General features: G+C 57.7%; 58 protein-coding genes and 1 tRNA gene (1 of these 59 only partly in view). 26 read left to right on the top strand and 33 right to left on the bottom strand.

The genetic code is table 11. The annotated features are described in order from the left end of the window. On the top strand, window positions 1-280 hold the 3' portion of the coding sequence (locus APR53_10635) for a 30S ribosomal protein S6 (protein ID KQC04492.1). Its footprint begins 116 nt before the window's first position; 280 of the gene's 396 nt are visible here — the last part of the coding sequence; its start codon lies beyond the left edge, outside the window; the stop codon is at window positions 278-280. 10 nt (window positions 281-290) lie between these two features. Here the strand turns inward: APR53_10635 and APR53_10630 are convergent, their stop codons facing one another. After that, a complete protein-coding gene (locus tag APR53_10630; protein ID KQC04491.1) occupies window positions 291-755 on the bottom strand; it encodes a hypothetical protein in 465 nt (154 codons plus the stop codon). Continuing rightward, window positions 752-1,174 (bottom strand): hypothetical protein, encoded by a 423-nt coding sequence (locus APR53_10625; GenBank protein KQC04498.1) that lies wholly within the window; start codon window positions 1,172-1,174, stop codon window positions 752-754. Before APR53_10625 ends, APR53_10630 begins: the two co-directional genes overlap by 4 nt. A gap of 132 nt (window positions 1,175-1,306) precedes the next feature. Here APR53_10625 and APR53_10620 point away from each other — a divergent pair, with 132 nt between their 5' ends. Continuing rightward, the gene (locus tag APR53_10620) at window positions 1,307-1,600 is read left to right on the top strand and encodes a hypothetical protein (protein ID KQC04490.1); all 294 of its coding nucleotides are present in this window, start codon (window positions 1,307-1,309) and stop codon (window positions 1,598-1,600) included. A 141-nt stretch (window positions 1,601-1,741) separates the two neighbouring features. Here the strand turns inward: APR53_10620 and APR53_10615 are convergent, their stop codons facing one another. Continuing rightward, entirely contained in the window at window positions 1,742-2,119 is a 378-nt protein-coding gene (locus tag APR53_10615; GenBank protein ID KQC04489.1) for a 30S ribosomal protein S8e, read from the bottom strand. A 137-nt stretch (window positions 2,120-2,256) separates the two neighbouring features. After that, a complete protein-coding gene (locus APR53_10610; protein ID KQC04488.1) occupies window positions 2,257-2,904 on the bottom strand; it encodes a hydrogenase nickel incorporation protein HypB in 648 nt (215 codons plus the stop codon). A 55-nt stretch (window positions 2,905-2,959) separates the two neighbouring features. Here APR53_10610 and APR53_10605 point away from each other — a divergent pair, with 55 nt between their 5' ends. The 6 genes from APR53_10605 to APR53_10580 all read left to right on the top strand — a co-directional run bounded on the left by APR53_10605 (window position 2,960) and on the right by APR53_10580 (window position 6,783). Beyond that, a complete protein-coding gene (locus tag APR53_10605) occupies window positions 2,960-3,232 on the top strand; it encodes a signal recognition particle (protein KQC04487.1) in 273 nt (90 codons plus the stop codon). A 5-nt stretch (window positions 3,233-3,237) separates the two neighbouring features. After that, window positions 3,238-3,882: a hypothetical protein gene (locus APR53_10600; protein ID KQC04486.1), complete on the top strand. Its 645-nt coding sequence runs from the start codon at window positions 3,238-3,240 to the stop codon at window positions 3,880-3,882. A 103-nt stretch (window positions 3,883-3,985) separates the two neighbouring features. Beyond that, window positions 3,986-4,210, top strand: coding sequence for an RNA-binding protein (locus tag APR53_10595; GenBank protein ID KQC04485.1), 225 nt, complete (start codon window positions 3,986-3,988; stop codon window positions 4,208-4,210). Window positions 4,211-4,225: 15 nt separating this feature from the next. Then, window positions 4,226-5,233, top strand: a complete 1,008-nt coding sequence (tfb, locus tag APR53_10590; protein ID KQC04484.1) for a transcription initiation factor IIB — start codon at window positions 4,226-4,228, stop codon at window positions 5,231-5,233. 39 nt (window positions 5,234-5,272) lie between these two features. After that, window positions 5,273-5,344 (top strand) — tRNA-Ala (locus APR53_10585). A gap of 131 nt (window positions 5,345-5,475) precedes the next feature. Further along, window positions 5,476-6,783: a hypothetical protein gene (locus APR53_10580; protein ID KQC04483.1), complete on the top strand. Its 1,308-nt coding sequence runs from the start codon at window positions 5,476-5,478 to the stop codon at window positions 6,781-6,783. A gap of 3 nt (window positions 6,784-6,786) precedes the next feature. On the opposite strand, the gene APR53_10575 is transcribed toward APR53_10580, so the two are convergent. Genes APR53_10575 through APR53_10560 form a run of 4 tightly spaced genes read right to left on the bottom strand, consistent with a single transcriptional unit; the run spans window position 6,787 to window position 11,676 of the window. Next, window positions 6,787-7,953, bottom strand: a complete 1,167-nt coding sequence (locus APR53_10575) for a hypothetical protein (GenBank protein KQC04482.1) — start codon at window positions 7,951-7,953, stop codon at window positions 6,787-6,789. A 60-nt stretch (window positions 7,954-8,013) separates the two neighbouring features. Further along, on the bottom strand, window positions 8,014-8,874 hold the full coding sequence (locus APR53_10570) for a thiamine-monophosphate kinase (protein ID KQC04481.1): 861 nt from the start codon (window positions 8,872-8,874) through the stop codon (window positions 8,014-8,016). Beyond that, window positions 8,867-10,822, bottom strand: coding sequence for a hypothetical protein (locus APR53_10565; protein ID KQC04480.1), 1,956 nt, complete (start codon window positions 10,820-10,822; stop codon window positions 8,867-8,869). The genes APR53_10570 and APR53_10565 overlap by 8 nt, the downstream gene beginning before the upstream one ends. Then, complete coding sequence (locus tag APR53_10560; GenBank protein ID KQC04479.1) at window positions 10,819-11,676, bottom strand: serine/threonine protein phosphatase; 858 nt, start codon at window positions 11,674-11,676, stop codon at window positions 10,819-10,821. The genes APR53_10565 and APR53_10560 overlap by 4 nt, the downstream gene beginning before the upstream one ends. Window positions 11,677-11,727: 51 nt before the next feature. On the opposite strand from APR53_10560, the gene APR53_10555 reads away from it, so the two are divergent. Both APR53_10555 and APR53_10550 read left to right on the top strand, forming a co-directional pair. Beyond that, window positions 11,728-12,624 (top strand): tRNA(Ile)-lysidine synthase, encoded by an 897-nt coding sequence (locus tag APR53_10555; protein ID KQC04478.1) that lies wholly within the window; start codon window positions 11,728-11,730, stop codon window positions 12,622-12,624. Continuing rightward, window positions 12,614-14,317: a hypothetical protein gene (locus APR53_10550; GenBank protein ID KQC04477.1), complete on the top strand. Its 1,704-nt coding sequence runs from the start codon at window positions 12,614-12,616 to the stop codon at window positions 14,315-14,317. The genes APR53_10555 and APR53_10550 overlap by 11 nt, the downstream gene beginning before the upstream one ends. Window positions 14,318-14,349: 32 nt before the next feature. Here APR53_10550 and APR53_10545 read toward each other — a convergent pair whose 3' ends face one another. Together APR53_10545 and APR53_10540 are read right to left on the bottom strand one after the other, a co-directional pair. Further along, on the bottom strand, window positions 14,350-15,045 hold the full coding sequence (locus tag APR53_10545; protein ID KQC04476.1) for a glucose-6-phosphate isomerase: 696 nt from the start codon (window positions 15,043-15,045) through the stop codon (window positions 14,350-14,352). Further along, a complete protein-coding gene (locus APR53_10540; GenBank protein ID KQC04475.1) occupies window positions 15,045-16,331 on the bottom strand; it encodes an S-layer protein in 1,287 nt (428 codons plus the stop codon). The genes APR53_10545 and APR53_10540 overlap by 1 nt, the downstream gene beginning before the upstream one ends. A gap of 64 nt (window positions 16,332-16,395) precedes the next feature. Here APR53_10540 and APR53_10535 point away from each other — a divergent pair, with 64 nt between their 5' ends. Beyond that, on the top strand, window positions 16,396-17,175 hold the full coding sequence (locus tag APR53_10535; GenBank protein ID KQC04474.1) for a hypothetical protein: 780 nt from the start codon (window positions 16,396-16,398) through the stop codon (window positions 17,173-17,175). Here APR53_10535 and APR53_10530 read toward each other — a convergent pair. Next, entirely contained in the window at window positions 17,169-17,915 is a 747-nt protein-coding gene (locus tag APR53_10530) for a hypothetical protein (protein ID KQC04473.1), read from the bottom strand. The genes APR53_10535 and APR53_10530 overlap by 7 nt on opposite strands. Before the next feature lie 62 nt (window positions 17,916-17,977). On the opposite strand from APR53_10530, the gene APR53_10525 reads away from it, so the two are divergent. From APR53_10525 to APR53_10510, 4 genes are all read left to right on the top strand, one after another. Beyond that, the gene (locus APR53_10525) at window positions 17,978-18,910 is read left to right on the top strand and encodes a hypothetical protein (protein ID KQC04472.1); all 933 of its coding nucleotides are present in this window, start codon (window positions 17,978-17,980) and stop codon (window positions 18,908-18,910) included. A 9-nt stretch (window positions 18,911-18,919) separates the two neighbouring features. Further along, window positions 18,920-20,251 carry a hypothetical protein gene (locus APR53_10520; GenBank protein KQC04471.1) on the top strand — a complete coding sequence of 444 codons (1,332 nt, stop codon included), beginning with the start codon at window positions 18,920-18,922 and terminating at the stop codon, window positions 20,249-20,251. A gap of 80 nt (window positions 20,252-20,331) precedes the next feature. Continuing rightward, entirely contained in the window at window positions 20,332-21,531 is a 1,200-nt protein-coding gene (locus tag APR53_10515; protein KQC04470.1) for a multidrug ABC transporter substrate-binding protein, read from the top strand. Then, the gene (locus APR53_10510; protein ID KQC04469.1) at window positions 21,524-22,765 is read left to right on the top strand and encodes a multidrug ABC transporter substrate-binding protein; all 1,242 of its coding nucleotides are present in this window, start codon (window positions 21,524-21,526) and stop codon (window positions 22,763-22,765) included. The genes APR53_10515 and APR53_10510 overlap by 8 nt, the downstream gene beginning before the upstream one ends. A gap of 16 nt (window positions 22,766-22,781) precedes the next feature. Here the strand turns inward: APR53_10510 and APR53_10505 are convergent, their stop codons facing one another. Both APR53_10505 and APR53_10500 read right to left on the bottom strand, forming a co-directional pair. Next, entirely contained in the window at window positions 22,782-23,894 is a 1,113-nt protein-coding gene (locus APR53_10505) for a hypothetical protein (protein KQC04468.1), read from the bottom strand. After that, window positions 23,855-24,259 carry a pyridoxamine 5-phosphate oxidase gene (locus APR53_10500; GenBank protein KQC04467.1) on the bottom strand — a complete coding sequence of 135 codons (405 nt, stop codon included), beginning with the start codon at window positions 24,257-24,259 and terminating at the stop codon, window positions 23,855-23,857. Before APR53_10500 ends, APR53_10505 begins: the two co-directional genes overlap by 40 nt. A gap of 246 nt (window positions 24,260-24,505) precedes the next feature. Here APR53_10500 and APR53_10495 point away from each other — a divergent pair, with 246 nt between their 5' ends. After that, window positions 24,506-26,818: a hypothetical protein gene (locus APR53_10495; GenBank protein ID KQC04466.1), complete on the top strand. Its 2,313-nt coding sequence runs from the start codon at window positions 24,506-24,508 to the stop codon at window positions 26,816-26,818. Between the two features lie 67 nt (window positions 26,819-26,885). Here the strand turns inward: APR53_10495 and APR53_10490 are convergent, their stop codons facing one another. After that, window positions 26,886-27,149, bottom strand: coding sequence for a hypothetical protein (locus APR53_10490; protein KQC04465.1), 264 nt, complete (start codon window positions 27,147-27,149; stop codon window positions 26,886-26,888). A gap of 132 nt (window positions 27,150-27,281) precedes the next feature. Further along, complete coding sequence (locus APR53_10485) at window positions 27,282-27,665, bottom strand: rubredoxin (GenBank protein KQC04464.1); 384 nt, start codon at window positions 27,663-27,665, stop codon at window positions 27,282-27,284. Window positions 27,666-27,849: 184 nt separating this feature from the next. Between APR53_10485 and APR53_10480 the strand changes: the two genes are divergently transcribed. Continuing rightward, window positions 27,850-31,065, top strand: coding sequence for a hypothetical protein (locus APR53_10480; GenBank protein ID KQC04463.1), 3,216 nt, complete (start codon window positions 27,850-27,852; stop codon window positions 31,063-31,065). 204 nt (window positions 31,066-31,269) lie between these two features. Here APR53_10480 and APR53_10475 read toward each other — a convergent pair whose 3' ends face one another. The 3 genes from APR53_10475 to APR53_10465 all read right to left on the bottom strand — a co-directional run bounded on the left by APR53_10475 (window position 31,270) and on the right by APR53_10465 (window position 33,296). After that, window positions 31,270-31,458, bottom strand: a complete 189-nt coding sequence (locus APR53_10475) for a hypothetical protein (GenBank protein KQC04462.1) — start codon at window positions 31,456-31,458, stop codon at window positions 31,270-31,272. Between the two features lie 119 nt (window positions 31,459-31,577). Beyond that, window positions 31,578-32,792 carry a phosphoglycerate kinase gene (locus APR53_10470; GenBank protein ID KQC04461.1) on the bottom strand — a complete coding sequence of 405 codons (1,215 nt, stop codon included), beginning with the start codon at window positions 32,790-32,792 and terminating at the stop codon, window positions 31,578-31,580. Window positions 32,793-32,945: 153 nt separating this feature from the next. Next, a complete protein-coding gene (locus APR53_10465) occupies window positions 32,946-33,296 on the bottom strand; it encodes a hypothetical protein (GenBank protein KQC04460.1) in 351 nt (116 codons plus the stop codon). Between the two features lie 48 nt (window positions 33,297-33,344). Here APR53_10465 and APR53_10460 point away from each other — a divergent pair, with 48 nt between their 5' ends. Continuing rightward, window positions 33,345-34,196 (top strand): hypothetical protein, encoded by an 852-nt coding sequence (locus APR53_10460; protein KQC04459.1) that lies wholly within the window; start codon window positions 33,345-33,347, stop codon window positions 34,194-34,196. Between the two features lie 93 nt (window positions 34,197-34,289). Further along, window positions 34,290-35,066 (top strand): hypothetical protein, encoded by a 777-nt coding sequence (locus APR53_10455; GenBank protein ID KQC04458.1) that lies wholly within the window; start codon window positions 34,290-34,292, stop codon window positions 35,064-35,066. A gap of 151 nt (window positions 35,067-35,217) precedes the next feature. Here the strand turns inward: APR53_10455 and APR53_10450 are convergent, their stop codons facing one another. The 14 genes from APR53_10450 to APR53_10385 form a co-directional block, all read right to left on the bottom strand. Then, window positions 35,218-35,850 carry an ATP synthase subunit D gene (locus APR53_10450; GenBank protein KQC04457.1) on the bottom strand — a complete coding sequence of 211 codons (633 nt, stop codon included), beginning with the start codon at window positions 35,848-35,850 and terminating at the stop codon, window positions 35,218-35,220. Window positions 35,851-35,857: 7 nt separating this feature from the next. Continuing rightward, complete coding sequence (locus APR53_10445; protein KQC04456.1) at window positions 35,858-37,249, bottom strand: ATP synthase subunit B; 1,392 nt, start codon at window positions 37,247-37,249, stop codon at window positions 35,858-35,860. A 3-nt stretch (window positions 37,250-37,252) separates the two neighbouring features. Further along, window positions 37,253-39,001 carry an ATP synthase subunit A gene (locus APR53_10440; protein KQC04455.1) on the bottom strand — a complete coding sequence of 583 codons (1,749 nt, stop codon included), beginning with the start codon at window positions 38,999-39,001 and terminating at the stop codon, window positions 37,253-37,255. After that, on the bottom strand, window positions 38,992-39,294 hold the full coding sequence (locus APR53_10435) for an ATP synthase subunit F (protein ID KQC04454.1): 303 nt from the start codon (window positions 39,292-39,294) through the stop codon (window positions 38,992-38,994). The genes APR53_10440 and APR53_10435 overlap by 10 nt, the downstream gene beginning before the upstream one ends. A gap of 2 nt (window positions 39,295-39,296) precedes the next feature. Beyond that, the gene (locus APR53_10430) at window positions 39,297-40,352 is read right to left on the bottom strand and encodes an ATP synthase subunit C (protein KQC04453.1); all 1,056 of its coding nucleotides are present in this window, start codon (window positions 40,350-40,352) and stop codon (window positions 39,297-39,299) included. Window positions 40,353-40,364: 12 nt separating this feature from the next. Further along, window positions 40,365-40,943, bottom strand: a complete 579-nt coding sequence (locus APR53_10425) for an ATP synthase subunit E (protein KQC04452.1) — start codon at window positions 40,941-40,943, stop codon at window positions 40,365-40,367. A gap of 11 nt (window positions 40,944-40,954) precedes the next feature. Further along, window positions 40,955-41,203 carry an ATPase gene (locus APR53_10420; protein ID KQC04451.1) on the bottom strand — a complete coding sequence of 83 codons (249 nt, stop codon included), beginning with the start codon at window positions 41,201-41,203 and terminating at the stop codon, window positions 40,955-40,957. Then, the gene (locus APR53_10415; protein KQC04450.1) at window positions 41,203-43,176 is read right to left on the bottom strand and encodes an ATP synthase subunit I; all 1,974 of its coding nucleotides are present in this window, start codon (window positions 43,174-43,176) and stop codon (window positions 41,203-41,205) included. The genes APR53_10420 and APR53_10415 overlap by 1 nt, the downstream gene beginning before the upstream one ends. Beyond that, window positions 43,169-43,492 carry an ATPase gene (locus APR53_10410; protein ID KQC04449.1) on the bottom strand — a complete coding sequence of 108 codons (324 nt, stop codon included), beginning with the start codon at window positions 43,490-43,492 and terminating at the stop codon, window positions 43,169-43,171. Before APR53_10410 ends, APR53_10415 begins: the two co-directional genes overlap by 8 nt. Window positions 43,493-43,566: 74 nt before the next feature. Further along, a complete protein-coding gene (locus tag APR53_10405; protein KQC04448.1) occupies window positions 43,567-44,022 on the bottom strand; it encodes a hypothetical protein in 456 nt (151 codons plus the stop codon). 302 nt (window positions 44,023-44,324) lie between these two features. Beyond that, a complete protein-coding gene (locus tag APR53_10400) occupies window positions 44,325-44,579 on the bottom strand; it encodes a hypothetical protein (GenBank protein KQC04447.1) in 255 nt (84 codons plus the stop codon). A 1-nt stretch (window position 44,580) separates the two neighbouring features. Beyond that, window positions 44,581-45,855: a peptidase U62 gene (locus APR53_10395; GenBank protein ID KQC04497.1), complete on the bottom strand. Its 1,275-nt coding sequence runs from the start codon at window positions 45,853-45,855 to the stop codon at window positions 44,581-44,583. Between the two features lie 19 nt (window positions 45,856-45,874). Beyond that, window positions 45,875-47,203, bottom strand: coding sequence for a peptidase U62 (locus APR53_10390; protein ID KQC04446.1), 1,329 nt, complete (start codon window positions 47,201-47,203; stop codon window positions 45,875-45,877). Window positions 47,204-47,206: 3 nt separating this feature from the next. Further along, window positions 47,207-49,153 (bottom strand): ATP-dependent protease Lon, encoded by a 1,947-nt coding sequence (locus APR53_10385; GenBank protein ID KQC04445.1) that lies wholly within the window; start codon window positions 49,151-49,153, stop codon window positions 47,207-47,209. 83 nt (window positions 49,154-49,236) lie between these two features. Between APR53_10385 and APR53_10380 the strand changes: the two genes are divergently transcribed. Genes APR53_10380 through APR53_10365 form a run of 4 tightly spaced genes read left to right on the top strand, consistent with a single transcriptional unit; the run spans window position 49,237 to window position 52,150 of the window. Further along, window positions 49,237-50,085 (top strand): ribose-phosphate pyrophosphokinase, encoded by an 849-nt coding sequence (locus APR53_10380; GenBank protein KQC04444.1) that lies wholly within the window; start codon window positions 49,237-49,239, stop codon window positions 50,083-50,085. Continuing rightward, window positions 50,082-51,059 carry a hypothetical protein gene (locus APR53_10375; GenBank protein ID KQC04443.1) on the top strand — a complete coding sequence of 326 codons (978 nt, stop codon included), beginning with the start codon at window positions 50,082-50,084 and terminating at the stop codon, window positions 51,057-51,059. The genes APR53_10380 and APR53_10375 overlap by 4 nt, the downstream gene beginning before the upstream one ends. Continuing rightward, window positions 51,056-51,511 carry a nucleotide-binding protein gene (locus APR53_10370; protein ID KQC04442.1) on the top strand — a complete coding sequence of 152 codons (456 nt, stop codon included), beginning with the start codon at window positions 51,056-51,058 and terminating at the stop codon, window positions 51,509-51,511. Before APR53_10375 ends, APR53_10370 begins: the two co-directional genes overlap by 4 nt. 21 nt (window positions 51,512-51,532) lie before the next feature. Beyond that, the gene (locus APR53_10365) at window positions 51,533-52,150 is read left to right on the top strand and encodes a PyrE (protein KQC04496.1); all 618 of its coding nucleotides are present in this window, start codon (window positions 51,533-51,535) and stop codon (window positions 52,148-52,150) included. Here the strand turns inward: APR53_10365 and APR53_10360 are convergent. Beyond that, entirely contained in the window at window positions 52,128-54,413 is a 2,286-nt protein-coding gene (locus tag APR53_10360; protein KQC04441.1) for a hypothetical protein, read from the bottom strand. The genes APR53_10365 and APR53_10360 overlap by 23 nt on opposite strands. Before the next feature lie 182 nt (window positions 54,414-54,595). Between APR53_10360 and APR53_10355 the strand changes: the two genes are divergently transcribed. The 3 genes from APR53_10355 to APR53_10345 form a co-directional block, all read left to right on the top strand. Then, the gene (locus APR53_10355) at window positions 54,596-56,182 is read left to right on the top strand and encodes a thermosome subunit (protein ID KQC04440.1); all 1,587 of its coding nucleotides are present in this window, start codon (window positions 54,596-54,598) and stop codon (window positions 56,180-56,182) included. Then, window positions 56,179-56,700: a hypothetical protein gene (locus tag APR53_10350; GenBank protein ID KQC04439.1), complete on the top strand. Its 522-nt coding sequence runs from the start codon at window positions 56,179-56,181 to the stop codon at window positions 56,698-56,700. Before APR53_10355 ends, APR53_10350 begins: the two co-directional genes overlap by 4 nt. Before the next feature lie 241 nt (window positions 56,701-56,941). Beyond that, the coding region (locus tag APR53_10345; protein KQC04438.1) for a hypothetical protein at window positions 56,942-57,186 on the top strand (245 nt) is incomplete at its 3' end.

The following is a 57,186-nucleotide window of genomic DNA, read 5'->3' as shown; positions in this document are numbered from 1 at the left end:
CGCCGGGGTAATCGGCCTGAACGGATACAGCATAGCGATTACCGGAGGCAGCGACCGGACAGGAATCCCGGCACGGCGTGACCTTCCCGGCCTGAGCAGGAGACGCCTGCTTCTCGCGAAGGGCGCAGGATTCGCACCCACCTATGACGGTGAACGGCGGAGAAAATCCGTCCGCGGCAATGAGATCACCGCTGATTTCGTCCAGATCAATGCCAAGGTTGTAAAATACGGCGATAAGGAACTCCGAAGCTTCTTTGAAAGTGAAGAAGCAGCGGAATAATTCCATACATCTATTTTTCCTGCACGAGGCGTGCCTTCAGATCATCGAGGAGATCGTCAAACGGCACACCGTAACGCCGTGCGAGAATGACTGCAGCCGCTTCGGCCCTGAGCAGCCCGTCAAAATTTTTTTGAACCATTTCGTTCAGCTCCGCGACGATTGCTGCTTTTTCGGAGCTGCGTGCCCGTGCAATCCTCCCGACCAGATCTCCGAATACGTCGGGGACGGCAAGCAGCTCGGGAGAGGGCTTGAACCCCAGCGGTATCGTCACCTCGTCGACGGGGAATGCCGGGGTGATCACCCCCCCCTCGAAGCGGAGAAGCCCTTCTTCTCCGGCCCGAGCAAGAAGCCGGTTTGCCTCCTCCTTACTCATCCATCGCCTGTCAATCGCCACGAAAAAGATAAACTCGCTCTTCTGAAGCTTATCCTTCCGCATATACCGGAACGGAGCGGCAACGGTGATTTTCAGACTCACTCGCAGGCACCTTTCAGGAGTTCCCGAAGGTCCATCGCATCCATCTGTCCCTGCCGGCCTTCCTTGACGGCAAAGCAGTCGCACCGCTGTCCCGCATCATTTACCCTGACGAGGAACATGTTTTCCGATACCGGGATACTCTTCTCCGGTGTGAGCATGGTCTCATGGAGGGTGATCCGGAAATCGCATGCCTCCGTCACGGTTTCGGCAATATCAGAGACGTAGTCCACAGGTACGAACTGGGTCTTTTTATCGGCAACATCAACGAGAAAGGTCAGTTTAACAAGATCGGCTCCCTTCCGGTTCGTTATATGACTGTGATGCAGCTTCTGGATGCATCGTACCAAATCGGAAAAGCTGCGGTCGATATCGAAATTAAGGTCGCAACTCGGGGGAAAGCGGTGGTAAATTCTACGCATCAGTACAATATGATGAACGAGGTGCAAAAAAAGGTATGCTCTCCCATGACAGGATCCTGTGCCCAAACCCGCATGACGATTCGCCGGGGGGCATCCCAATGGTTATATCCGCGGAGACAAAACCAGAAGAATATGACCGCGCGTACTGCGTATGAAGAGAAAATTCAGGCCCAGTTTGAAGAATTTACCGCAGAAATCGAAAAACTGAAGGATAAAGCCCGCACGGCGAAGGAGCAGGCGCAGGTAGACTACGCCGATCAGATCCGTGACCTCGAAGCACTCCGCGACGACCTGGAAAAACAGTTTGAGACATTCCGGGCATCCGGGGATGAAGCATGGGACGAAGTTCGGCAAGGGCTTGACAAAGCGGCAGGGGAGCTCGGGCGGGCGCTTGACCGTGCGCTTGTAAAGTTAAAGGGCCTCTGATCCCCACTCATCGGCTGCCGCCACCGCATACTCTCCCGGCGGGTCCGGGTCTCTGAGAACCAGCCGCTCACGGGGCCATGGAATGCCCCGCCATCATAGTAAGAGATCCGCTTCAGGATCCCGCTAAAAAAAATATTGGGTTTACTCGACGAGAACGGCACATATGATGCCGTCCTGTCCGGGACGGCTAACGATCCGTGCACGTCCGATTTCGGTTTTGATAATTGCGCCCTTCGTGAGAAGGTTCCGGCGCACGTAGTTCGGGTTGGCGGTGTTCGCTTCGACCGTCTCCATCCGGACCCTCTTCGTCTCACCGGTCTTCGGGTCGGCCACGTTCGCGAACTCGGCGCGGAGCGCACGAACCTTGTGGTTTCCTCCCCGCGTCCGGATAATCCTGTTCCGGTCCTCACCGATATGGGTGTCGGCGGGTGCCCTGCCAATCTCAACGCGTCTCTTTCCCCGTGCCAGCCTGATGCGGCCTCCGGTTGCCTTTCTTACGGATCTGCCTTGCCACTGCATACGATCACCACTTTGGTAAAAACTATTTTTTCATCAGGGATGGCGCCGGAAGGAGGTGTCCTGAACGGATACGACTTCGGGCCTGTTCCCTTTGAAGTGCTATATATATTCCCATCAGACGTATTTAACTCCACTGATCAGCCGAGTATGGCGTCGACGACCGCTCCGACGCCGTCACCGGTCTTCAGATTCGTCCTGAAAACCATAATTTCCGGATTATAACGGCGCATATCTGCCTCCATCCGGTCGAGATCCGCACCCACGAGGGGTGCGATGTCGATCTTGTTGATGATCCCGATCGTGCTCCCCCGAAACATCATCGGATGCTTGTTGACCACATCGTCACCTTCGGTCGAACTGACCACGACGATGCGCTTCTCCGCCCCAAGGAGAAAATCCGTAGGGCAGACCATGTTGCCGACGTTTTCGATTAAGAGGATATCAATCTCGGCAAGCGGCAGATGCTCGAGCGCATGTTCCACAAGATGGGCATCGAGGTGGCACTCCTTTCCGGTATTTGCATTCACAGCGGGAATACCCGTCTTCACAATGCGCCGGAAATCGTCATCGCCGTACACGTCGCCCGCGATGGCACCCCCCCGCAGGCCTCTGCGTTCAAGTTCAGGCACCATCTTTTCGATCAGCGCCGTCTTTCCCGACCCGATCGCCCCGAGAAGATCGAACGCCCGCACGCCGTTTTCTTTCAGCAGGCGGGCATTATCGTACGCAATCCGGTTATTTGCGGCATAGACATCCTTCTCAATGCTGACGTCGATATGATGCATACCATCAATCTACGATCATGAACAGTTTATAGGTTCACTTCGTAATACATGATCAATGGAGACCGAACGGATACTGTATCCCTGCTATTTCAATGCCGCTCTCAGGCGGAGGGAGGGACGAAGGGTGCCCGCGAACCTCGCAGTGGAGAAGCCCGATATCGCCGCACTCAAGGCCGCACTCTCCCGCCTCGGGCTCTCCTTCCGGACAGAGGAGGCGCACCACCCCTCCCGCTGGATGCTTCGCGAGGGCCGGGTCCTCGTTTCATGGGACGGCAGGAAAGAAGAGCTCATACGTACAGTTGCCCGGGCGATGGGCGGCCGGGTGTGACCTCCATGTACGACCTGCACACGCACTCCCTGCTCTCGGACGGCGAACTCCTTCCCCTTGAACTGGTACGCCGCGCTGCCGTACTGGGATACCGGGTCATCGGCATCACCGATCACGTCGATCCCACCAATATCTCGCCCGTGATCCGGGCGCTGGGCGAGGTCCGGGACGCTGCACGCGAATTCGGCGTTGAAGTGCTCGCGGGAGTCGAACTGACCCATATCCCTCCGGCCCTCATCGACACGCTTGCCCGGCGTGCAAAGGCGGAAGGTGCCGATCTTGTGGTCGTCCACGGGGAGTCGGTTGTCGAACCCGTTGCCCCGGGCACGAACCATGCCGCATGTACCAGCGAGGCCGTGGACATTCTTGCCCATCCCGGCCTTATCACCGCGGAAGATGCTGCTATTGCGGCAAAAAACCATGTCGCAATCGAGATCACCGCCCGCGGAGGTCACAACAGGACCAACGGGCATGTATTTGCCACCGCACGTAGTTCAGGATGCCGTTTTGTCATCGATTCGGACGCGCATGGACCGGGCGACCTGATGACGAAGGACGCTCGGTGGACGGTTGCACGCGGCGCGGGCATGTCGCCCGGTGAAGCAGAGCGGGCACTCTCCAGTGACATCCTCGAATGGCTGCGACAGTGAATGAACTATATATAGTTTATCAAAAATTTTAAATAGTGCAACGCCCTATATATATAAATTACGAAATCTCGCAGGTAACAGCTGTTTGCCAGGATGATCCATTGTGAAGTATGTCGGGCGTGTAGTTAGTATTTACGGTCGGAGAATGCTCATTTTGCAGTGCGACCCCGCTCAACTTCCCCGGCTGAATACACATGTTGTGGACCGCCGCCTCAAACCGGTTGGAAAACTCATCGATATCTTTGGAAATATCCAGGCGCCTCTTGCAGCCGTGCTATGCACAGATGAATGCACCACACCAAATGACGAAAAACTCTATTCAAAATAACAGGGTGAAGAACAAATGCAGGAGATAGAGAAGCTCAAACAGTTACAGAGCCAGAGAGAAGTCCTTAAAAAACGATCGGCGGAACAGGTTCAGGAGAAGAAAAAACACGAGGAGTCGACCACGTCCGTCTGTCCCGAATGCGGCAGCCGGCAGCTCGTGCATGATTATGAACGCGCCGAGCTCGTCTGCCAGAATTGCGGGCTGGTTCTGGACGAGGAATTTATCGACCGCGGTCCGGAATGGCGTGCGTTCGACCACGATCAGCGGATGAAACGCTCCCGTGTCGGGGCTCCGATGACCTTTACCATTCACGACAAAGGTCTTTCCACCATGATTGACTGGAGAAACCGTGATTCGTATGGCCGTGCCATCTCCAGTAAGAACCGGGCACAGCTCTACCGCCTCCGGAAGTGGCAGCGCCGTATCCGCGTCTCGAACGCGACCGAGCGGAACCTTGCCTTCGCTCTCTCTGAACTGGACCGGATGGCCTCCGCACTGGGTCTTCCGCGAAATGTGCGTGAAACTGCTGCGGTCGTATACCGCGATGCGGTGGACAAGAACCTGATCCGCGGCAGGAGCATCGAAGGCGTGGCTGCGGCGGCACTCTATGCCGCATGCCGGCAGTGCAGTGTTCCGCGGACCCTCGACGAGATTGCCGAGGTGTCGCGTGTCTCCCGGAAGGAGATCGGGCGCACCTACCGGTTCATCTCCCGTGAACTGGGCTTAAAACTCCTGCCCACCTCTCCCATCGACTATGTTCCGCGCTTCTGCTCCGGCCTGAACCTGAAGGGCGAAGTCCAGAGCAGGGCCGTCGAGATTCTCAGGCAGGCAGGAGAGCGCGAATTAACAAGCGGCCGGGGGCCAACCGGAGTCGCTGCAGCCGCAATTTATATCTCCTCAATCCTCGGCGGGGAACGCCGGACACAGCGTGAGGTGGCCGAAGTGGCGGGCGTCACGGAGGTCACGATAAGGAACAGATATAAGGAACTGGCGGAAAAACTGGATATAGAGATTATTCTCTAATCCGAAAAAAAACGCCTGCCATTTTCAGCCGAACGGTCCGGGCTCGTAGATCAGGGGTAGATCGTTACGTTCGCAACGTAAAGGCCGCGGGTTCAAATCCCGCCGAGTCCATTTCTGTTTACGACACTCTTTTTTCCGGCCTTCTTGTGCCGTTTCTCCCGGCTTCTGGCACGCACTCCCGCGCGGCAGACACATCCCTTCACCGGTGCGTCCGCACACACAGGCATCAATCCTTTTTTAATATGCTGCATGTATACTGGAGAGAAGGGATGATGCGGATGAAGCGGAACACGGAAAAACATGGAAACGGTGTCCCGGGGTCGGGTATATGCAGGCGATTGGCAGTCCTTCTGATGGTCGCACTGATGGCTTCATGGATGGCACTGCCTTCCTGTGCAGCCGCTGAGAACGGGCTGCAATGGAAGTATATCGTCGGACAGCAGGTTCAGAGCGTGGCGATAAACGACAATGCCGCAGTCGTGGCGGCAGGCTCGGCTGACAACCGCCTCTACCTCTTCGACGGGCAGGGAACCCTCCTCTGGTCATACCAGACAGATTTCAACGTCCGCTGCACGGCGGTTTCAGGCGATGGCATGTATGTTGCCGCCGGGACGAACGGAAACAAATTATACTACTTCGACTACCTGGGCAACCTCTTCTGGACATACACGGCTCCCCAGCCGGTCAGCAGTGTAGCGGTCTCGCGGGACGGATCCTATGTCGCGGCAGGCTCCGAGGCAAACAAGGTATACCTCTTCAACCGGCAGGGTGCGCTCCTCTGGTCGCACAGCACCGCTCTTGATGTCCGCGGCGTCGCCATATCCCGGGACGGGAGCCGTATCGCAGCAGGAACCGGAGACAACAGGATATACTGCTTTTCAAACGGCGGTGACCTCCTCTGGACCTACAACACGGAGCAGTCCCCGACCTCGGTAGGAATCTCCGGCGACGGCAGCCTCGTTGCGGGCGCAACCGGGGGAAATAAAATCCTGTACCTCGACGGAAACGGCAATCTTCTTCTGACCTACACAACAGCACTCCCCCCCTGCAGCATTGACGTTTCAGACGATGGAAATGTTGTTGTTGCCGGAACGGAGGACAATAAGGCACTCATCCTGAATCGCGAGGGTACGCTGCTCGGCTCATATACGGTTGCCCTGGCCGTGTGCGGCGTGGGGGTTTCGGGGGACGGGAGCTCTATCACCGTGGGATCGAATGACAACACCGTCTACTTCTTTGCGACCGGCACCATTGTCCCCGCTCCTCCCGAAACCGCCCCCCCGACGACATCGCCGACAGCATCTCCGGACGTGACAGAGTCCCCCGCCGCGACGGCAACGGAGGAGGGGTTCGTCTCCATTGACATCGGCACGCCGACCGCAACAGCCGTCCCGGAACCGGCAGAGGAATCGATGCTTCCCGTCTATGCAGGCCTGTTTGTGCTGCTGGTCCTCGGTGCGGCGGCAGCGGTGCTGTATATGCGGCGGCGGAAAAAAGAGAACGGATATGATGCCCTTGCCGGGGAAGAACGCCCCCGGTGGAAACGCTGAGCGTCACCGGTACAGGCGGCGCGCTGCTGCGAGCAGGAGCGGGGCTGCCACGGCAGGCCACGCCCCGGAAGGCACCTCGGCAGGAGACGGTGCGGGCATCGATGCCGTTTCCACCTGGATGTTCCTCACCGGCGTCACCGCGGTCGTGAAGAGGTATACGTCACTCCCGGCCGCTGCCGCGAGCACCCTGCCGTCCTGTGACAACGCAAGCGAAGTGGCGGTGCTGTCTGCAGCGAATGTCCACACCTCCGCTCCGGTCCGATCGTAGAGGCGAATGCCGGTGCCGGTATCAGCTGCGGCGGCAAGCGATCCGTCTCCCGCAATCGCGAGCGCCCGTATCTCGCCGTTGGTCGTCGCCGACCAGCGTTCCCGTTCGCCCACCTCGTAATAGCGCACCGTACCGCCGCGGTTCGCAATCACCACGTCATCGCCGCTCCGTGAGAGTGCTACTGACATAACCGGGGCACCGGTCACCTTCAGCCACCGGATCGAGCCCTTCCGGGTCATGATATAGAGGTTGTCATCCGCCCTTCCGGCAGCGATGATCGATGCATCATCGGCCGTCGACACCGAGCGCACCGTTCCGTGCGTGAACTCGCTCCAGAGCACATTCCCCCTTCTCCCGAAGAAATTGATATCCCCGTTCTCGCTTCCCGTGACGATATATTCCCCGTCCTCCGAGATCGCCACCGACAGCACACGGTCGCCGGCTCTCGCATCAAAGATACGGTCACCCAGAGCTGAGAAGAGAACAAGACGATCCCCTCCCACGGCACACTCGCTGCCGTACCCGGAGACCGCGAGGGAACTCACCGGAGAGCCGGTGGCCTTCTCCCAGCGGATGCCGCCGTCCCGCTTAAAGAAAGAGACATTTCCGTCGGCGTACCCGGCGGCAAAGGCACTTCCCAGCCCCGCGGCCGAGACCGCGGTGACGGGGGACGATGCCGCATGGGACCACAGCACGGTTCCTTCCGCATTATAACAGAACACTTTTCCCGTATCGCTCCCGCACACGATCCGGGAACCGTCGTTCGTGATTGCAACAGAACTGATCTGTCCGCCGGGCGATCGCGTCCGGTATCCTTCTCCATCCAGGCCCGTCGCCGCGGGGATCATGCAGAGTGCTATGATCAGGACGGCCGCATATACCCTCTTCCGGTGCACTGCCATATCACCACTCCGATACGGGGGAGAGTACTCCGCCGGCCCTAAAAAACCTTGCCGCGCCCGTCACCAGGTATGGCAGTAGCCGCGATGAGACGCCGGCTGGCCGTCTATCGTGACCCTCTTTTCCACAGTCACCCGCCCGATCACCCGGGCATCCACTCCCTTCACGGGAAACCGTTCCGGGGGACAGGTAAAGAGGAGCCCGAAGTCACCCCCGCCCGAGAGTGCCATCTCCCGCCCGAGTTCCGGTTCCACGCCTTCGGGCAGCGGAATGGTGTCGGAGACCACGGAAAAACCGCACCCGCACGCCTCGCACAGATCATGGAGAGAGAGGAGGAGGCCGTCCGAAACATCCATCATCGCCGATACTCCCGCACGGCCGAGTGCCAGTCCCTCCCTGACAAGCGGCAGGGGCTCGATGAGGGCCGTGCGATGACCGGGATACCCGAGCAGCCCCGCCTGTGCCCGTCCGGGCGTGCCGACAAGGCAGACAAGGTCGCCGGGACGTGCCCCCGACCGGCGCACAAGATGCGCGGGAGAGACACGGCCAATCCCGGTTGTGACAATCGTCAGCTCCGTGTGGGCATCGGTGTCACCGCCGACGATACCGCACCCGTGTGCGTCCGCGCAGGCGCGTGCGCCCCTGAGGATGCCTTCGAGGCGCTGCCAGCGGTCAAGTCCCGCCGCAATAAGAACCGCTTCGGGAGCCGCACCCATCGCGGCGATATCGGAGAGCGTGACGGCAACCGCCATCCATCCGATCTGGCTGTCGGTCATGCCGGATGGAAAATCGGTGGTTTCGTGGAGCATGTCCGTACTGACGACCAGCAGATCGGCGCCGCAGGCAAGCACCGCACAGTCATCCGCCACCGCGCTGGGACCAAGGACGGCCGTCACCGTGGCGAGCAGCTCCCGGTCATCCATGGCGGCGTACCTCCCGCTCCCGCTCGCTCCGGTATTCCCTGAATATTGATTCGAGCATTTCCGTCTTTTTTTCCCGGCGGTACGCCTCGAAATCGCTCTCCCATCGGAGAAGGGCCTCTTCGAGCCTCACCCGCGGCACGGTGCCGGTCCGTCCCCGGATCCTGAGATCGAGACCGGCTGCCGGGATACAGGGAAGTTCCAGTTCACTGCATGCCAGGAGAAGCTGTCCGTCATGCACCTGTTTTTCCCCGGTGCCGGTGATGATCACACGGATTTTAGCAGAATGAAGGAATTCCAGCACGCTCCGGCCCCACCCGTCGGTCTTTGCCGCTGCAATGATGTCCCCCTCGTTGATCCCGAGATCCTCATCCAGCGACCGCACGGCATCGCGTGTCAGAGAATCCAGCACCTTGACGGGGATATGGTCCCCGTTCATCTGCAGATCTGCAAACCTCTTCAGCCTGCTTACCTGCCGGTGGAGCTTTTTTGACCGTTTCTCCGCCTTCCGGAGCATGTTTTTCTGGCTCCTGATGATTGCGTCCCGCCGTACGACTTCCACATCCCTCCGCATCCGCCCCTCGTCCTCCGACTTCAGGCGGGTGCAGAGGCGTGTCAAACGCTCGATTTCCTCGTCCTTTTTCTTTCCGTCGGCCGAGAGGTCGTCGATATATCCCCGGAGCCGCTTGACGAGACCGTCGAGCTCCATAACCCGTTCGTCCACGGGCGACGGCGGCATCTCCGTCTCCGGAACCGCAGGCGACGCGGGCAGTACCGCCTCCTCCCTGCTGCCCAGGATAAGCTCGAGTGATTTTCCCCGGATGACACCCGCACGGACCTCGTCGAGGTCGATGCCGGGCGGTACCCGCTTGCTGATATTCTGGAACTTGTTCCTGTACTGCCGGTAGGCATCGAGCGCCGCCGAGAGGGCATCGCGTTCATGATCATTGGAAGTGCCGTACGCCTTCGTCAGCTCCCACTTCTCTTCGATCGAGCGGTCCTGTCGCGGCGTGTACGCCACCGCATTGAATGCACGCCGGATCTTCTCGACCGAAAACGGCATCTGGTGCACATCCGAGGCAACAATGAGCGGTTTTCCGACACGGTACAGCTCCTCGATCACATCCGACATCGTCATCTGGCGGGAGCTGATCAGATGCATGAGGTTTCCGTCGAGATCGACGGCGGCAATCCCAATCGTCGTGCCCGGGTCGATGCCCGCGATGAGGTACCGGGGTTTGCCGGACAGGGGCTTGAACCGGATCCGGTCGAGCCGGCGGCCCGAGATCCGCACCTGCACGTCCGTGCCGCGGGAGGAGCGGACCGGCACCATGTCACGGGAGGCAAAGACCCGGAACTGGACGCGTGACGCACCACCGAATGCAGGATACTCTTTTTTTTCGTATTTGAGCCCTGCATCAGAGAGCGCCGATTCAACCTCGCGGCCCTGGCGGAGCACCGCCCCGTGTATCTTTCTGGTATACCGGTTCTGGCTCCACCCGCCCTTCCCGATCGACCGGTGCCGGCTCACGACGATATCGCAGCTGTTTTCAAAGGCGATTACCTCGGCACCGCCGCCGGAGGAGGCGATGAACGCGGCCGCACGGGCTTCCGCATAGGGGTCCGTTTTGCTGACGCTGATGTTATACCGGGCCGCAACCTTCTGGAGAGTCTCCTTCCGCTCCCCGCCGGTTACCTGCACGAGCCGTGTGCCCGGGGGAAGGGCCTGAATAAAGGTGAAGAGATCATGCTGGTCGGCCGCCACCTCCTGCAGGCTGTCCACCGCAAGAATGTCGGGCTCTTCGGCGGCAAGCCTGCGCTGCAGCCGGTAGAGGGAGACCTCGGACTCGGACGTCACGGTCCCCTTCTCCATCGTAATGAGCGCGTATGCGGGCCGGCGTGACCGTGACCGCACGGATCCCCTGATAACGTCAATCCCGAAAATCTTCACCCGATCACCCGGGACAGTGCCTCCTCAACCGGACAGCGTATCCCGTATTTCCGGTGAAAATACATAACGATATTCTCCACATCACGATGGAGAATCTCACCGGCGTTGGGGTGGTCGGACGATATCCACTGGGGCCAGTCGATAATGTAACAGCCACGGGCATCCGCCATCACGTTGTACTCCGAGAGATCGCCGTGGATGATGCCCCGCCGGTATGCCGTGGTGATCTGGTCCAGGATACTCTCCAGTATCTCGGCCGGCGCTTCCAGAATACACCGGTTCAGTGTCGCACCGTCAATAAACGACATGACAACCACGTTCCGGTTTATGTCGACCGGAACGGGGACGTTCACGTCGGGGTGCAGGAGCGTGAGCGCATCGAATTCCCTGCGAGCCGAGTGGCTTGACGCAAATATCCACGGGCAATGCCCCGATTCGGGCATATAGGTACGGTTTCTCCGAACGGTCTGAAACGAGCGCTGGCCGACACGGTGGAATTTCAATGCCACGGGTCCGAACCCGAGCCCCTCGTAGACGACCGCCTCCTTCCCCTCCCCGATCATCGACCCGAGCATCGAGACCGTGCCCCTGCCGGTGAGGGCGAGCAGGGCAAGGGTATCATACCCGGTAAAGACGAGCTGGTACCCGGGATACGGCACCGAACTGCTCTTGAGAAGATCCTGTGACATCAGCCGTCCGAGGCGAAACTTCAGTTCGGTTTCTGAAAAGCCGGTGTTCTGCCTGAGAATGTCAAACGGCACCCACTGGTATCGTTTCATAAGCCGCTCCACTGCATGGAGAACCTTGATATCATACTTATGGAGCCCTCGCACCATATCCGCTGAAACCGGCATAAATCTCTACACATTTTATCAGGGGGGATGATATAAGTTTGATTGGGAAGCATGAAATGCGACAGGTGCAACAGGGATGCGATTGTTTTTCAGCGGTACTCCGGGATGCACCTCTGCAGGCAGCATTTTGTCGCCGATTTCGAGGGGCGGGCAAAGAAGCTGATCCGGAAGCAGCGGTGGATCGAGAGCGGCGATCGGATTGGCGTTGCTCTCAGCGGCGGAAAGGACAGCAGTGCGCTCCTGTATTTTCTCACCACCCTCTTTCGGGATCGGCGCGACGTGGAAATCCGCGCCATTACCATCGACGAGGGCATCTGTGGCTACCGCGATCCGGGGACGGTGCAATCGATTGCCGAATCCATGGGTGTTCTCTGCCACACCGCCTCGTTTTCCGGGGAATACGGCATCACTCTCGATGAGATCGTCCGGCGGAAGGGAGACCGCCTCTCCTGCTCGTATTGCGGCGTCCTCCGCAGGTCGCTCCTGAACCGGGTTGCCCGTGACGAGGGGATCACCCGGATTGCATTCGGCTTCAATCTCGATGATGACGCCCAGTCCGTGCTCATGAACGTTCTCCGCGGAGACGCCGGCCGGCTCGTGCATCAGGGAGAGAAGGCGGACGGATTCATCCCCCGGATCCGCCCGTTCCAGAACCTTCCGGAGCGGGAGGTGGCACTCTACGCCCACCTCCACGTGAAGGGATTCATCGAACGCGGGTGCCCGTATGCGTACAACGCGCTCCGGGCAGATGTGAGAACCATGCTCAATGACTACAGTTACCGCCATCCCGCCACCAAATTCGCACTCGTCAACCTTGGCGAGGAGCTGCCGAAGATGGCAGGGGGCAGCCCGGAGGCAGCCGGGATCTGCCCCGAATGTGGAAATCCCTTCCGGGGTACATGCCGGATCTGCCGGATCCTCGCGGAGGTGAGGCAGGATGCCGGGTAACAACAGGGGATTCCTTGCCGTCCTGCTGCCGGACCGGCGGCTGAGGATATACGTCGGACTCCTGACCATACAGGTCGTCGTCTACACGATCATCATTCATCACACGTTTCCGCTGCTCGAACACCGCCCGATGACGTGGGCGGAGGCACTCTTTTTTGTCGTGGAAACCATCACGACCGTCGGATACGGCGATCTTTTGCCGTTTTCAAGCCAGATCATGTACGCCATCGTCATCTTCATCATGGTGACGGGAGTGTTTACGGTGCTGATGATCGTCCCGGTGATGCTCGCCCCGTACATCACCGCACTCCTCCAGGCCACGCCACCGCACCGCACTCCCCATGAGATGGAGCGGCACGTCGTCATCGTCGGGTACGGCGAACTGACACGGGCACTGATTGAGAGCCTGATGATCATCGACATGCCGATCGTGATCGTTGAAGAGAACCAGGAAAAGGCCCGCGGGGTATTCCGGCGGTACCGGAAGCAGCTCCATGTCGTCTGGGGGGATTACGGCGATCCCGCAACGTGGAGCAATGCATGGGTCGAAAACGCGACGAACATCATTATCGATGAAAAAGAACGCACGACCGCGATGATCATCCTCGGCATCCGGGAAAGGACCACGGGACGCATCATCGCGATCGTCGACGACCTCGGGTTCGACCGGTACCTCCGGTACGCGGGTGCCGAATTCGTGCTCTCGCCCAAGAACTCGACGGGCAAGATCCTCGGGCGCCATGCGGTGCTCCGGCCGGACGTCGATACGATATACGAGGCGATCAGCCTTGACCGGATGAAGATTTCCGAGGATTCGCCGGCAACATCTCTCAAACTGATAAAAGTGCCCATCATGGAGGGGTGCCGGTCGAGCGGAAAAAGTCTCCGCGGGCTTGCCCTGTTCGGGCGGTTCGGCATTGACGTGCTGTTCTTCTGGAAGGCAGGCTCGTTCGTCATGCACCCCTCCGGGGACGACATCATCGACACTTCGACGATGCTGTTTCTCCTCGGCCGTGCCAACGCCCTCAACGAGGTGATCGAAACCGAGTTTCGTGCCGATATGCCGGGAGAGGAGCTGGCGATTATCGCCGGGTACGGGGATGTGGGGAAGGCCGCATACCGGGAACTCACGCAGTCCGGGATCAACTGTATCGTCATCGACAGGAAGCAGCAGGAGATGCCCTTCGTGCAGGGCAACGCCGAAGATGAGCAGGTCCTGCGTGATGCGCATATCGAAGACGCCCGGTTCTGCGTCCTGGCGGTGAACGACGACGACGTGAATATCTTCGCCACCCTGATCGCCCGGAATCAGAACCCGCAGCTCCGTATCCTCGCCCGTGCTAACGAAGCCTCCTCCATTGACAAACTCTATCGTGCAGGTGCCGACTACGTCGCCCTTCTCCCCACCATCGGAGGGCAGGTGGTCGCGGGCATCGTGCTCTCCGACATCGTGCAGGTCCTTCTCGACCTTCCGAACGGCCAGAAGGTGGTGATGAAACATTTCATGAAAACCACTCCCGCAACCGCGGGATGGATCGAACGGAGAAGCGGTGTCCGGGTGATAGGAATCGAGGGGGGGGGACGGTCGGTTATCAGGCCCGGAGCGGAGGAGCCGGTGCAGGCGGGCGATTCGATCATCGCTGTCGGGGATATCAGGGCGCTCCGGCGGTTTATCCGTCTTTTATCAGGGTGATGACGGATATAATGCAAAAACAGGGTGAGGAATCAGATAACGGAAAAATCCGGAAAGCCGCGTGCAGGGTGGTTGAGGCAGGCGAGAATATCGTCACGCCCGATGAGCCCGTAAATCCCGCCGTCGCAAAGAGAGAGAGATGCAGCCGGGGGTGCGGTGCGGAACCGGAGAGGGGGCAGGCCCGAATACGCAGGATTTTTCTTCCAGCCGCTCTGCATGTAATAATATGCGGCGCCCCGTTTTGTTTCGTACGGGCCGTAATCGCTTAAAAATCGAGTGGAAACGATATTTGCCATCACAAAATTCTCATCCGCGGGATTGATGGTGACATGGCCGTACCCCGGCGGCACAAGGATGATATCGCCTTTCTTTGCTTCAACCGCGACGATATCCGCAAGGTTCCGTGTCTGGAGCAGATAGATACCCCGTCCGCCGAGAACTTCATAGAGTTCGGGATACTCTGTTCCGTCGGGGCTCACCGGGTGGTAGTGCCCTTTTGTCTTCACGTATTCGCCACAGATGACGGCGGGCGGGATGACGGTGATGTCAAACCGCAGATCGTGGCGGATAAGCCAGTCCCTGTCTTCGTCCGTCCGGGCGCATGCACGGTACATGAGATAGAGGGAAGAGCGGGTGTCCCGGCATCCCGGGTCTGCGAGCACCCCGCGGATCTCGTCCATGGTCCGTACCTTCGGTTCCGGCAGCGGACCATTCCAGTATGCGTCCATCACTTCTTATGTCGCAGCGACACGACATAATACCCCGCGCCGATGAGACCGACGACGATAATGGCGATCACGACCGGATTCGAGAGGGCCGTCATTGCGCCGCTCTGCGGAACGACGTTCACCACGACCTTCATCGTCTCCGAAATCTGGCTGTTGTCGAGCGCATCCCGGTACCGGATCTCAGAGTCGAGCCCGTAGGATTTTATTGTCGCTGCGGCATCGGTGGTCACGACGAAACGTGCCTTCACCGTTTCGCCGGGAGCGATGTCGCCGAGAAACGCGGTATCGTCATTGCTCGAGAATGGATCAACGGCGCTGATGCGTGCCTGTGCGTTATAGACGGGGGCAGCGCCGCTATTCCGGTAAACAACTTCAATAACGGCCTTTTCCCCGGGCGAGATCTCAGAGGGCGCGGATATGACCTCGAAGTCGATCTTTCCCCCCACCGGGATACCGATGGTTTTCGTATCCGACGTCATCGCATCACCCGCAGCATCTTCGTATTCCATGTAGACGTTGAGCGGATAGAACTCCTCCTCCGCATCGCTCGACACCGCGATCTTGAAGGTGGACTCCGTTGCCGCACTCGATGCAAAATCGCCGATATATACGCTGCTGTCCGTCGGTACAAGGGGGGAATTTCCGTTTCGGGCAATTTTCACAACTGCATGGCGGGCATTTTCAAAGCCGGTATTCATTATCGTGAGCGTGAGGTAGCCTTCGGTTCCCACATTCAGGTACCGTGTCCGGACATCCGTGATATCAAGGGAAACCTCGGACGTCACACGGATGTTTAGGGGTATCTCCACCGTCTTCGAAAGGTACCGGTAGGTTATGGTGTCGGAACCGAACTGGTCCGCGCTCGAGAGGTACGTGTAGTCGATCACCAGAGGGACCGAATAGACACCCGGTGCCGCATCCGCATCGAATTTAACGGTAAACGATACCGTGGTGCTGCTTCCCCCGGTAATGTCGCCCACCATCTGCCGGTCGGTCTTGATGGTAATCGGTGCAGTGCCCTGCTTCATCGTGACGGCAGCAAGTTTCGCCGTATTGGGCTGATCCTCGCTCTCGATGATGGTCGACTGTGCAATCTTCACAAGATTGAGTCCCTGGTTTTCCAGTTTTACCGTGAGCGCGACTTCGGAACCGGGTGAAAATTCGTTCGTGCCCGATATCGACGCAATAAGGTCAGGAGACCCATAGAGATATTTATCTCCGGCCATTGCCGGGACGACGAGCATCCCGGCAACAAGTGCCAGAACAAGATAATGACGGATTTGCATACGATGACCCTTGTTGTTTTTGTTATAACAACATTTATTTCCACGCCGTATATAATGGTATGTGATGGTTGAATCCCCGGAAACTCTTGCGGGTACTATCGAATCACTGAAATCGCTCGGCCTGACAAAATATGAAGCGCTCGTCTATATTGCACTCCTGCAGGCAGAAGGGGCGAGTGCATCGGAGATACACGAGATATCCACCGTTCCGCGTGCATCCGTCTATCCCGTTCTCGATCGCCTCGTCCAGAAGAACCTGGTCACGGTCTCTCATACGACACCACGCAGGTTCAACGCGGCGCCTCCCGGGGAAGGAATCGATCGCATGCTCCGGTACATTGAAGGGGATGCGGAACGGGCGCGCACGGCGCTGATGGAGATCTACCAGAACCGCATATGTCCGGAACGAGGCAGCCAGGAACTTATCTGGACCATCAACGGAGAAGAAACCATAGAGAGCCGTCTCGCGGACCTCATCGCAGGCACGGAACGTTCTCTGGATATCGTGAGCAGCAGTACCTTTCTCGGGCGTATTTTACCCGTTATTCTTTCGAGAATACCCGGAGATGCCGCAATCAGGATTATCACCGACCGGTGGGAGGGAGAGACGCCCGGAAGCGTGGAACTATTTCTGCTCCCCCCGGGCTTTCCTACCCATACCCCTCACCGGAATTTTCCGGAAACCGCGGGTGTTTTTATTATTGACCAGAAGAGCGCCCTTGTAATGATGGGTGGTGAAGACGCAACACCGACGGCGCTCTACTCAGAATCACCGGGTTTCGTGCACTTTTTTACGCGATACTGGGAGTTCATCGCAAACATTTGCCAGAAAGCCCGTCAGTAGTCGGTGATATATCCCATTTCCCCGATGTCGATAAGCCCCTTGAGCGCCATCGTTTGCGCCCGTTTGCCTGTTTCGCGGAATGCAGCAATGGGATTGGTGCCGCCCACCATGGCAATCCCGAAGTATTCCGGGGTGACGGGCACACCGAGAAGAGCGGCATTCGGAACCCCGACATCCAGAACACCGGTGAATCCGCAATCCAGAAGACCGTCGAGGATATCGCCCACGAGTGCTTCGGTCTCCATGTGGCACTCGCGGAGATTGGCGAGAATCGAGCCGTTTCCGCGGTTCATGACTCCCTGCACCGATGTCATTTCCTGGGATATCAGGACCTGGAGCGGATCAATGGTTGTACTTTCATACCTGATGATCGTCGTGAACCGCCGCGGTATCCGATCCTGAATCTCAACAATCCCTCCCCCGACCGGATTGAGCGGGACACCCTTCCGGAGCAGGAGCGCATCGAGCGTGATGCTGCACATGGTCAGGATGCCGGCCATATTCCCGGGAACCGACATGTCCCCCACTGTTTCACCGGGTTGCACGACCCGAAGCCTCTGGCTCACGCACAACCCGGCCCGGCACGCGTCCTTGAGCATACGAAGAAAATCATCCAGATCGCTGTGGTTTATCAGGGATACGTTGTAAATGATGGAACCCTCATCGTCCTCCGGCCGGTACGTTACATTCAGGGCATACTCTTCGATGCGATGATTCACGAATTTCAGAGGGCTGTGCATTAGTACACCTCATGCATCGCAATAGAAAAATTGTTCTATACGCTTGCTCACAACGTATGTGAATGATTCGGGGACGGGCGCGGGAGGCGGTCTGGCAAATTCTTGAGACGGCATCGTTCGATGTCGAAGAAGGGGACGGGCTCATCGACCTCTCAGCTATCAGGGATAATGAGTGCGTGGTCGTACTCTGTTCGGACGACAACGAGGAGATCGCCGCGTTTGATGAAACCCGGTACCAGTTCAGGGCCGGAGATGAGAAAATCGAGTGCATTAAACTGCTCGTCTCCTTCAACGAGCAGGCCGGCACTAAAAATCTCGTCAGGTGGGGCGAAGAGGAGATTTCCGAATATGCGGGGATGGCTGCGGTCGCCGGAATACTCGGGCTGGAGCTCGGGATTGATTTCGGCCGCAGAACGGAGCCGAAGGACGTGCAGCCTGCACCCCCGGGCGTTGCCTCCGGCCCGGAGATCCCCCATCTCCCGGTGAAGGTCACCGGAGAGTATGCCGTGCGGATTTCCGGGGAGCACGGGAAGGCAACCTGCCGCTTCATTCCGCACTGGTTTTACTCGTGGAAGAGCTTCGGGGAGAAGTCATTCCGGGACCGGACGATCAGCTTTGACGCCGGAGAGTCCGGTGCCATCAGTGCAATCAACGGCCTCCCCTCCGATATCGACATCGCAGATATTGTCGAGGAGAGCATCGATGCCGAGGCGGATATCCTGACACCGACCATCCAGCGAAAGGAGGCGGAAGAGCAGATTCTTGAGCAGGTGATCGAATCTCTCACGAAAAACGTGCGCATAAAACAGGAGAGCGGTGACACCATCTCGCTCGAGAATAAGATTATCCGCCCGGACAGGAACAACATCACGATCGATCTCCGCCTGGTCTATGTTCCGGTCTGGCAGATCCGGGGAAAGAAGATTGTCGAGATCAATGCCTTCAACGGCGATATCCTGTGCGAACCGATGGACGATGGCGTGGAAATCATCTGAGCGCGCACCATGATGGTTGTTGTCGGAGGGGGGCCTGCGGGGCGCATCGCGGCGATGCGGCTCGCAGAAGAGGGACAGGAGGTGTGCCTCGTCGACAGCGGAGGCCTCGGCGGACAGTGCCTCCATTTCGGCTGCATGGTGGTCTGTGCGCTCAACGACGTGGCCCGCCACCGCAGGCAGGCGGAAACCCTCGCAGGGCTCGGCATTGTCGATACCGTCCCGGGGGTTTCATTCGGGACGCTTCTGAAGGAAATGGCCTCCATTCAGGCGACGATTCACGGGATTCTCCGGGAAGAGACGAAGCAGGCAGGCGTGACGGTGCTCGCGGAGCGTGAGGCGCGTGTGGACGGGCGGACCGTGACCGCCGGCCGTGAAACGTTCAGACCGGAAGCGGTCCTTGTTGCAACCGGTTCGGCCCCGTATGTTCCGGAGATCGAGGGAATCGGGCTTCCGGGCATTTACACCCCGCACACACTCCATACGATGCCGGACCTGCCGGAAACGGTTGCAATCCTCGGCGGAGGGGTGATGGCAGCCGAGTTTGCATATATATTCGGCGGACTCGGGAGCAGGGTCGAGATGATCTGCAGAAGCGGTTTTTTACCGAATATCGACCCGAAACTCCGCGAAACCGCCCGAAAAGACATAGCTTTCGCGACAATACGGGAGAATACCGCCGTCGATGAATTCAGGGGGACGGGGAAGGTACAGACGGCAGAGCTCCGCTCCGGTGACGGCCGTGAAGAGATCGATGTGGACGCGGTCTTTGTCGCGGCGGGTCTCGTTCCCCGGACGGAGGCGGTATCGGGGCTGGAGAAGGGGCCTCTCGGTGAGATCCGGGTCGATGCCTCCATGCGAACAAGCGTCTCCGGTGTCTGGGCAGCAGGGGATGTGACGGGGCCGCCCTACCTGACGCCGGTTGCACGGCGTGAAGGGCTCGTTGCAGCCGAATCGATGCTCGGCCGGGAGCGGACGATTGACCGTGCCTGGATCCCGCAGTCCATGAGCCTCGGGTACGATTATGCGTTCTCCTCGATGCCCGCGGAGCCGGACGTATCGATTTCCATTCCCGCTCCTGCGGGGCCCGGAACTTTCTGGTCGGTGCCCGCACGGCATACGGGAATGGCGAAGATCCGTTTCCAGCCCGACGGGGGAGGCATCACCGGCATATACGCAGCGGCGCCGGGGGCATCGCTTTCCGCCACCTACCTTGCATTCCTGATGAGGCAGGGGGCCACCATCCATGATTTCCGCGATCTGCTCGAAGTGCATCCCTCCACCGACGGCATCTACTGGCTTCTCCAGCACAGCGCCGACTGGGTCCGGCGGCACCGCCCTTAGGCTTCGGGCCGCACGGGGAAGGCTTTATCTGCCATTCTGACGCCCCTACACTATAGTTATCGCCGGGATGAGGTACCACCATGATCTTTCTGCAGTTCGCGCTGAGGAACCTGCAACGGCACTGGATCCGGTCGCTCCTCTCCATCATCGGAATCATCATCGGTGTAATCGCCATTGCGTCCCTCGCAATCCTCGGCAACAGCATCAACCTCCTTGTCGCCAACGTCATCACGGACGTGGGCGACACGCTCGTGATCAGCCCCCACACCGCTGCTTCGGAGACGTTCGTGGGGGATCCGCGGCAGGCGGTGGACGCTACGATCGGTGCGAATCAGGTGAATGAAATCCGGCGGGCTGCCGGATCACACCGGGTGATACCGGTGCTTATGGGTGCCGAGGTCATCCGGTTCGGAGACGAAGGCGGCAACGCCCAGATCATCGGCCTTGCGACCGACGACATCCCCTTCCTCCTCGATCTCGACAGGGGCCAGTATGTGCGCCAGAACCTCCCCGGCTGTCTCATCGGGTCATTCCTTGCCGATGAGTTCGAACTCGAGCCGGGAAACCGTATTCTCATCGGGGACGAGGAGATCCGTGTCGTCGGCATTCTCCGGGAACGCGGCTATGCCGCCGACATCAATCCCGATTATGCGGTCGTCGTGGCAGAGCCATGGTATAGCGACTATTTTGAAACTGCGGACGAGTACTCGATGGTCATCGTCAAAGTCCGGAGCCTCGGCGAGATCGATGCCGTCAAGGATGCAATTGACTACCAGCTCAATCGAAGGGAAGACACGGTCGACATCATCGACTCACGCGATCTCATCAAGACCTACGAAGAGATCTATGACCAGATGACCATGTTCCTTATCGGGATCGGAGCGATCTCCCTCATTGTCGCGGCAGTGAACATCCTCAACGTCATGTATATCTCCGTCACCGAGAGGATCCACGAGATCGGCATCATGCGGAGCATCGGGACGAACCGCAGGGATGTGCTGCAGATGTTTCTCTTCGAGGCGATTGTGCTCGGCGTTATCGGCAGCATAGTCGGCGGGTTTTTCAGTACTATCGGAGGGTATATCATCAGTGCCGTGGCAATCGAAGCCTTTACTGTCGGGACTACATTCGGTGAGAACGCCACGATCTTCGACTCGACGGCCGTGGCGTATGTTTTTTTTGCCATGGGATTCGGGATAGTCATCAGCGCCCTTTCGGGACTGTATCCGGCGTGGAAGGCGGCGCAGCTGAGTCCGATCGAGGCGTTGCGCCATGAATGAAGGATCGCGTCTGCTCCAGGTTATCCAGAGGCTGGAGCTGTTTTTCTCTCTCGCCATACGAAACTTAAGAAGGCACTATGTCCGGTCGTTTCTTGCCACGGTCGGGATAATCATCGGTGTCATGGCAATCGCTTCGCTGGGCATACTCGGCAACAGCATCACCATGCTCTACGCCGGCCTTGTCTCAGATGTCAGCGATACGGTCCTTGTCACGCCACATCTCGCCGTATCTAGCGGGGACCCGTTCGATCCGCGTAATATGCTGCCTTCGTCGATCTCGGACCGGGATGTCAGCAGGATCCGGAAAGTGGCGGGCACAAACCGCGTCATTCCGATGATCCGCACTGCCGCGGAGATTCAGGTCGGCGATAAAAGAGGATTCGCACTGTTGTACGTCCTGAACGCCGGGGACATCCCGTTTCTGGTCGAACTGGAACGTGGCCTGTATCCCCGGGAAACATCGGCGGGATGCCTTGTTGGCCGCCTGCTCGCAGACGAATACGACATTAATGCAGGAAACAGGATAGAGCTCGGAAACCTGACCCTCAGAGTTGTGGGAATTGCCGAAGAACGGGGAATGGCGATCGATATAAATCCCGATTTCGGCATCATCGTAACTCAGGAGTGGTACTCCGGAATCCATGGTGATGAGAACTACAGCCAGGTCGTGGTGAAACTGCGGGACCTCGGGGAACTGGAGAAAGTAAAAAGCGCCATCGACTTCCAGATGAACAGAAAGGAGGACGTCGTCGATATCACCGATTCAAAAGAGATTCTCGAGATATTTTTCCAGACAATGGATGCGATCAACATCATGCTCCTCGGTATCGGCGCCGTATCGCTCTTCGTCGCCAGTGTCAGCATCCTCAACGTGATGATTATTTCCGTCACCGAACGGACACGGGAGATAGGAATTATCCGGAGCATCGGCACACATCGCCGGGAGGTGATGCTCATATTCCTGTTCGAAGCGTTTATCCTCGGTATCGTGGGAAGCATCATCGGGGGCATATTCAGTGCGGGCGTCGGGTACGTCGTCAGCATCTCGGTAACCGAGTCGCTCTTCGGATCCTTCGGCGGTATGGGCACTCAGTCGACAGTGCTTGATGCGACGGCGATCTCCTATATCATCTTCGGCATGATCTTCGGCGCCGTGACGAGCATGATTGCGGGCCTCTACCCGGCATGGAAAGCCGCAGCTCTCAATCCCATCGAAGCGCTCAGGTACGAGTGAAAAAAAAGCAGCCGGATTATGGTTTCCGGCAGAGACGCATTCCGATCAGGGTTGCGGCACAGGCCGTCCAGAAAACCGGAGCGGCCTGCGTGGGGGACGGGGCTTCGGTAGGGGACGGCAGGGGAGTTGTTACGGGTACGGGTGTCACTAGTGCGGGAAGCGGTGTTTCGGTGGGCTCTGCCGTCGTGACAGGGGGAGGCGGCGCGGGTGACGGAGTCTCTGTCGTGGCCACAGTAATACCCACATCGGTACGTTTTCCAACGGAAAACGTAATCCGATTGGAATCGTCTGCATTGTCTGCAAACACCTGCGGAGCGTTCCAGCGGGCCTGAACCGAGTAGGTTCCCGCTTCAAGCCCCGAAAGGGAAATCGCGCCCGGCATACCGGGATCGTCCGAATACACCACCGCCGCCTTCAGAGGAATTCCCGTAAAATCGACCCCCTTCACCCGGGTCGTTTCTGCACCTCCGGGTGTCGTGACAACGATATCAACCGTCGCGTAGTACGTTGAGCCGACCCGGTACGCACTGCCCACATATGGGGAGGTGATCCGGAATGCAATCGGCGTTCCTTCGGGAAGGGAGAGGCCCTCCACCGTTTCCCCATGATAGGGCGACGCGAGAGTAACTCCCAGAATGAGTTCGGGTTTCCATACGATGACGGATTGCGTCGCCCCGTCAGCCGGTGTATAACCATAATAGACAGCGGGGTTGGCATCGATGAGTTCCGAGATGACGTCGAAATCCGTGTCATCGACAATGGGCAATTGCGACAGGAGGGAACGTGCCGGGTCGTCGTCGGCATACCGGCGGAGTTCCGTCAGGGGTGTATTGGACACCGGATCGCGAAGCCCTGTCAGGTTGAGCCCCGTCTCATAGAGAAACATCGTATCTCCCGGCCCGATATCGTTTATACCGGGGCCGCGTGCGCCGGCAGGTGCCGCAATAATCTGCAGTACGCACCACGCAATCACGAGGCTGCAGAAAACGGATGAAATCCGCATTCTTTCGCCTCCTCCCTCCCCGCCATGTCCTGATGAGCCGCCGATCGCCGTCACACGCTGCCACCGCCCCGGGCTGTTACGAAAAATCACAGGATCTTTGCCCCGGCATTCGGCCCGGGGGCGCATTCGAAGACACCGGTAATCTTCATGATGAGAAGGCCCTTCGCCGGCGCTTTTGCCATCTTTGCCCGCACGGTCTGCTGCATCTTCTCAAAGTCGGGGCCGCTCGTCTGGATGGTAATCTCGCCTTTAATCTGGTAGCATCCCTTCGTCTCGGGGCCCCAGACAAAAATCGCAATCTTCGGGTTTTCCCGGACATTTGCAATCGTTTTCAGCATAAAATTGTCGGCAATCCATATTGTTTCGTCATCGACAAGTTCCAGGAATCCGATAGGCACGACGTTGGGCCATCCGTCCTTCGAGGCGGTTGCCACCGGAAATGCCTTGATCGTCGCCATCGCCTTCTTTATATCTTCGGTCAGTGTAACCATCGCAGATATCACCACACGAAGAATACTCCCGGCACCCAATAAAATTACCGCCTGATGAGAACACCGCTTCATCGTCCCGGGCACGCAGGTGCCAGTATTATCGACGCAAACCATAGTATCTCCCCGTTTTATATGAGCAGCCTCTCCCGGCAGCACCGCATCCCTTTTTTCGGGGCGACCGCAACAAACAACACCGACCAGAACATACAATTACTTTACATTCGTTTTCGTATCAGGTGACATGACGTGGCAGAAGGCGCGGGTCTGACGTATTCCAGGAATGATATTGTAACTGAGGCAATTCTCGGCATTGTTATCATTACGCTCGTCATAGCGGAGATCGTTCTCTTTGTCATCTCTGACAATCTCACCATCATCCTCACCCATTTCTTCTATTTTCCGGTCGTCCTCGCCGCATTCCATTACCCGAGAAGGGGCGTCATTATTGCGACGATAATCAGTTTCATCTACCTCGGCGTCTCCTGGTATGTCAGCTCTCCCGGGATGCCGCTCCTGACGGCCACCATGCAGTTCTATGTATTTGTCAGCGTCGGCATTCTGGTTTCATCCCTCTCGGCGACAATGAGGATGAACGAGCTGAAATACCGGAGCGTATTCGATAGTTCCGGGAGCTGCATCTGCCTCATCAATGCGGTGAAGGGCACGCTGATCGAATCCAACAACAAGTGTCAGCCGTTTTTCGATGGCCTCAATGAGAAAAAAGCCGGGTGGTCGCTCTTCGATTACTGGGAGAATGTCGAGGAGCGTGCGACGTTTTTCCGGAGGCTCGCTGAGGAAGGAGCGGTGAGCGACCAGGAGGCAACCATCACCAGATCCGACGGGAACCGGGTCAGCTGCCTTGTCTCGGGCGGTTTGCTCCCGGAAGATACCGTGATTCTCATCCTGACCGACATCACCGTCAGGAAACATGCGGAGGATGCGCTCCGCGAGAGCGAACAGCGGTTTCGCCAGCTCGCCGACCTGCTGCCGCAGGCTGTCTTCGAACTCGACGTAAACAGGAAGATCACATTCGCGAATAAAAGCGGCATCGAAATGTTCGGCTATACTGCCGACGACGTGGCGAAGGGCGCAAACGCCGACCAGATCATTGCTGACCGGGACAGGCAGCGGATGCATGATAATTTCGCACGGCGCATTCGCGGGGATGCGATGCCGGCGGGCATCGAATATACGGCACTCCGGAAGGACGGGAGCACGTTTCCGGCAGTCATGTATGCGTCTCCCATCCGGAAAAACGATGTAACGATCGGATTCCGGGGCATCTTCGTGGACATCTCGGAGCGAAAATCGCTTGAAAACGCGCTGGAATTGAGAAACAGCCAGCTTTCGATTATTAATACAATTATCAGGGCAGCGACGTCATCATGCGAACCTCATGCATTTTTAACCTTCTCACTCGCCCGGATTCTCGAAATGCTGGATTTCGATGCCGGGGCAATCTATCTCATTGATAGCGAAACACATGAAGCGGGCCTGATAACGGTTCAGGGACTCACCGACGAGGAGAAGACCGAGTTTAACCGCTCCCTCCAGAAACTGCAGACCGACATTCAACCCTACAACGCGTACTTCATCCGGTCGCAATCCGTTTTTTCCGAGATAACCGAAACGGATGACGAATTATCATCGGCAAGTTCACTCAGGATATTCGCCCGGAAAATAGGCATGACGGTGTTTGCGGCTATTCCGCTTACAACAGAGGAACGGACGGTCGGGGTGATGTTCATCGCCAGCAGGCATCGTGCACAGTTTTCTGATGAAGAGAAGGCGATGATCGTCAGCCTCGGCCGCGAACTTGCCAGTGCCATCCTCCACAACATACTCAGGAAAGAACTGGAGCAGTCCAATGCGGAAGCAAACCTCTTTCTCGACATCATGGCCCATGACATCAATAATATCAATACGATATCTCTCGGGTATGCGGAAATCCTAGCCGGACTGAAACCGGAAGGTGCCCAGTCGGAGTATATTCACAGGATCCTCTCGAGTGTGCGGCAGAGTGCCAGCATCATCGATAATGTTTCGACGATACGGAAAATACGCGAAACATCAAAGAAACTCCGCCCGGTACCGCTCGATGATATCATCAGAGCGGACATGAAGAACTTTTCAGATGTGCATATCGACTTTACTCCCTCGGGTGCAGTCGTATACGCAAACGAACTCCTCTCGGAGGTGTTCACGAACCTCATCAGCAACAGCAGAAAATTCGGCGGTAATGATGTGAGGATTGCCATCGGCGTTGAAGAGGAGGACGGACGGGTTGTTGTCAGCGTCTCCGACACGGGGCCGGGCATGCCCGACAAATCACGGATCTTCAACCGGTTCGAAACCGGCAACAGCAGCAGGAGCGGCAAGGGGCTCGGCCTGTCGATCTGCAGGATGCTGATCGAGAGTTACGGCGGCCGCATCTGGGTTGAGGACCGGATTCCCGGGCACTCCGACGAGGGATTGACAATCCGGTTTACCCTGAAGAAACAACCGGATAGCGGTGCGGGTTCCGGGGGGGAAAGCGGGGAAAATCCCGGAGAAGGATAGGAACAGGATTCTGCCGGATCGGGACGATGCGGGCTTTCAGCCGGCTGCAGTAAATCCACCCGGAGCATCATCCGTTCTCACGGGCGATCTGCTCGTCTATCCAGCCGGAGACGAGGTCCCTGACCTCCGGCAGCGTCATCGACGCGGTGACGCGTCCCTTTAAAAACACTTCGAGATCGCAGAGAATGGGGTTGATAATCCGCTCCATAATCTCTATCGCCTCCGCTTCCCCACCGTCACCCCCGGGAGAGAGCGCCTGACGCCGTCGCTCCACAAGCAGGAGAAGGTGATCCAGCTCTCCCGTGCCTTCGATAATCGTTTCCAGATTCATCCCCCATGGTGTTGCCGTGCGAGTACCCTCCTTTCTCTGGAAAGATACCGGCTCCATCGGATGAATAGATGCCGGTTTTCCGGGACGGGAACGGTCAGAGAATCAGGCCGTCTCCCGGTCCGGCGCAGGGGATCAGAGCATGAGCGGCTCGAACTGCTCTCGTCCCACCTTTCCGTACTCCCCGGTAATCTTCGGATCGCTGCCACAAACCGGACACGTGTAATCGGCGGGAAGATCTTCAAATGCCGTGCCGGGCGGTATGCCATGGTTCGGTTCACCGCGCTTTTTATCGTAGATATAACCGCATACTTTGCACCGGTACATCGTCGGCTGCCAGGGTTCGAATCCCCATTTGCCAATCGCACCCTTGCCTTTCGCTCCGCAGACAGGGCAGACGTAATCCTCCGGCAGATCTTCAAATGCGGTGCCCGCAGGAATGCCCCGGTGCGGCTCCCCGACAAGGGGCGAATAGACGTATTCGCAGTACCGGCATTTGTAGCGCTGTATCTTTTTCATTCTCATCACTCCTCTGCCGCCACTCCGGGGCGGAGTCCTCGGATAACCCCGGTGCGGTAATCAGGGATGGACAGCAGGATTATATGATGCTTCGTACACTCCCGGCATTCCGGCGAACCCGCCTCCCTATTTTATAGTCTCATTACGGTACCTGTACATACGAACCCGCGAAAAGGTAGGTGCAATGGATATCCTCGCAAACATTCTCGGCCAGGGAAAAAATCCGAATCCCTGGATTCAGAAAGGGAACGCCTCTCTCGAAAAGGGGCGGTATGACGAAGCGGTGAAACATTTTGATAAGGCGCTTGAAATCAGTCCTGAGGATGGATGGCTGTTTTATCTGGCGGGAACCGCACGGGAAAACCTCTTTTTATACGATGACGCCGCACTCCTGTATGATCAGGCAGCCCGGCTGAATCCCGATCTGACGATTCTCCGCGCACTCGCACGTATGCAGATGCGCCTCGGCCGGGCGAATGACGCGATTACGGTGCTGGACCGCATTCTGGCGGCAGAGCCGGATGATGTTTCCGCCCTGTTCACGAAGGGGGAATGCCTCGATCAGGCAGGATTCTGGGGCGAGGCGGCAGGCTGCTTTGAGCGGGTCCTCGCGCACGATCCCGAAAATCCTTTGCTCCTCGACCGCCTCGCTTCACTCTGTTTACGTGCGGGGCGTAATGAGGACGCAATCAGGCATACCGCGGAGATCCTGAAAAATCATCCCGAAAATCCCGTCCTCCTTGCCGAAAAAGGACTGGGCCTGGAGCGTCAGGGATCGTTTACCGAAGCCGCCGGGGCATTCGAGGGAGCGGTGGCCCGGAACCCGGACGATATCGGATCGCACTATCGGCTTGCGCAGATCTACCTGATGGCAGGCAGGTTCGGAGATGCGGCACGCTGTTTCGAGGCCGTTGCCGTTCACCACCCCGAGCAGTCGGCTGCCCGGCTGGAGCGCGGCCTCGCCCTGTTCTGGAAGGGAGAGTATCCACATGCAGATGCCGCATTCGAAACGGTGATTAAGGCGGATCCCAACAATCCCGTTGCCAGGTTCATGATGGGCATTGCTGCGGTACTGTCGGGAGACCTAGAGAGAAGTTGCGAAGCGTTCGATCACCTGCTCAGACAGGATCAGACCAATACGACGGCATGGTACTATCGGGGACTGTCGCTCTTCCTTGCGGGGAGGTACGAGCAGGCGCTCGAGAGTTTTGGGCACGCGAAAGAACGGACGGGTCGTGCCGGCATGAGCTGGATCGGCGGTGACACGGATTTCACCCTGTTTTCCCGGGATGATGAGAAACGCGGTGCGGCACCTGCACCGGGGGAGGCGGACGTCAGCGAACAGGCCATCAGGGGATTCGAGGCGTTTGCACTGTACCACCTGGGGAAATACGACGAAGCGCTCAAACGGCTGAAGCGCATTACCGATGCCGGCCCCGAAAACACCATGCTGCTTCGCCTGCGGGCGTCCGCTCACCTGCATCTCGGCCAGTACCATGCTGCATCCGAAGCGTTTTCTGCGCTTCTCCGTGTGGTACCGGACGACCGGGAAGCACTTTCCGGGGCTGCATCGGCCCTCGCACATGAGGGCGACATCAGCAGGGCAGCCGGAATCTACCGGCACATCCTCGATGCCGATCCGACGGACGCGGCGGCACGCCTTGCATATGCACGGGCACTCATAATTTCAGGAGAGGAAAGCGATGCAGCCCGCGAATTTTTCACGGTTCTGGAACAGCGCCCCGGCGATACACAGACGCTGTACGAGCTCGGGGATCTCCTCCTCGACCTCGGCAGAGAGGATGAGGCCGGTTCATGCTTTCACCGGTATCTCGAACGAAAACCGGATGATGTCGGGGCACTGCTTCGGTATGCGCTGGCACATGAACGCCGCGGTGCCTACCGGGAGGCTCTTGAGGCACTCGACCGGATTCATGTGCGGGCCCCGGAAAACCGGGCGGCTCTGCTGGCCCGGTACCGGATAACCGGAAAAATGGGCGATCCGAACCTGTCCGCAGCAGCAGCACGCGATCTCATCTCAGCAGGCCTTACACTGCCCGGAATACGACGTTCACTCGGCCATTCCCTGCTGGCACTCGGGAATTACAGGGAAGCGGCAGAGATATTCTCCTGCGGCACGGCCGGGCGGCAGGCAGATGCGGACTGCTGGGTGGCGCTGGGGATGATCATGTCGCAGATGGGCGATCGTGACGAAGCAATCCGGTGCTACACCGAAGCAGTCAGGGAAAAACCGGAGGTCCCGGGCGGATGGGCGTCTCTGGCCGATCTCGCGTATGCAGCCGGCAGGAACAAGCAGGCCGTCGAATACGCGGACCGGGCACTGGACCTCGATCCGGAGGATATCAGGGCAATCCGGGTCAGGGCACGGGCACTGCTGGCTTCCGGGAAATATGCGGACGCCACCGCTTCATACGACACCTATCTACTCCAAACACCTGACGATGCCGATGCCCGGAAGGAGGCGGCGCACGCACTGCTCCGTGCCGGACGGACCGAGGAGGCGGTCACCCGGTTTGCGGAGGCGCTCGAAACGGACAGCCACGATCCGGGGAGCCGGATGATGCTCGGGGCGGCACTCACGACCCTTGGCCGGTACGACGATGCCCTGGAGGCGTTTTCGGAAGTGCTCGCGTCGGATCCCGGCCATCGGGAGGCACGGGTGAAAAAAGCCGAAATGCTCGCACGGCTGGGCAGGATCCCCGAAGCGTCGGATGCGTACCGGGCGGTGCTTGAGGTGGATTCCGGGAATGTGGCCGCACGCCAGGCGCTGATCTCCCTCCTCGAACAGCAGGGACAGACCGGTGAAGCGCTCTCCCGCTATCCCGCCCTCCTCGAACAGCAGGGTGAAAATTGCGACACGCTCTTCGAATACGCCCTCGCCCTGAGTCGCCATGCGGATTACCGTGAGGCTGCCGACGTGACCAAGCGCATTCTTTCGCGAAAGCCCGACCATAATGCCGCACAGGTCCTGCTCGCAAGCCTGCTCTGGAAAACCGGGCGGTTCGAGGATGCGCTCCTTGCCTATGACAGGATACTTCGGACTCGAAACGACGATGCTTTCCTCTGGGGGGCCCGCGGCGTGCTTCTTGACGATATGGGACGTTATTCGGATGCAATCAAATCGTTCGACCGGGCAATCGAACGTGGCGGCGAGGACCCCGATATGCTGTACCGGAAAGGGGTTGCTCTTGTACGGCAGGGGCGGTACGAGCCGGCCTGCGTGCTCTTCGACCGGATGCTCGATGCGGTGCCGGATCATTCACTCGGCTGGTATCACAAGGGAATGGCGCTGCACCGTCTCGGGCGGTTTTCTGAAGCTGCGGTGTGTCTGCAGAATGCCGCCCGGTACGCGGAAACGGCAACGGGAGAGGATGACTAAGGTGAGAAACGGATGATTCGGTTCTTCCTGATCAGAGATAATCCACCCGCAATTCCTTTTTTGCGAGCATAATAATGTTTTGAAAAACGTCGGGATCTGATTCTCTCCACTCCGGCAGGTACTCCGTTACTTCGATGGACAATACCTGCTGAAATAGCGAATCAAATTCCTGTGATGCCTGACGTCGATGTTCCCGAGACAGCTTCACTGGTTCACCCTCCCATGATCCCGGCCAATCCGCACGGAGTGGGAAAAAATCAATTTTTCCTGAAATCCGGGACCTGCCAATATCTCGGTATATCCGTTTCTCTTCTCGATGACAAAACGTGCCGGATATATTCCACGCTTAATAAAATGTAGGTTAAACGGCATATAACGATATGCAAGGCACATATGATATTCACCGTGGGATATCCATGAATATCCGCAATTTTTGGCCTTTTTAAAAAATAGAAAACTATCGGGATTGAATTATAAATTTTACCCTGATTATAATCTCAATCCGCATTCCATTACCAGAAAAGCCGTTTTGATGCCTCAAGTGCCGAAACTGCGGGCAGGGGTTTTCCGGTCAGAAATTCGATGCAGGCCCCCCCTCCGGTTGAAATATGGGTAAAACGGTCTTCAATACCGATCTTTTCGGTGACTGCAGCCGTATGCCCGCCGCCCACGACGGAGAAACCTGCCTCGCTCGCCGCCCGCAACAGCTCGAGTGTTCCGATCGAGAAGTGTGCGTCCTCAAAGACTCCCGCCGGACCATTGAATACCACAGTTCCCGCGGCACGGAGAACTGCCACAGTCGGGAAAACAGCATCCATCCCCAGATCCATGACAGGTTTATCCGGGGGGATGGCATCCACCGCGTGCTCGACCCGCACGTTCCCGTCCCTGACCGCCACATGGGAGGGCATGAGAATGGCGTCGCGGAACCGGTCAAGCAAATCCCGTGCCTTCGCGATTTCCCCTGCATATCCAAGCTGTTCGACGAGCTGGGAGGAGGGGGCGCCGATGTCATACCCGGCGGCCATGAGAAAGATGTTTGCGACCACACCGACCACGACAACACGGTCAGCGATGCCGTTTTCAAGCACGTTTCGAGCTACGTCTATCGAATCGTCCACCTTGGTCCCTCCCAGCACGAAGACAACCGGTTTCGGAGCTCCCGTAATGACACGGGAGAGCGTCTCGACTTCCCGCTGCATCAGAAGGCCCGCGACCGATCGGATCGCAAGCGGGATCCCGACCATGGAAGGCTGTGAGCGGTGTGCCGTCCCGAAAGCATCGTTGACGTAGATATCCGCCATCTGCACGATTTTCCGGACGAAAAGCGTATTTTTAGCATCTTCGGGCCGGAGTTTCAGGTTCTCCTCGGCGTTGAACCGAACGTTTTCGAGCATGAGCACGTCACCCGGCTCCATGGTTCGCACCGCGTCGCGGGCGCATTTCCCGAAGATGTCATCAACGTACCGCACCGGCCGGGAGAGAAGCCGCCCGAGGATCTCCGCATGCGCCTCCAGCGTCGTAAAATCCTTCTTCCCGGGGCGGCTCTGGTGCGTGAGAATGACGCATTTCGCATCCTCCAGCGCCTGAATGGTCGGCACATGCTCCCGAAACCGTTTGTCGTCAAGAATCGTGCTGGATACCGGGTCTATCGGCGAATTGAAGTCAACCCGCAAGAGTGCCGTCTTGCGGGAAAGATCCACATCATTCAGTGTTAAAAATGCCATGCCACGACCAGCTCCGGTGGATAAATCGTTCCTTATCCTGTATGTTGTGCCCGGCATGTGATGAAGTTTGGGTTTATTTCCGCCGGGGGAGACGGTACCCCCAACCCGGACCCCCGCACGGATACGGGCAGGCCGCGGGACCCGCCCGTGGTTTTACTCGTCGGGGCTCGTGTCAAATACCTTCACGATCCGGATCGGTCTCCCCGTCTCCTCCTCGTACCACTCCCGCTCACGGTTCGCCTCCCTGAGTGTTCGGACATAATGGCGCAGCTGCACGCCGGTCTCCGCGTCTACCAGCCGGATCTTGCTCACGGTTTCACCGTGTTCATCGTTGTACTGCTGATGCAAAATGATTTCCCACAAACCTTCCAGGTATCTGTCCTGACCCGGACGAGCGGCCTCCCGAAGATTCTGTGACCGGAGGTGCCGGGAACGCTCATCGGTAAGGGTGCCTGATCCGCGGCTACCTTTCTGCCAGGGAGGGTCGGGCAAAGCCGGAAACACTTCCCCGGGGAAGACTGCACAACCCTATCCCTTCCGGAATACTATAGAATGATGACCATGCCAGTTGACAGGATTCCGATCGGGAGATTCTCCGAAGTGACACGTCTCTCGAAAAAGGCATTATACTGCTACGAGAAGAAAGGGCTTCTTGTACCTGTTGAAAGAGACCTCTGCACCGGCTACCGGTATTATACCCCTCAACAGATCGAACGGGGTATCTGGATCGGCAGCCTTACGAACCTGGGATTCTCGCTGGATGACACGGCGATGATTCTTGACGCCCGCGACCGGGACAGCGCTTCCGTAGAGGCACTTATGAAGGGCCGGTTACATGAAACCCGGGATGAAATCAGTCGTCTGACCAGGGTCGAGCGGATCCTATCATCCGATGATCCGCTGAAGGAGTTGTTCACGGTGGAACTCGAAAACCTGACAATAAAAGAAATACCCCCTATCAGGGCAATGACGATCCGGGGTGAGGGGCCGTATGGCGAGGTGCTGGCATCGCTGATCGAACAGATCTGCAGGGAGGCATTTAGCCCCGAAAACCTGCAGAACAACGTGAAAGCCACCGGCCCCGTTTCCTCGGTCTATATCGGCGAGAACTGTGACGAAACGGGAGGGCTTGTCGAGGTCGCCCTGCCTGTTTCGGGAAACGTGACCATAACAACCCCGGCAATCACTATCAGGACCCTTCCCGCCGTTACTGCCGTGACGGTGATATACAGGGGCCCGTACGGCAACCTCGGTATGGCACACCAGAAAGTGTTTGAATATCTGCAGGAAAATCACCTCACATGGACAGGACCCGCCCGGGAGCTGTACCTGAACGACCCGGCCGACGTCCCGGAGAAGGACCTGTTAACCGAGATACAGTACCCTATCAGTAAGGAGACCTGAATGCCGCCCTTTTTTTGAGAAAAACCGCTTACCCGGACATGCCCTCCCTCCGACACTACAATATACCACGGCAGCCTATACCTCGAATACGGTATGTCATCGTCAGAGGAGATAATCGAGCTCTGCAAACTGGAGCACACAGCGCTCCGGCGGGAACTGAACCAGCTGAAATGGTGCGAGATCCAGTTCTTCACCTTTGCGATAACGGCAACGATCGTTGTCCTGGGCCTGATTTTTAAAAACAGCAGCGACCTGAATCTGCACTATCTCGAGAACAACGCAGTATGCCTCATCTCCCTCGTGCCTCTCCTGTTCCTTATCCCGTCGCTCTGGATATTTCTCGATACGGCAAAAACGATCTCACGCATCGTCGGATACCATTTCTGGCTCGAAGACATACTCCTCGGAAGAACCGCCCCCGATGCGATCCGTTTCCACGGATGGGAAACGGCGCTCACCATTCTCCGGGAAAATGTACGGTACCTCGAGCACGCCCGCGACAGTCCCGGCGAAAGCAGCATGATTCAGGCAATTCTCGGGGACTTAAAAGAGTATAATAAAAATTTTCTGCTGCTGAAAACGTCGAACCTCGCGGTGTTCTTAAGTATCCGGGGATTTCTCGTTGCCGTGTACGTCACGTTCGTCGCATTTATCGCCCTGTGTTCGTTTCCGTTTGCGTATTTTGCCTGCCGGAACGGGCTCGCCATCTTTTCGCAGTACAACCTCTTCAATGCAGTCGGGTGTGCCGTTGTCATCTTTGCATTCTTTACCATATTCTGGGAATTTGCCACCCTGAAGCACCTGATTTTCGGGAAATTTTCCGACAGGGCCAACCGGATCAAATGGAGAATCGCGTTTGAAAAACCGTAACGCTCCTCTTCCGGATTTCGCGTGGTGAGAGGGGCTATCCGGTCATTTTACGTAAAAAGCGAATGCCTGATAACCATCGCTCTGTGTTCCGCATGACACGTGGTTTTACGACAGAAGAGGGGGAGCTTAAAAAAAATAATTCTGATCGGGCTTATGCCTTCGCAGACTTCGCCTTGATCTTCTTGAGCCGGAAGAGCTCTTCCCGCTCCATCTCGTCGAGCCGCATCTTGATGAAGTTGCTGGCTTCCGTGAGTTCGGGGATGACCTTGAACTCGAGCGCGTTGACACGACGCTTCGTGTGCTCGATTTCGTCGAGCAGGCGCTTCATGGTCGTTTCGATCTCGGCCGCCTTGATGATCTCCTCGACCAGTTCCTCAAACGCCGTCGCCGTCTCGTCGATGACCGCCGAGGTGCCCAGAAGGCCGTATCCCCGCTCGCTGAGGTCCTTTCGCACGCGGGTCGATTCAATCTCCGGGACCACAACGCCCATGATGTTCTTCTGATTCAGCGTGATCTCCGGGGTCTCCTTCACCGACATCGCGGCTGCTTTGACCCCGATTGCGCCTTCGAAGGTGTTTGCGATCGCGATCATCTCGACAGCCCGGTCATATCGTTCCTGCATGGCCCCCCGGCTGTCTTTCGCCTCCTCCAGCACCTTGAAGAACTCAAGGATCAGTCCGTCGCGCTTCATTTTCAGAATGTTGTACCCGCGTTCCGAGAGCTTGATCCTCTTCTTGAGACCAATCAGCTCGGACCGCGTCGGTTTTACATCTTTCAGCGCCATCGGATCCTCACGCCTCCGGTATTGCCGCCTTTCTGTACTTCGGGTGGTACTTGTGGATCAGGTCACGGTCGATACGCACCAGCTGCTCCTCGGGCAGTGTCGACAGGAGCTCCCAGCCGAGATCGAGTGATTCCTGGATCGACCGGTCCTCGTTGTGCCCCTGCCGGACGAAACGGCCCTCGAAGAGGTCCGCAAATTCGAGGAAGAGACGGTCACGCTCGGAGAGCGCGTCCTTTCCGACGATTGCCACAAGGCCACGGAGATCGTTGCCTTCCGCATAGCCCGCGTAGAGCTGGTCGGAGACCTTCTTGTGGTCTTCGCGGGTATACCCTTCGCCGATGCCGAGGTTCATCAGCCGCGAGAGGGAGGGAAGCACGTTGATCGGCGGGTAGATACCCTTGCGGTGCAGTTCACGGTTGACCACGATCTGGCCTTCCGTGATATACCCGGAGAGGTCGGGGATCGGATGGGTGATATCGTCACCGGGCATCGTCAGGATCGAGAGCTGTGTGACTGATCCCTTCTTGCCCTTGATGATGCCGGCACGCTCGTAGATCGACGCGAGGTCGGTGTACATGTATCCCGGATACCCGCGACGGCCCGGCACTTCCTCACGTGCCGCACCGATCTGCCGCAGCGCTTCGCAGTAATTGGTCATGTCCGTCAGGATGACAAGCACATGGTACCCGAGTTCGAATGCAAGGTATTCGGCAGTCGTAAGTGCGAGACGCGGGGTGATGATACGTTCGACCGCAGGATCGTCGGCGAGGTTGAGGAACACGACCGCGTGCTCGAGCGCTCCCGTGCGCTCGAAGTCGGCCATAAACTGGTTCTCCTCTTCCTTCGTAATGCCCATCGCGGCAAAGACCACCGCAAACTCCTCCTCGCTGCCGGGCACTTTCGCCTGGCGGGCGATCTGGAGAGCGATCTCGTTGTGCGGAAGACCGGACCCCGAGAAGATCGGGAGCTTCTGTCCCCGGACGAGCGTGTTCGTTGCGTCGATGGTCGAGATGCCGGTCTGGATGAACTGGTCGGGGGACGACCGGGCATAGGGATTGATTGCAGCTCCGATGACGTCGATACGCTTCTCGGGCACGATGTCGGGCCCACCGTCCTTCGGCTTGCCGCCGCCGGAGAGGATACGGCCGAGCATCTCGCGTCCCACGGGCATCTTGATCGTCTCGCCGGTAAACCGGATGCCGCTGTCCCTTCCGATACCGCGGGTATCTTCAAAGACCTGCACGACGACGATCTCGTCGCTCGTGTCAAGCACCTGGCCGCGCTTCATCGTCCCGTCCGCCTGCACGATATTGACCAGTTCGCCGTACGCAACCGGCTCCGTCTTTTCGACGAAGAGCAGAGGTCCTGCAACCTGGGTAATCGTTCTGTACTCTTTCATGCTTCAGGCCTCCCTCAATGCCTTGAATTCGGCTTCCATGTTCACGACGATCTTTTCAAGGTCAGCCTTGTAGTCCTTCGTGAACTTTATCTGCGGCATGTCGTTCTTCGCCTTGATGCCGATGACCTGTGCCGTCGGCACGCCCACTTTCTGGGCGCCGTAGGCAAGGGTGGCGAACGTGCGGATCGTCTTCAGGATATCGTACTGCTTCTCCATGTCACAGAACGTATCCACCGGATCGAAGGCATTCTGCTGAAGGAAGATCTCACGGAGCATGCGTGCCACCTCGATGGTTACCTGCTCCTCGTCAGGGAGGGCGTCGGAGCCCACCAGCTGCACGATCTCCTGCAGCTCCGACTCTTTCTGGAGCACTTCCATCGCCCATGACCGGACGATGTTCCACTCGGGCGAGACGTTCTCGTCATACCAGTCGTGGAGTGTGTCGAGATAGAGAGAGTACGAGTCGAGCCAGTTGATGGCCGGGAAGTGGCGCCGTTGCGAGAGCTTCGCGTCAAGTGCCCAGAAGACCTTCACGATACGGAGCGTATTCTGCGTAACAGGCTCGGAGAAGTCACCGCCCGGCGGGGAGACAGCCCCGATGACCGTCACGGATCCCGATTCGCCGTTCAGGGCCTCGACACGTCCCGCACGCTCGTAGAACTCGGAGAGACGGGCGGCAAGGTACGCAGGGTACCCCTCTTCGCCGGGCATCTCCTCAAGACGGGACGAGATCTCACGCATTGCCTCGGCCCACCGCGATGTGGAGTCTGCCATGAGCGATACATCATAGCCCATGTCACGGAAGTACTCGGCGATCGTAATACCGGTATATACCGATGCCTCACGGGCCGCAACCGGCATATTGGAGGTGTTGGCGATCAGCACCGTCCGCTCCATGAGCGGTTTGCCGGTCTTCGGGTCCTCAAGCTCAGGGAACTCGGTCAGCACTTCGGTCATCTCGTTGCCGCGTTCACCGCAACCGATATAGACCACGATCTCAGCGTCGGACCACTTGGCAAGCGCCTGCTGCGTTACCGTCTTACCGCTCCCGAAGGGGCCCGGAATGGCTGCAGTGCCGCCCTTCGCAATCGGGAAGAGGCCGTCGAGAATACGCTGCCCCGTGATGAGGGGGATATCAGGGTTCTTCTTCTCGGTGACGGGGCGGGGCACCCGGACGGGCCACTTGTGCATCATCTGCAGTTCCGTGCCGTCCTCAAGGATACAGACCGTCTCCTCGACCGTGAAACTGCCCTGCTTGATCTCTTTGATCTTCCCGGCATTCACGTTCGGGGGCACCATAATGCGGTGCATGATGTTGGTCTCCTGCACCTCGCCGATGATGGTGCCCGGTTCGACCTCGTCTCCGCTCTTTTTCACGGGCACAAAGTCCCATTTTTTCTCGTGCGACAGGCCGGGTGCCGAAACACCGCGCTCGATGAAATCGCCCATCTTCTCCATGAGCACTTCGAGCGGACGCTGAATCCCGTCGTAGATACTGGTCAGCAGCCCGGGGCCGAGCTCAACTGCAAGCGACAGCCCCGTATTTTCCACGGGCTCACCGGGCCGGATACCGGAGGTATCCTCATAGACCTGGATGATCGTGTTGTCACCCTGGATCTTGATGACCTCTCCCATCAGCTGCTCGTTTCCGACCCTCACCACATCGTACATGTGAGCGTCAAGGCCGACTGCTGTCACAACCGGCCCGGAAATTCGCTTGAGAGTTCCTTTGTTGCTTCCTTTCACTTCCACAGATCAACACCCACTGATCTCTTAATTCTCTCTCTCATCGACAATCCGCCTTCCTCGCCGCCGATGGTTATTACTGTCGGCCGTACCGATTCCTCAAGGGTGGTGCGGAGCCGTGGCGGGAGCCGCTCCATATCGCTTCCCTTCAGAACGAGAATGCCGATATCATCACTGCCAAGAATGGTGGTGATATGCTCGACAAATTTTTCGTCCCGGTTGGCAGCATACGTGCGTTTGATACCCGCAAGCCTGAAGCCCAGGATGAAATCGCTGTTTCCTACAACTGCAATCTCCATGGTTACACCACCAGATAACTCTGGATCCGCTCTGTCGGGAGGTGTGCCTCCTTGCCGCGTGCGAGCGACCTGAGATTCTGTACTTCGTACTTTTTCTTCTCCAGATACACGAGAACCGGGCATATTGAGAACGGGTACCGCTTCGAGAGGCGCTCCATTTCAGCAAGCATGATGCGGGTAAGCTCTATCTCGATCTCATGAATGGGACGGTGGTTCCTGATGTCCTCCAGAAGTCCGGTGACGGATTGGAGTCCGCCCTTTTTCTGGACGGCATCGATAAAATCACCGGCATTCTCGATGGCGGCGATACGCTGCAGCTCATCAATCGAAAACGATCCGCCCGGGATCATCAGGGTCCGGATATCTCCTTCGACGGTACCGGATCTCAGGCGGAACAGGTTCTGAACATTCATGAAATCGATCTCGAGCCGGATGTATGCGAGGAATGCAAACCCTCCCTTCACTCCCGATTTCGCGTCGATCAAAAGTTCGTTGTAGAATCCCTTGTAGAGCTCGTTTTCGAGCTGTGCAAACGATCCGGTCTCGAGCGCTCCCGGAAGTTCCCGTTCGAGAACGGGGTAGAGCCGTTTTCCCTTCATCGCGTCTGCGATCCGTTCCACCGAATCTTCGGCAAGAAGACGGTCCAGAAACGCCCGGTTCAGCTTCCCGGCAGGGATGAGAACCTCCTTGATTCTCCCCGCGGAGACACCCTGCTGCTTCCCGCGCAGGATTGTCAGGAAATTCTGGATATCCCACCTCCGCAGGTAGCTCTGCATGAACTGGTGCAGGGCACCGGGAGTGATTTCCAGAATTTTCTGGTATTCTTTGGCAAGGTTCCAGCTGAGCGCGACTTCCACGAGATCAATCCCTGAAAACGATGGGGAGAGCTCATCAATCTCAGCCTTATACTCGGTTTCCTCAATGAAACGAGTTATTTCGGGAAGGCTCATGTTCAGCATCCGGAGATAATCCTCACGGGGCAGGAGCTTCGCTTTCCGCACGCGCATCCGTGTACACACGTAGGTGTAAGGACCCGGTCCCAGACTTACTTCGGCCATATAGCGGCCTCCTTACCGAAACAGGATATCGGATGCATCCTTCAGACCTGATTCCCATACCTCGGAGAGGAAGGTCGGGTAACTGAAGTCGAGCTGCAGTTCCCCGTCCTTGCTCTCCGCGATGATTCCACCAGCAATATCCACAGTGTCTCCCAGCGTGAATCCGGCAAGGCCCTTCAGCCCCGTGAGTGCGTCCTGCACCGCGGGCCGGTCCCGTGCGTTGCAGTAAATGACTCCTCCGGACAGTTCCTTGGCTGCACGTTTACACAGCTCACGAACCGCTTTTTTATGGAAATCCTCTGGCAGATCGGCGATGGCTGCCACTGTGGCTGTATATACCTGATCAAGGAGATCTTTCTGGACGTTCAATGTGTTGCGTTTCACGACGAGGTTTGCAGCCGCCACTTCCTGCGTGAGGATCCGGCCGGTAGTGCGTTCTACCTCGTCCTGAACAGAGAGTTTAACGGATTCGGCTTTTTCCTGAGCAGCCGAGAGGATGGTTGTCACCTCGGTATCTGCTTCGCGCCGGATCCGCTCCGCTTCGTTACGCCCTTTTTCCCTGATCTCACCGACGACAGCATCCAATGCCATTGTAGATCTCCCTAGAACAGCAGCAGGAGTGCGACGACAAGACCGAAGATGACAATCGTTTCCGGAATGACCGTAAAGATGAGCGCAAGACCGAACATGTCCTTGTTCTCTGCGGTAGCGCCCACAGCTGCGGCACCAATGCTCATTTCTGCAATACCCGTAGCAATACCGGTCAGCCCGACCGCAAGACCTGCGCCGACTGCCTTAAGTCCCATTGCCGATGCTTCTGCTACTTCGAGTGTCATAGTTTCAACTGCCATTATGAATCCTCCGTAAATCTTCTTTTCATGCCAAATGGATGGTATTTCAGTCCCCCACCTTTGTAGAATTTGGTGAAGAACTCAACATAGTGCAACCTGATTGAGTGCAGTCCGCCCCCAAGCAGGCCGAGTGCCGTATTGAGTACGTGCCCGAGAAGGAACAACACCAAGCCGGCAATGATGATGACGACCCCGAGCGGGGTCAGATGTTCGATTTGTGGTTCAATCAGCATGCCGATCGAGATGAAATTCACGACCATCGCGATGGCAACTGACGACAGTCCGACTGCTACAATACGAGCATAGGACAGAAGGTGGCTGAGGATCGTCGGAAGCTCAACCACTTCGAGTGCATTTTCCTGGGCGATCGCAATAACGCCTGCCACGACGAAGACCGCCCCTATGACCGCTGCGACATTGAGGCCGGCAGCAATAACCGGGAGAGCGGTCAGATCGGGCATAATGGGAAGCGGAAAGATCGACCAGATCATGAACAGGAGACCCCACATCGTGGCGAGCCAGCCGGCATTGGCAATTAAGACCTTGGTTGCATGCGAACCATGGTACAGTCTGCGTGCATTCGCCATGCCGAGAATCCGCCCGAGCGAGATGTGAAGAATGCCTATCCATACGGACATGATCATCAATTCTGCAACCTGGGGGCCGTGGCCTCCTCCATGACCGCCGATATTAAGATGGCGGCTGAAGATAATCGGCGGCCAGGGTAGTGCAAATCCGATGAATTCGCTATACAGGATACCAAAGAAAATACTTGAAATACTTGCGTTCCTGAGCGTGTCAAGCAACCTTCCTGCGGCATCGCCCTTCAGGAATTTCCGAAGGCCGATACTCATCACAAGCAGGATAAGACCATAGGCGACATCCCCGAGAATCAGCCCGAAAAAGATGGGAAACACGATGGAGACCATCAGCGTCGGATCGAGTTCGCGATATCGCGGACGGGAATACGCATCCATAAGAATTTCTGTCGGGCGGGAGAACGACGGATTATCGTACTCGACGGGGACGGTGTCCCGATCGTAGTCGATCTCCAATTCCGAAATGAAAACCTTCCCGTCTGTCGCCTTCCGGAGCGCTTCGGTAAGGCCCGGAATATCTTCTGACAGTACCCAGCCCTCCGCGACAAACGCTTCATCGGTGGTGGCGAACCGCAACGGTACTTCCGTCTGCTCAACTTCTGCCGTGAGTAGTTCGTCGCATGCCACCAGGAACGCAGAATTCGCTTCTTTCTGTGCTGCCAGACGGTCCGCAAGACCGGTGATCTCAGCCTCGAGCCGTGTAATTTCCGCTGTGTACCAGGCAATCCGGTCGGCGGGATATCCCGTCTCTTCCGGAACCGCCACCGCCTGGAAACGGGCTTCGAGGAGCGTTCGCTCCACCTCGTCCTTCGTCTCCAGCGGCACGACTGCCACCAGGAAATTCCCGGGAACGGTATCGGTAAAGTACTTTTCATGGGGAACGCTCAGCATTACATCCGCCAGGATGTGCCCGGCGAATACGAAAAAGCGTTCATATCCCCGATACAGTTCCATGGGAAGGGGCACGGCAACAAACGGCTGAAGATCACGGATCTTCTGCCCGTATTCCCGCAGGGTCGTTTCGAGCTTCATTTTATTCGCGTTGAGATTCTGGATTTCTGTTTCAATCCCAGGAAGATCTCGGTCAATACGCGAACGCAGCGTGCTCACGGAAATACGGGCTGTCGGTTCGACACCTGCCCGATCGATACCCGCTGAGCTCACAACCGACCGTACGCGAAGAACTTCACTCGACACGGTGCCGGCTCCGGGGAGCGGCATGCCGATTCTGAAACCCTCGTACCCTTCCTCTTTCTGCTCGACAAAATCCTCGATATGAAAGATTTGACGACGGTACAACTCACGGATCACGGGCTCAAGCTGTTCCTTTGAGGCGGCTATCAATAGCCGGCTCATCGGTCGAGCCTTAAACATTCAGCTGCCCCTTGAACCGTTCTACAAGTAATTCAACCGCTCTGCTGAGATTCCCGACTGCTGCGGATCTCATGGCGGCTGTACCCTGCTCACCCTTTTTGAGGGTTTCTTCAAACTTCTGCGCTGCATCATTTCGGGCATCGGCGAGGCACTTCTTCCGGTAATCCTCTACATCCAGCTTTGCTTTCTGGACGAGCTGATCGGCCTCCTGTTCCGCACTCGCAATGCTGCGTTTCTTCTCTTCCTCAGCAGCGCTGATCATTGATTTGTACTCTTCTTCTGCCTTTTTGATACTCTGTAGGACCTCAGTCTTCATCCAACCCTCCTCTCACGGCAATACAATAACTCATGATAAGGATGGTTAATATGTGTTGTTATTTTCATATTCGCTCAGTCTGCATCCAGATGCAAAAACGAGATTTCCTCTGGAAAACCTTCGACCGTAACGCCTCCCGATACACCTCTGATGCGGATTCCTGCCAGCTCCTCAGATGTGCAGATCAGGTGCTGTTCGGGGTGGGTTCCCCGCCTTATTGTACAGTTTCCGACCACTTCGGGCCCTGCCGAAACGACCATCCTGATATGCGGCGACCCAGGGTGATCACGGGGGAGAACAACAAGGGGCATGTGATAGGTACGGACAATTTCAAGGAGCATGATCGCCAGACGAACAGGGCCGCCTTCCGGTGCAGAAACCACAACCACGTCATCGGGAGCGAGAGGCTGATCGATCTCGGCACGGAGGGTTTCCAGATGAAGGATAAAGCCCTCGTTGACTCTGCCGACTAAAATAAACGAATGGCCGCCTTCAATGAGAAGCAGATCACGAAAAAGTGGAATATTCATAGCGGAACGACATCATGTGAACCGCATGCAGGACATTCGGGAAATTTGCTGGTAAACGCGATAGCGCATTCATTGCAGCGGAACCTCTTCGGACCTTTCCCTTTCATCTGCCTTTCAATATCCTCGTCGTTACTCTCAAAGTCCACGTTGGACGCGCCGCCAGTCGTACACATGGTCCATCACCACCTCCTCTGTTAGCCGCACATGCTATATAGGTGTTGTTCATCGGAAATTTCCGCGCCGGATTCGGGCGAAATCGCCCGCTCACGCATGGAACCGGGACTCACACGATCCCCCGGCCATTATATCGATATACCGACCAGGTGGAGGATAACCACCAGTACGGCACCCGGCAGCCCGCCAAGAGCACAGACAATCACCGTCGCCCATGTGATCGGGATCTGCCCGATGCCCAGAAAATCAAACTGGTTGAGCAGGAAGAGGGTGACAAGACCGATAATCGAATTGATGATGAGCGTGGACGCCTTCTTCAGGAAATAATATATCCCCGCCGCCACCGCGATGGCCACAATGATGGTCAGGATTGCTTCTATCATCCTACTTACCAATGATCTGCATGCTCTTGAATCTTACCGGGGGAAGGATCATCGTTCCGACAATCCGGTTCTCGCGGCCGAGGCCGTCGACACGGCCGAGCATCTCGAAGACGTTCCCGGCGAGCATGGCGGACCGTATCGGCGTGTCGAAGGCGCCGCCTTCCATCCAGAATGCATTCGAGAGCTCGACGGAGAAGTCACCCGTGATCGGGTTCGCGGTGTGGGCACCCACGAGATCATGTGCAAAGATCGCACGTTCTTCCGCAATCTCACACCGCGGCCCTTCCAGCAGAACATTCCGCACCCCGATGGCCGGCGAACCGCCCGCACCGCCGCGGACGGCGGAGCCCGTCGTCTCTTTGCCGTACCGGTACGCTGTTTTCAGGTCGTACGCAAAGCCGGACAGCACACCGTCTTTGATAAATTCGAGACGCCGTGTGGGGACGCCTTCCGCATCCCAGAGCGTGCTCCCGAGTCCCCGTGCATGCGGATCGTCACTGACGGATAGTGTTTCCCCGATCACCTGCTCACCGAGGCGGCCGGCGAGAAACGACCTGCCTGCATGAACATTCTTTCCCGAGAGCGCCGGGACAAGGACGTGCCCGAGGAGCTGGGAGAGAGCGACGGGAGAGAGAATAACATCGTGGGTGCCGGTCGCAATGTCGGTGCCGCCCACCGATTTCGCTGCATAAAAGGCTGCCTGCTTCCCCACATCAACGGGATCGACATCGAGGAAACACGACCGGTCGAATTCATAGCCCGTCGACGTGCCCGAGATTGCCTCGAGCGATATGCCGACACCGGTCTTTTCCATCGAATACCACACGCCGGCACTGTTTGCTAGGGTCAGGGAGGCTCGTGACAGGGCTGCCGACCCGCCGACCACATCGGCAGGGTAGGTGGCCGCACCGGCAAGCAACCCCCGGAGCATGTCGCGGGCCGGTTCGATCTCGACACGGACCGCCGGATCGAAGACCGGCACGCCGCCTTCGAGGTGCGCCGGGGCCGGCAGACCGTGCCATTCCTGCGGCGTAGCGAGCCTGCCTCCCGCAATTGCGGCTCCGAGGCATTCGCGCCATTTTTCCGGATCGTTCGTGCTCGAGATCCCGATGCGGCCGCCGCTGACTGTCCTGATACCCAGCCCCCACGACCGTGAGAGGTGAGCTTCTCCCACAATCGTCTGTTTCAGGTCGGCGGAGACGGACGAGCCTTCCCCGAAGAACACTTCGACCTCGTCGGCGAGACGGGCACCCTCCCGGAGAATTGCCTCGATCACGCTTCCGGAATCAGGATCATTACGCACCGGAACCACCCACCACCGCGTCTTTGAGAAGGATATGAGGGGACCCGTCGCTTACCGGTACGCTCTGTCCGCTTTTTCCGCAGAATCCCTGATGCATCTGCCTGTCCTGTGCGCACAGTACGATGGAATGCAGCGTGTGCAGGATCTCACCCGAGAGGGAAACGTCCCGCACCATCGCGCCCAGTTCCCCGTTTTCGACACGGTATCCGTATTCCGCGTTGAACTGGAATATGCCCCGCCCGGGATCAACCTGTCCGCCGCGCGAGCCTTTCAGGAGAATTCCGGTGCCGCAGCCTTCGAGAACTTCTTCCAGCGATGCATCCCCGTTTTCGATGAAGGTGTTGCTCATCCGTACAATCGGAGAATCGCCCGCCACTGCACGGGCATGCCCCGCCACACCGTCGCCGACGGCAGCGAGGGTCTGGCGGTTGTGGAGATAGGCTGAGAGGACGCCCTTCCGGATGATCTCCGTCCGCCGGACCGCTACGCCCTCGGCATCGACGGGTTCGAACCCAAATTCAGGGAGTGTCGGGTCGTCGACGATGGTGAGGATTTCATTCCCGATCTTCTCCCCGATTTTTCCCCGGATCACGGAACTTCCCTCTTTCACGAGATCGCCCTCGCTTGCATGTCCGATGGCTTCGTGAGCGAAGACACCGGCGAGTTCGGGATCAAGAACCGCGTGCATGCGCCCTCCTGTCGCGGGCCGTGCATCGAGGAGGGCGACCGCCCGCTCGGCAGCCTCCAGCCCCATCGCCTCGCGGTGCCGGAGGTTCAGCCCGCTAATCGTGTGCTCGCTTTCGCGCCCCATCTGCATCAGGTCGCCTTTCCGGGCGATCGCGAGGACCGAAAAGCCGCACCGCGAGATCTCGTACCTGTACTCCTGACCGCTGCTGTCAAGGAAGGCGACCCGGTTTATCCCTTCGATATAGCTGCCGCGGGTGCTCGAAATGCCCGGAATACGGGCTGCCGCCTCGATCGAGGCAAGAAGATCGCGTTTCTCCTCAAGGGACACGTCACGGGGATCTTCGCGGTGTGCCGGTACGGGGAGGATTCCCGACGGCGCATCGGCGAGCCTGACCTCTTCCTCGGTGACACGGGCGAGTTTCATCGCACGCCCGATGCAGTCCTCGATATCCGCTTTGCTGCAGGACGCATAGTTGTCGATGGTGAGGATCCCCCAGCCCTTTCCCGCGAGCACCCGGAGTACTGCCTTGTCAAAAAAGCTGGTTCCGGCCGATTCCACAACAGTGTTGTCGATATCGATGTGGGTGGTCTCGCCTCCCACGTGCCGGATATCCCAGTACCGCGGCTCCTCCATATCCTATACCCCCGAAGGGGCTGTGAGGGTCGTCTCAAACGCAGCGGGAGTGGCCTTTTCCGCAATCTTCCGGATTTTTGCGAGGAAGCCCTCCCGGTTCTCCGGGACGAGTGCGATCTCGAGCACTTCCTCGATTGTTTCGACAGGGACGACTTCGACCAGCGACTGGTACCGCTCTTCGATGAGCACATCGTCGCGGTTGGCATACGGGATAATGACTTTTTTAATCCCCGCCTTGGCGGCAGCCTCGATCTTATAGGTGACGCCGCCCACGGGAAGGACGTTGCCGCGGACGGAGAGCGACCCCGTCATGGCGATGTCCTGCCGAACGGGAATGCCCTCGACAGCGCTGATTACCGCAGTCGCCACACTGATGGATGCCGAATCACCCTCGACACCACCGTAGGTGCCGATGAACTGGATGTGGACATCGAGGTTTTTGATGTCTTTTCCCGTGAATTTCTTTATGATGGCGCTCACGTTTTTGATGGATTCCTGGGCGATCTCCTTGAGCATCCCGGTCGCAATCACGGTGCCCGTCGCACCCTGCGTGGGCGTGACTTCCGCCATGATGGGGAGTACCGAGCCCGAGTCGGTGCCCATGACCGCGAGGCCGTTCACCCGACCGATGGACGTGCCTTCAATCACGGTCAGTTCATACTCGCGGCTGCGCCGGATGTACTCGTCCGATACCTGATCCTCGATGGAGCGTGCCATCTCCTTGGCCCCGATCACGTGCTCCGCGGTCGTGACGTCGGCACCCTGCTGCCGTGCGAGGTCGCCTGCGACACGGATCAGCCCGCCCATGTCACGAAGTTTCAGGGTCAGGTGGCCCTTCCGGTTGCTGCGCCTGAGCCCCTCGCGTATGATCTCCTCTATCGCACTCCTGTTGAAATGCGGGATTTTTCCGTCGTTTTTGACTTCCTGCGCGATGAACCTGATGAACTTCCTGCGGTTGTCGGGCGTATCCTCCATCGTCTCTTTCATGTAGACTTCATACCCGTACCCGCGGATACGGGAGCGGAGTGCGGGGTGCATGCCCTGCATCGCATCCAGATTCCCTGCCGCAATCATCACGAAACGGCACGGTACGGGCTCCGTCCTGACCATGGCACCGCTCGAACGCTCGCTCTGTCCGGTGATCGGGAATTCGCCTTCCTGAAGTGCCGTGAGGAGGTTCTGCTGAGAGTGGGGGGTGAGGGTGTTGATCTCGTCGATAAAGAGCACGCCTTTGTGCGCCTTGTGAATCGCCCCTGCCTCGACACGGTCGTGCGAGGGTGTTTCCAGACCGCCGCTCTGGAAAGGATCATGGCGCACGTCCCCGAGCAGGGCACCCGCATGCGAACCCGTGCCGTCGATAAACGGCGCCGTTGCCTTGCCGTCGTTGGATATGAGCAGTTTGGGAACCATCGCCTCTTCGCGGGGTGTCGAATACTTCAGTGCCATGAAGACGAACGCGGCCGCGATGATGCCCATCAGCCACTGCATCGTGATGAAGGCGTACCCCACAATACCGAAGATCAGGAGCATGATGAGGGTGTTTCTCATCTGCATCCGTTTCCGGACCTCGTTTTTATGTGCCGCCACAATCTCTTTACCGCGGCCCGCCTTGACGGTCCGTACAATCGGTGTATTCGAATCCTCTGAATTCGGGTAGATCAGGATATCCTGCATCTCCTCTTTGGGGAGGAGCTCCGCCATTGCCTTTGCAAGCATGGATTTGCCGGTGCCGGGTGTCCCGATCATCATCACGTGCCGCCGCTGCACCGCCGCCTTTTTTATCACCTCGACGGCATGCTCCTGTCCTATCACCTGATCGATCAAACTCGTGGGGATATCGATATCGGAGGATGTATCTATCTCCAGATCATCGAGGACGATTTCCTCGAATTCGGGCTCATCCTGATTCGTTATTGTGGTATCGTGAACCGTATCATCTGAATTTACCATGAGCGGATTTACCTCTCTTCACGAATAGTTCTTTAATAAATCATTCCTGATACTTTAAGTACTTTCTAGAAAAGGTAATGCAAATGAAAGTAATATGCACGGAAAAATCCCAGATTCTCGGAAGCCGCCTCGCCGCAGCCCTGGGAGCCGATATCACTGACGCACGTTTCGCCCGTTTCCCCGACGGAGAGCTATATGTCCGGGCGGGAGGGCTCGATATGGAGATGGTGGTTGTGGGAAGCATTGTCGACAGCGATTCGTTCGTCGAACTCCTGCTGCTCATCGATGCATGCGCTGACGCCAGGACAACGCTGGTCATTCCGTATATGGGCTACGCCCGGCAGGACAAACAGTTCAATCCCGGGGAGCCCGTCAGTGCACGGGCGATCGCACGGGCGCTCAGCCGCGGCGTCGACCGCGTGATAACCGTAAATATCCACGAGGATTCCGTGCTCTCCCATTTCGACGTACCGGCCGTATCAGTCTCCCTCGCTCCCGACATCGGGGCATTTCTCGGGACGACGGGATTCACGAATCCCCTCATTCTGGCACCTGACGGCGGTGCGGCGGCATTCGCGGGAGCAATCGCAGCAACGGGCGGCTGGGACTGCGACGAGCTTGCAAAGACCCGGCTCTCCGGTGACCGGGTCCGTATCGAGCCGAAGAGCATCGCGGCGGCGGGCCGGGAGGTCGTGATCGTGGACGACATCATCTCGACAGGCGGCACTCTTGCGACGGCAACGGGCATGCTGTACGAGGCCGGTGCAGCCGCCGTCCATGCCGCCTGCGTCCACGGCGTACTGGCGGGCGGAGCGTATGCCCGCCTCTGCCATGCGGGTGTCCGGTCGGTTACGGCGAGCGATACCATCGAATCCGCATCCAGCGGTTTCTCCGCCGCAGAACGTATTGCCGCGGAACTCCTGATATCATGATCAGGATAGACGGGTCATACCTGGAAGGGGGCGGCCAGATCATCCGCGGAGCGGTGGCGTTCTCGGCCCTTGAGGGAGTACCCGTCGAGATAATCAATATCCGGAAAAACCGTCAGAATCCCGGCCTTGCCCCCCAGCATATCGCAGCCGTACGGGCAGTGGCCGGGGTATGCGGGGCCGAATGCACGAACCTCGTTCCCGGAAGCACGGACCTCGTCTTTACCCCGCATGAGCTCACCGGGCAGGATCTTGTCATCGATGTCGGCACGGCGGGCAGCATCGCCCTTGTCCTGCAGGCATGGGTGCCCGTCGCACTTGCCTCGGGGGGCCGAATCACGGTCACCGGTGGAACGGAGGTACAGAAGAGCCCGACGATTGAGTACTTCGATGCCGTCTTCTGCGAGACACTCCGCCGTTACGGGGCCGGGATATCCGTCGAGGTGCACGAACGGGGATATTACCCGCGTGGCGGGGGGCGGGTGACGGTTCATGTCAGGAAAACACACCTCCGGCCGCTGACGCCGGACACCCCGTCCGCTCCCGTCCGTATCTTCTCCTGCTCCTCGCGCCTGCCGGCCCACGTCGCCCGGCGGCAGGCAGCCGCAGCCGCACGCCGGCTCTCCGAGCTGCATCCGGCCTGCATCATCGATACGCGTGACGGCCCCTCTCCGGGGAGTTCCTGCACGGTTGTCGCGGGAAGAAAAGGAGGCATCGCCCTTGGCCGCCGCGGCTACCCGGCGGAAGCCGTGGGAACCGACGCTGCCGACGCATTTCTGGATGCCTGCGCGGAGCCGGGTGCGACCGACCGGCACCTTGCGGATCAGCTTGTCATTATTCTCGCGTCGGCGGGAGGGCACATCACAACCGCCCGGCCGACGGATCATACGAAGACCATGTGCCGGCTTTCGGCAGCCTTCGGGCACGACATCTCCCTCAGGGAGAGAGCGGGCGGCATCTGGGAGATAGCTGCATGAGTATTGTTCTCGATGCATCGGCTTTTTTTACGGATGTCCCTCTTACCGGACCCCTGTATACCACCCCGGATGTCGCCGCCGAACTGAAGGATCTCGCGTCAAAATGCCGGTTCGAGACACTGCGTGCAGCGGGCCTGCAGGTCAGGGAGCCCGCCCCCGGAACGGTTGCCGACGTGCGGGCGGAGGCGGTGCGGACGGGTGATGCACCCGTGCTTTCGGAGACCGATATCGGCGTTATTGCTCTCGCGATCGACCTTGGCGCCACCGTCTCCACGGACGATTTCGCGCTTCAGAATGTGGCGATGCGCATGAACGTTCCTGTGCAGCCGATCCTGCAGCGCCGGGCGAAACCACGGCAGTGGCGGTACCGCTGCAGCGGATGCGGCCGCTATTTTAAAAATGAAGGGACATGTGAATTCTGTGGAGCGCAGATAAAAAGAAGGCTTAAATAGATGGTGGCAAACCTCTTCCGCATGTCATCCCTCGAAGAGTTGATCGCGAAAGCCAGAATGCTTCAGGCAAAAGGCCACAGCCCGAGCCAGATCGCCGATGAACTTTCGCTCTCGATGGAGACGATCACCTGGCTGCTCACCCAGAAAAAAGGTTCGGAGGTGCCCAAAGACATCCATATCGACTGGTCCGGTGTCAGTTCCCACGCCGATATGCTCAGGAGCATCGCCACGATGATGTTCACACGGTGGTACCACGCGTGCAGTTCCCCGCAGGGAGGTGCGGAGGAACCCGAATTACCGACCGTCGTCATCGGTGTGGCGCAGTCGGGCATTCCTCTCGCAACACTCATCGCCGCGGAGATGGACCTGCGGTTTACCATGTACTACCCGAAAAAGCATGCTCCGGGCGACAAACCGGTCGGTTCCGTGAGCGATAACTTTTCAAAGGTTTCGGGGGAGCGCTGCCTCATCGTCGACGACGTGATCACGAGCGGCAATACGATGCGGGAGATCGTCGACTTCCTGCATACCCACGGTGCCTACCCCGTCGGGATCTCCGTTATCTTCGACAAACGCAACCTCCGTGACGTGGATGGCGTGCCGGTCTGTGCGCTGTTTAAGGTGTCGCGGATTGACTGAACTCTCCTGAGGGGGACTGACCCCCCTCCGTGGATGCCGGTTCCAGCCGAAAACCGTCCGGGGGCACTTCGATCTCAAAACGCGCTCCGTTCCCTTCCGTGCCGGTTTCACGAATCGTCATCCCCGTGATGCCGAGGATCTCCCGGACAAGAAAGAGGCCGAATCCCGTGTTGCGCCCGACACCCCTTTTAAATATATCCTTTTTTTCCGGTTCCGGGACGCCGACGCCATTATCCTCAACGATGATCACAGCGCTGTCATCGCGCCGCTCCCAGCTCACATAAATCCCCGTGACATGCTCCCCATGCCGGACGGCATTGTCTAAAAGATTGAAAAAAACCTTCTCAAGCAGAGGATCGGCGTAGATTTCCAGCGCTCCTGTCGTAATCTCGAGAGTGATGCCAAGCATCGGAACGGAGAGCGCCGACAAGCGCACAATCGCAGCCACGTTCTGCCAGAGGGGGCTTCTCACACCCATATCCTGATAATCTCGGGTAAAGGATATCTGGCGCTGGATGGTATCGGCAAGTGATCGTATCCGCTCAAAATACTTGCGCATCCGCTCATCGTCAGGAAGTATTTCGTCGAGAAGGTAGAGGTACCCGAACATCCCCGTCAGTTTGTTGAGGATGTCGTGGCGGGTGATATTGGCAAGGAGATTGAGCTTTTTATTCGCTTCCTCGAGCCCTGCCCGTGCCATGTACATCCCGGTGATATCCATTAAAATACCTGTCATGCGGTACGGCCGTTTGTGGCCGGCGCGATACTGTGCCCTTCCGACGCTCTGTACCCATTTCCACCGCCCGTCCTTACACCGGACGCGGTATTCCACGGTGAAAAACGGTATTTTTCCCAGGAGATAATCTTCGGTCGTCTGCCGGATCCGTTCACGATCATCGGGATGAATGAGCTGTTCGTAAAAATTCTTCTCACCTGAGAATTCTTCCTCGCTGTACCCGAGCTGCTCGGCCCACTGCCGGTTAAACGTTTCATCCCCGGTTTCCATGTCACGGTCCCAGATCCCGATTCCCGCTCCTTCTATGGCAAGCTTGAGGCGTTCCTCATTCTCACGGTGCAGATCCTCGGATCGTTTGCGGGCGGTGATGTCCCGGACCACGCCCTCAATGGCAATGAGATCCCCTTCCGTGTTGAAAACCGGGACATCGAGCTCTTCGGTCCAGATTATCCGCCCGTTCTTCTTGATCCGCTGAAGCTGTACGGGCCTCTTTTTCGGGATATTGCCCTGCAAAACAGAGCGGAACCGCATCTGGTCGTCGGGGTGGACCGTGTTCTTTCCCAGATCCGGATCAGCGTAGAATTCTTCCGGGGTGTAGCCGGTAATAGCCGCCGCCGCAGGGCTTATATAAGTAAATCTCCGTGACGGAGTGAGTTCATACCGGAAAATCATGTCGTGAACGTCATTTGCGAGGCGCATGAGCCGTTCCTGGTTCTCCCGGATCGTTTCCTCCGCAATTTTTCGTTTCGTGATATCAAAGACGACTCCCTGAATGGAGACGGGCGTTCCGGTATGGTCGGTGATATTCTGGATCTGGTCATGCACCCATGCCAGGTTTCCGTCACGACGCACAATGCGGTATTCCCGCTCGGTGGAATAGAAGGGAAATCCCCGTATCTTCTCGTCCGAAGCGTTGAGCAGGGCGCGATCCCCCGGAAAAACGATCTCCTCGAGTCTGATGACACCCTGAAGAAAATCCTCCTGCGAATAGCCGGTGATCTTCAGTACCGCACCTTCGAAAAAGACGGGAGTCCCGTCAGTCTTCATTTCATATGCGATGCCCTTGAAATTTTCAAAGAAAGACCGGTGCCGCTCTTCGCTCTGCCTGAGCGCCTCCTCGGCTGCATGCTGCCGGACTGCCTGCCAGATGAGATGGTGCAGCTTCGTATAGCGGATGTGAGGGTCCCATTCCTTCGACAGGTAGAAATCCGCCCCCAGGCTCAGTGCCGGGAGGGCGGCCTGTTCGTCGCCCCGGTTACTCTGGAGAATAAGGGCGATCGACGGATAGAACAACCGTGCGTCGCGAATGAACGGCATGAGATCGCCTGCCATAACAGTCGTATCAAGAACGGCCGCATCATACCGCGCTGCCTGAATCCGTTCGCGGGCCTCAAATGAGGAGAGGGCCGTATCAACCTGAATTGAACCGGTTTTTTCAAGAAAGAGAACCAGGAGTTCCGCAGAGCAGGGATCATTTTCCACGAGAAGCACACGGATCATATCGAAAAAACTCCGCCTGTGAATCATTCGACACCGTCACAACTATTAAATATTTCCCTCGGCACAATTCTGCCGATCATCGCGTCACGGCGGCAGGCACCGCGGAGTTGCCGGAAATAGCAGGGAGATTTATCCGGTTCAGCTGGCATGCATCAAAGCCCTTATATAGAAGTTTAATTCCACCTGTAAGAGAGAACGGAGGATTTCCTATGGTTGGAACACAGCCCATCATTATTTTACGCGATAACGTGGAGCGCACCCGCGGGCAGGAAGCCCAGCGTTCCAATATCATGGCAGCAAAAGCCATTGCGAGCGCGGTGAGAACAACGCTCGGGCCCCGGGGGATGGATAAGATGCTGGTCGCACCGTCTGGAGACGTCGTCATCACAAACGACGGGGCGACGATTCTGCACGAGCTTTCCGTATCCCATCCCGGCGCAAAGATGATCGTTGAAGTCGCGGAGACGCAGGACGATGAAGTCGGCGACGGCACCACCACCGCCTGCATCCTTGTCGGCGCACTCATGGAGGAGGCCGAACGCATGCTCGAGCAGAAGATACACCCGACCGTCATCTCGAACGGGTTCCGGCTCGGCATGAACAAGGCGCTGGCAATCCTTGATGCAAATGCAATCATTTCGAAGGGCGAGGACCGCGATCTGCTGCTGAAAGTGGCGAAGACCGCCGTCACCGGCAAGTCCATCGAGGGCGTCCGTGATAAAATCAGCGAGATCGTCGTCGAAGCGGTGACAATGGTTGCCGAAAAGAAAGAGGACGGCACCTTTGTTGTCGATGAGGACGACATCAACATCAAGACGATGATTGGTGATCATATCGACGATGCGGAACTTGTCCCCGGTTTCATCATCGACAAGACCCGTGTCGATGAAGCAATGCCAAAAAAGGTTGCGAATGCAAAGATCGCCCTCCTTGCACAGGCGCTTGAGATCTCCAAGACACAGGTGAAGTCCAAGATCAAGATCACCTCCTCGGAGCAGATGCATGCATTCTCCGAGCAGGAGCAGGAGGCGCTGAAAGGCCTCGCCGATAAAATCCGCGCAACGGGTGCGAACGCAGTCTTCTGCCAGAAGGGCATCTCCGATCCCGTGCAGTATTATCTCGCAAAGCAGGGCATCTTTGCAATCCAGGACGTTCCCGAGGCGGATATGAAGGCGCTCGCTAAGGCGGTCGGCGGCACGATCGTCAACAAGCCCGACGACGTCGATAACGGGATGCTCGGCACCGCCAGCATGATCGAGGAGATGAAGGAGATCAAGATCACGAAGGTGTCAGGCTGCGAAAACCCGAAGACCGTGAGCATCCTCCTGAAGGGAGGGAGCCAGGTGCTGATCGACGAGCTCGAGCGTGCCGTCTACGATGCACAGCGTGTGGTGCAGGACGCCCTTGAGGACGGGAAGTATATCATCGGCGGCGGTGCAATCGACACGGAACTCTCGATGCAGATCCGTGACTACGCGTCAACGATCGGCGGTCGGACCCAGCTCGCAATCGAGGCGTTCGGCAGAATTTTTGATTCAATTCCCCGGACTCTTGCCGAAAACTCCGGCCTTGACCCGATCGACGTTCTCGTCGAGCTCAAGAAGGCCCACTCCGCCGGCAAGAAATACGCGGGGATCGACGTGTTCACCGGCAAAGTAACCGATATGTACAAGGCGGGCGTCATCGAACCGCTTCGCGTCAAGCGCCAGGCAGTGCAGAGCGGCGCCGAGGCGGCATCCATGCTCGTCCGTGTCGACGACATGATGATCACCCAGTCCCGGGCGCCCAAGATGTGATCGCCGGGAAAAGAAGATACTCCCAATTTTTTCCGGGACTGCGCACCCGGATTTTTTTATTTTATTTTTTCCGAAAAGGGTCCTTTCAGCCTGCCGGTAACAATTTCGGCCTGTTTTTTAGGCACCGTATCCTGAAAAACGGGATCTCACCTGCGCGTACCGATCACGATCTGCGGCTGGCTTGCGCTTCCGGAAAAACCCAATTCTCACCCGCGGGAGCAGGTGAGCACGATTTCAACGTCTGGCTCCATTATCGGCTTGTCCTGCGGGAGGCTCGTGCCCTTGAAAAAGATCAGCACCGTATCGGGGATAATGCAGTGTGCGAGCAGGGCACCCTCATAGGTGTCGCCGGGCCGGACCGTCCACTCGATCACGCCACCGCCGGGGCGGACGGTCATCCGGCAGACGGCCGGTGGCTGCACTCCGCGGTCGTCATCCCTTTCCGGCCCGGTTCCGAAATCCGGCCTGTCATCCTCGTCTCTCATACTCTCTCACCCGTCCCCCGAATCGATGCCTGACTCCTATCTATGAAAAGGTGTCTCGCACTATATTCACGTTTTTCTTCGTCTCGGTACAGTCCGATCCCTCCGGCCAGGACTGCTGTCCGTCGGGTTCGTTGATGATGGGACAACGATTGGCAGGGCGGTTCCTGAAGGTACCGTTAATAAATGGTTTTATATTAATATATATATAAAAATAGATCGCATTGCATAGAGTTATATTGTGCAATATAAAATATTTTCCCGGTGAGATATCGGGGTGAATATTTTGAGGAAGAAATTCATGGTTTTTCAGATACCCAAAATAGGATTATTGGCTTCGTTTGTCCTGATCAGTATTCTGTTAATAATACCGGTTTCTGCAGAAGCGGGAGAATTTGTCGGGTGGGGAGATAATACCTATGGGGCATTAAATATCCTCTTAGGAGGCGATTTTAAACAGGTATCCGCAGGACGTTATCACAACGCGGCACTCAAGGAAGACGGTTCTCTTGTTGCATGGGG

The organism is Methanoculleus sp. SDB (assembly GCA_001412355.1).
In the GTDB taxonomy this organism is placed as follows: domain Archaea; phylum Halobacteriota; class Methanomicrobia; order Methanomicrobiales; family Methanomicrobiaceae; genus LKUD01.
The sequence above is the reverse complement of the archived record's forward strand: the minus strand, read 5'-3'. Positions and strand labels throughout refer to the sequence as shown.

Excerpts from the sequence above, each read along its gene's own strand:
- APR53_10625 (KQC04498.1), bottom strand. The coding sequence starts at position 1,174 with ATGCGTAGAATTTACCACCGCTTTCCCCCGAGTTGCGACCTTAATTTC.
- APR53_10620 (KQC04490.1), top strand. The coding sequence starts at position 1,307 with ATGACCGCGCGTACTGCGTATGAAGAGAAAATTCAGGCCCAGTTTGAA.
- APR53_10615 (KQC04489.1), bottom strand. The coding sequence starts at position 2,119 with ATGCAGTGGCAAGGCAGATCCGTAAGAAAGGCAACCGGAGGCCGCATC.
- APR53_10610 (KQC04488.1), bottom strand. The coding sequence starts at position 2,904 with ATGCATCATATCGACGTCAGCATTGAGAAGGATGTCTATGCCGCAAAT.
- APR53_10605 (KQC04487.1), top strand. The coding sequence starts at position 2,960 with ATGGAGACCGAACGGATACTGTATCCCTGCTATTTCAATGCCGCTCTC.
- APR53_10600 (KQC04486.1), top strand. The coding sequence starts at position 3,238 with ATGTACGACCTGCACACGCACTCCCTGCTCTCGGACGGCGAACTCCTT.
- tfb (KQC04484.1), top strand. The coding sequence starts at position 4,226 with ATGCAGGAGATAGAGAAGCTCAAACAGTTACAGAGCCAGAGAGAAGTC.
- APR53_10580 (KQC04483.1), top strand. The coding sequence starts at position 5,476 with ATGCTGCATGTATACTGGAGAGAAGGGATGATGCGGATGAAGCGGAAC.
- APR53_10575 (KQC04482.1), bottom strand. The coding sequence starts at position 7,953 with ATGGCAGTGCACCGGAAGAGGGTATATGCGGCCGTCCTGATCATAGCA.
- APR53_10570 (KQC04481.1), bottom strand. The coding sequence starts at position 8,874 with ATGGATGACCGGGAGCTGCTCGCCACGGTGACGGCCGTCCTTGGTCCC.
- APR53_10560 (KQC04479.1), bottom strand. The coding sequence starts at position 11,676 with ATGCCGGTTTCAGCGGATATGGTGCGAGGGCTCCATAAGTATGATATC.
- APR53_10555 (KQC04478.1), top strand. The coding sequence starts at position 11,728 with ATGAAATGCGACAGGTGCAACAGGGATGCGATTGTTTTTCAGCGGTAC.
- APR53_10550 (KQC04477.1), top strand. The coding sequence starts at position 12,614 with ATGCCGGGTAACAACAGGGGATTCCTTGCCGTCCTGCTGCCGGACCGG.
- APR53_10545 (KQC04476.1), bottom strand. The coding sequence starts at position 15,045 with ATGGACGCATACTGGAATGGTCCGCTGCCGGAACCGAAGGTACGGACC.
- APR53_10540 (KQC04475.1), bottom strand. The coding sequence starts at position 16,331 with ATGCAAATCCGTCATTATCTTGTTCTGGCACTTGTTGCCGGGATGCTC.
- APR53_10535 (KQC04474.1), top strand. The coding sequence starts at position 16,396 with ATGGTTGAATCCCCGGAAACTCTTGCGGGTACTATCGAATCACTGAAA.
- APR53_10530 (KQC04473.1), bottom strand. The coding sequence starts at position 17,915 with ATGCACAGCCCTCTGAAATTCGTGAATCATCGCATCGAAGAGTATGCC.
- APR53_10525 (KQC04472.1), top strand. The coding sequence starts at position 17,978 with ATGATTCGGGGACGGGCGCGGGAGGCGGTCTGGCAAATTCTTGAGACG.
- APR53_10520 (KQC04471.1), top strand. The coding sequence starts at position 18,920 with ATGATGGTTGTTGTCGGAGGGGGGCCTGCGGGGCGCATCGCGGCGATG.
- APR53_10515 (KQC04470.1), top strand. The coding sequence starts at position 20,332 with ATGATCTTTCTGCAGTTCGCGCTGAGGAACCTGCAACGGCACTGGATC.
- APR53_10510 (KQC04469.1), top strand. The coding sequence starts at position 21,524 with ATGAATGAAGGATCGCGTCTGCTCCAGGTTATCCAGAGGCTGGAGCTG.
- APR53_10505 (KQC04468.1), bottom strand. The coding sequence starts at position 23,894 with ATGCGCCCCCGGGCCGAATGCCGGGGCAAAGATCCTGTGATTTTTCGT.
- APR53_10500 (KQC04467.1), bottom strand. The coding sequence starts at position 24,259 with ATGGTTACACTGACCGAAGATATAAAGAAGGCGATGGCGACGATCAAG.
- APR53_10490 (KQC04465.1), bottom strand. The coding sequence starts at position 27,149 with ATGAATCTGGAAACGATTATCGAAGGCACGGGAGAGCTGGATCACCTT.
- APR53_10485 (KQC04464.1), bottom strand. The coding sequence starts at position 27,665 with ATGAAAAAGATACAGCGCTACAAATGCCGGTACTGCGAATACGTCTAT.
- APR53_10480 (KQC04463.1), top strand. The coding sequence starts at position 27,850 with ATGGATATCCTCGCAAACATTCTCGGCCAGGGAAAAAATCCGAATCCC.
- APR53_10475 (KQC04462.1), bottom strand. The coding sequence starts at position 31,458 with ATGTGCCTTGCATATCGTTATATGCCGTTTAACCTACATTTTATTAAG.
- APR53_10470 (KQC04461.1), bottom strand. The coding sequence starts at position 32,792 with ATGGCATTTTTAACACTGAATGATGTGGATCTTTCCCGCAAGACGGCA.
- APR53_10460 (KQC04459.1), top strand. The coding sequence starts at position 33,345 with ATGATGACCATGCCAGTTGACAGGATTCCGATCGGGAGATTCTCCGAA.
- APR53_10455 (KQC04458.1), top strand. The coding sequence starts at position 34,290 with ATGTCATCGTCAGAGGAGATAATCGAGCTCTGCAAACTGGAGCACACA.
- APR53_10450 (KQC04457.1), bottom strand. The coding sequence starts at position 35,850 with ATGGCGCTGAAAGATGTAAAACCGACGCGGTCCGAGCTGATTGGTCTC.
- APR53_10445 (KQC04456.1), bottom strand. The coding sequence starts at position 37,249 with ATGAAAGAGTACAGAACGATTACCCAGGTTGCAGGACCTCTGCTCTTC.
- APR53_10435 (KQC04454.1), bottom strand. The coding sequence starts at position 39,294 with ATGGAGATTGCAGTTGTAGGAAACAGCGATTTCATCCTGGGCTTCAGG.
- APR53_10430 (KQC04453.1), bottom strand. The coding sequence starts at position 40,352 with ATGGCCGAAGTAAGTCTGGGACCGGGTCCTTACACCTACGTGTGTACA.
- APR53_10425 (KQC04452.1), bottom strand. The coding sequence starts at position 40,943 with ATGGCATTGGATGCTGTCGTCGGTGAGATCAGGGAAAAAGGGCGTAAC.
- APR53_10420 (KQC04451.1), bottom strand. The coding sequence starts at position 41,203 with ATGGCAGTTGAAACTATGACACTCGAAGTAGCAGAAGCATCGGCAATG.
- APR53_10415 (KQC04450.1), bottom strand. The coding sequence starts at position 43,176 with ATGTTTAAGGCTCGACCGATGAGCCGGCTATTGATAGCCGCCTCAAAG.
- APR53_10410 (KQC04449.1), bottom strand. The coding sequence starts at position 43,492 with ATGAAGACTGAGGTCCTACAGAGTATCAAAAAGGCAGAAGAAGAGTAC.
- APR53_10405 (KQC04448.1), bottom strand. The coding sequence starts at position 44,022 with ATGAATATTCCACTTTTTCGTGATCTGCTTCTCATTGAAGGCGGCCAT.
- APR53_10400 (KQC04447.1), bottom strand. The coding sequence starts at position 44,579 with ATGATAGAAGCAATCCTGACCATCATTGTGGCCATCGCGGTGGCGGCG.
- APR53_10390 (KQC04446.1), bottom strand. The coding sequence starts at position 47,203 with ATGGAGGAGCCGCGGTACTGGGATATCCGGCACGTGGGAGGCGAGACC.
- APR53_10385 (KQC04445.1), bottom strand. The coding sequence starts at position 49,153 with ATGGTAAATTCAGATGATACGGTTCACGATACCACAATAACGAATCAG.
- APR53_10380 (KQC04444.1), top strand. The coding sequence starts at position 49,237 with ATGAAAGTAATATGCACGGAAAAATCCCAGATTCTCGGAAGCCGCCTC.
- APR53_10375 (KQC04443.1), top strand. The coding sequence starts at position 50,082 with ATGATCAGGATAGACGGGTCATACCTGGAAGGGGGCGGCCAGATCATC.
- APR53_10370 (KQC04442.1), top strand. The coding sequence starts at position 51,056 with ATGAGTATTGTTCTCGATGCATCGGCTTTTTTTACGGATGTCCCTCTT.
- APR53_10365 (KQC04496.1), top strand. The coding sequence starts at position 51,533 with ATGTCATCCCTCGAAGAGTTGATCGCGAAAGCCAGAATGCTTCAGGCA.
- APR53_10360 (KQC04441.1), bottom strand. The coding sequence starts at position 54,413 with ATGATTCACAGGCGGAGTTTTTTCGATATGATCCGTGTGCTTCTCGTG.
- APR53_10355 (KQC04440.1), top strand. The coding sequence starts at position 54,596 with ATGGTTGGAACACAGCCCATCATTATTTTACGCGATAACGTGGAGCGC.